Below are 56,897 nucleotides of genomic sequence, written 5' to 3'. Positions count from 1 at the left end.
CGATGCGGGCAAGGATGCAGGGTTTACCGATGTGCGCCCAGTGGTCGAGTTGCGCGGTCTGTGCGACGATTGCGCCGGCTGACATGCGGCGGCGTGCTGGTCGTCGCTAGCGACCAGCCGTTTGTCGACAGCCGCGTTATGTGGGTGTAGAGCGACATGTTATGACAAGTCGCCCGAAGACGCCGTTGCTCGATACGGTCAATACCCCAGACGATCTCCGCAAGCTCGGCAAGGACCAGTTGCGGCAACTCTCCGACGAATTGCGTGCCGAAATGATCGACGCGGTCGGCCAGACCGGTGGCCATCTGGGTTCGGGTCTGGGTGTGGTCGAACTGACCACGGCGATCCACTATGTTTTCAATACGCCGGAAGACAAGCTGGTGTGGGACGTCGGGCACCAGTGCTATCCGCACAAGATCCTGACCGGGCGCCGCGACCGTATCCGCACCCTGCGACAGGGCGGCGGGCTGAGCGGCTTCACCAAGCGCGCGGAAAGCGAATACGATCCATTCGGTGCTGCGCATAGTTCGACCTCGATCTCGGCTGCGCTGGGCTTTGCCATGGCCAACAAGATGCAGAACCGCCCGGGGCGCGGCATCGCCGTGATCGGTGACGGCGCGATGAGCGCCGGCATGGCCTATGAAGCGATGAACAATGCCGAACAGGCCGGCAACCGGCTGGTCGTGATCCTCAACGACAACGACATGTCGATCGCTCCGCCGGTTGGCGGGCTGTCCGCATACCTCGCGCGCATGGTATCCAGCAGCGAATATCTCGGTCTGCGCTCGATGGCGTCGCGCATCGCGCGCAAGATGGGCCGAAGGGTGTGGGGCGGTCTCGAGAAGGCGGAAGAATACGCCCGAGGCATGGTGACCGGCGGGACGATGTTCGAAGAGCTCGGGTTCTACTACGTCGGCCCGATCGACGGGCACAATCTCGATCATCTCATCCCGGTGCTGGAAAACGTGCGGGACAGCGAACAGGGCCCGGTCCTGATCCATGTCGTGACCACGAAGGGCAAGGGCTATGCCCCCGCCGAAAACAGCGCCGACAAGTACCACGGCGTCGCCAAATTCGATGTCGTCACCGGCAAACAGAAGAAATCGACGGGCGGCCCGCCCGCCTATCAGAACGTCTTCGGCGAAACGCTGGCCAAGCTGGCGAACGACGATCCGCGCATCTGTGCCATCACCGCCGCCATGCCCAGCGGAACGGGCGTCGACAAATTCGCCAAGGCGCATCCGGACAAGGCCTTCGATGTCGGCATCGCGGAACAGCATGGCGTGACCTTCGCGGCTGGTCTCGCAGCCGAGGGAATGCGGCCTTTCGCAGCTATCTATTCCACCTTCCTGCAGCGTGCCTACGATCAGGTCGTGCATGACGTGGCCATCCAGAACCTGCCCGTACGCTTCGCCATTGACCGCGCCGGGCTGGTCGGCGCCGATGGCTGCACCCACGCGGGAAGCTTCGACATTACCTATCTCGCCACGCTGCCCAATTTCGTGGTCATGGCTGCTGCCGACGAGGCGGAGCTGGCGCACATGACCTACACGGCGGCCGAGTATGACGATGGCCCGATCGCCTTCCGTTACCCGCGCGGTAGCGGTACGGGCGTGGCAATTCCGGATCAGCTGGAAACGCTCGAAATCGGCAAGGGCCGTGTGGTGCGTGAAGGCACCAAGGTCGCCATCCTCTCGCTCGGTGCCCGGCTGGAAGAAGCCAAGAAGGCCGCCGATCAACTCGAGGCCAAGGGCCTGTCGACCACGGTGGCCGACATGCGCTTTGCCAAACCGCTCGATACCGCGCTGATCGAGAAGCTGATGCGCAGCCACGAGGTTGTGGTGACGGTAGAGGAAGGCGCCATCGGCGGCCTCGGCGCGCATGTGCTGACCTTTGCCAGCGACGAAGGTCTGACCGACGCGGGGCTCAAGGTGCGCACCATGCGTCTGCCAGACATCTTCCAGGATCAGGACGATCCCGACAAGCAGTATGACGAGGCAGGCCTCAACGCGCCGCACATCGTCGATACGGTGCTCAGCGCGCTACGTCACAACAGCGCCGGCGTGGAAGAAGCCCGCGCGTAAGTCGCACCGACCCCTGTCTGCTCCTGGGTTGCGGTGCCGCCGTCGCCTTTGGTACCTCTTCCTGGGAAAGGGGGGGCGAGATGTCCGACGAGGGAAATCGGCAGCACACGATCCGGAAGGCGTGGCACAGGTGGTTCATGGTCATGATACCGCTGATGACGGTCGTTGCGATCGCAACAGTGTCGGGCGCGCTCATTACGGTCTTCGCCGGATTGATTGCGCTGCTCGCCTGCGGCCTCATGTATCAAAGGCTGGTCAATAAACGCTCATGGCGCTCGATCCTCCGGGGTGTGTACACCCGCGGGGACTGATCGGCTTGGACCGCGCTGTCCTCCGCTCATGGGTGACGAAGCGTGCCCACGCTGGCATGGAAGCCTATGAAAGGACCTTCCGCCCATGACCCTGCTCACCACCCACACCGCCGATCATGTCACCACGCTTACCCTCAACCGCCCCGAGACGATGAATCCTCTCGGCGCCAAGGGCGACGGGGATGCCTTCGCGGCGGCCTGCGATGCGATCAATGCGGACATGGATGTTCGCTGCGTGATCCTGACCGGAGCGGGGCGGGCCTTCAGCGCGGGCGGCGACATCAAGGCGATGAAGGAGCGGACCGGAACATTCGGCGGTACTGCGCCGGAGATTTCGGACGGTTATCGTAACAACATCCACAAGGTGCTGCGCGCGCTGTACAGTCTGCGCGTCCCGATGATCGCGGCGGTGAACGGACCCGCGATCGGGCTGGGCTGCGATCTCGCCTGTCTTGCGGACATGCGCATCGCTGCCGACAGGGCGAAGTTCGGCGTTACCTTTCTCAAGCTCGGCATCATTCCCGGCGATGGCGGGACGTGGATCCTGCCGCGCATCATCGGCGAGGCGCGCGCGGCGGAGCTATTCTACACCGGCGACGTGATCGATGCGCCTACAGCGCTCGACTGGGGCCTCGTCAGCCGCGTCGTCGCGGGCGAGACGCTCATGGACGAGGCTTACGCACTGGCTGCCAGTGTGGCTGCCATGCCGCCCCACGCACTGCGGCAGGCCAAGAACCTGATGCGGCAGGGCCGATCCATCAGCTACGATACGGCGCTCGAGATGGCGGCCAATACGCAGGCACTCATGCACCTGACCGACGATCACATGGAAGGCATCGACGCCCTGCTGGAAAAACGCGCACCCCGTTTCGAAGGGCGTTAATCAGCCCACCCACCGCCATATTCCGGCGGGCATGCCATTGGCGTGAATATGGCCATAGGTGGCCCCGAGCCAGATGAGCAGACCCCCGATCCAGGCGATCGCGCCCGCCTGCACCAGCTTGCCGAAGCGCGGCCAGTAGCTGGTCCGGCTTTGCCAGTCGTCCCAGGCATCGCCCATCAGCGCCCGCTTCTTGCGATCCTGCATGTGGGCGCCCGCGAGAGCCAGAAAGCCGATCGCGCCGGCCATGATCCACTGTCGCGGTGTCGGGCTGACCAGAACATGGGCAGCGGCCCAGAGGGCGAAGCTCCACATCATCGGATGCCGCGTAACGTGGAAAACACCGTGCACGGGCAATGCGGCATTCCGGGTTGCCCGCGGATCGGGAAGGGCCGGATTGCGCACGAAGCTGCCCGCCAGCAAAACCGACGCGACCAGCATGATTATCGTGACGACGATCCAGATCGCATCGCTCATTCCATCCCACAGCGGCGTTCCACCCGCGCCGACGCTGCGAAACGCCGTGGCTGCCCAGATGAATGTGGCAAGCGCGACCAGCGAATACAGAATGCGAAAGCCGTTCTCTCCCAGCGCGCCTACCAGCGGCGCGCGAAGCGGATGGGAGAGGGCGAAGTGACTGCCAACGAATGCCACCGACGCGGCCAGCAGGGAAACGAGTGCAGGATCCATCGTGACGCACCTTATGTTTACGGCGTCAACATAACTACCATGTCCTCTCGGCTTTGCAAGCGCCGCGTGCTTTTCGGGTCAGTCGGCCTTTTCGATGCCGAGCAATTGCACCTTGAACAGCAGGGTCGCACCCCCGGGTATCGGGCCCTTGCCGGATGCACCATAGGCAAGGTCTGCTGGTGCTGCGATCTCGATCGTGTCGCCCACGCCCATCTCGGGGATCGCCATCTGCCACGCCTTGACCAGCCGATTGAGGGGGAAGGTTGCCGGTTCCCCCCGGTCGAACGAACTGTCGAAGGTCGTGCCGTCGATGAAAGTGCCCGCATAGTGCACGGTCACCGTGTCCTCGACACTCGGCTTTTCGTCGCTTCCCGCATAGTCGACATAGCGCCAGCGTAGGCCGCCGGGCATCACGCGCCAGCCACCCGCTGCATCCAGCTTGGTGAGATAGGCTTGCTGCGCGTTCATCCAGCCGATGTCCTGCGACCGGTCGACCGGAGGCGCATCCTGCGCATACAGCGCGTGAAAGCTCACGGCCGCCGCAGCAGCGCCCAATGCGAGCAGGGTGGTCCGCATTTCCTTCATGGCGTTACCAGTCGTATCCCTTGGGCAGGTCACTCGTATCCAGGTCGCGATAACGATCGCGCAGGCGGCTCTGATGGTTTTCGAGCGGTTGCTCTACGCCATCGATGAATACCTTCACCGGTGTCGAACCGACCTCGAGCGGGTCGCCATCCCAGACCACCAGATCGCCGGCCGCACCCTGCGCCAGCGTACCGGCACGTCCATCGATGCCGAGGATACGCGCAGGCACCGAGGTGATTGCCGCCAGCGCCTGTCCCCAGGAAAGGCCCGCCGCACCCGGTACGCGGCCAAGCGCAACGAGATTGCCCGCATACTGCTTGAGGTTGCGCGGGTTTTCCATGGCGCTGGCGTTGATCGCCACCGTCACGCCGGCTTGCACCATGCGCCCGATATTGCTCTGGGTCGAAGCCAGTTCCTCGAAATTTTCGGGCAGATCGTCCAGCCCGTCGGCGATGACGGAAACGCCCGCCGCGGCGATGTCCTGCGCGACAAGCCATCCTTCGCTCGCACCCACGAGCGCCATGTCGAGCCGCGGGAACTCCTTCTTGAGCGCGAGCACGCTGCGGATGTCCGAAGCGCGCTCGACCGCAACCAGCAGCAGTTGTTCTCCGCGCACCACCGGCACCAGCGCCGACGCGTCGAACCGGGTCAGCAACACGTCTCCGGCACGCTCGGCATATTCGCCCGACAGACGCGGATCGACCGGCACATCGTCGCCGAAATCGGTTTCGGGACGCGCCGACGACCGGCCCGGAATGCGTGCGTCCTCTCCCAACTTCATCGCTTCGCGCAGCGCATTGCGGAACAGGACGTGCGCAGCGACACGGCTGCCACCTGCGATCCGGCCGCCCTGCTCACCCAACGCAACCATCTGGAAGGCGCGCGGGCGCATTACGGCGTTGGGATCGGCGCCGAGATCGATGATCGCGCCCTGGCCAGCGAAGATGGAGGCCGACGGCGATGTCGTGGTCGCGGCGCGGGTCACACCGGCGGCGCGGTGGACGAGGATGTGCTGCGAGTTGGGATTGACCGCCGGTGCCACATCGAGCGCGGCGCTGAAGGGCGAGTTGCGGGCAGAACTGTCGTTCGATTCTCCGACACCGCCGACATCGAGCAGACCGAGCGTGGTGATTGCCGCGACGATACCCGGGGTAACCCAGGCACCCTGTCCATCGATCGCGGTCGCGCCGCCCGAGGCAGGCATTCCGGACGCGGGCCCGGCATAGACCACGCGGCCGCCGCGAACGAGCACGGCACCATTTTCGACGGGCTCGCTTCCATCGCCGGTCGCAACCGTGACCCCGGTGATGGCGACATCCTGCGCGCTGGCCGAATGACCGACGAATGCGCCGACGAGGCCGAGAGCGATGCCCACGGCACCGAGGGGGGAGAGACGCTTGCTGGCCTTGCTCATTTCACGTCTCCTTCGCCCGGCTGGCCGAGTTCGAAATCGCTCACCGGTCGGCGCTTGCGATCCATGGCATCATACATCAGCGCCCCGTCGATCCAGACCTTCTCCGGCCTTGTGTAAACCGACAGCGGATCGCCGTTCCACAGCACCACATCGGCCATCTTCCCGGGCTCGAGACTGCCGGTCATGTCGCCGATGCCCATGGCCTTGGCTGCATTGTAGGTGAACCAGCCCACCACTTCGGCATCGGGAATATCGATGCCGATGCGACGCCCGGCGGCCTGCGCCTTGGCGGCTTCCTGATTGAGACGCTGAATGCCGTTCGCATCGTCCGAGTGGATGACGACGCAGGCACCTTCGCGCTGCAGGAAAGCGGCATTTTCCAAGATGCCGTCATAGGCTTCCATCTTGAAGCCATACCAGTCGGCCCAGACGGCGCTGCACACGTCGTTCTCGCGCAGGAGATCGCCGATCTTGTAGGCTTCGACCGCGTGGTGGAAGGCCGTGACCTTATAGCCCATTTCCTTGGCCATATCCATGACCAGTGCCATCTCGTCGGCACGGTAGCAGTGATTGTGGACCAGGATCTCGCCATCGAGAACGCCCTTAAGCGTTTCCTTGCCGAGATCGCGCTTCTCGCCGTCATAGGCCTGCGCATCGAGCCACATCTGCCGGTTGACCGCGAAATTGCCCATCCGCGTCGAAGGCATCCGTCCCTTGCTGCCGTAGACCCGCTTGGGGTTTTCGCCGCAAGCCATCTTCATGCCGTAGGGCGCGCCGGGGAATTTCATGCCCTGCACTGTGCGGGCGGAAACGTTCTTGAGGGTGACCGAACGCCCGCCGGTCAGATTGGCCGATCCGGGCAGGATCTGCAGCGCGGTCACGCCCCCGTTGGCGAGCGCGCGGGTAAAGCCGGGGTCCTGCGGCCAGACCGAATGTTCGGCCCAGACTTCGGGCGTCATCGGGGCGGTCGCTTCATTGCCGTCGGAATGGGCCTCGACGCTGGGCGTGGGATAGTCGCCCAGATGCGAATGGATATCGATCACGCCGGGGGTGACGAACTTGCCGCTGCCGTCGACGACATCGTATCCCGTCGTGGAAAGAGACGCATCGCCCACGGCGGCAACCTTGCCGTCGCGGAACAGGACCGTGCCATTGTCGATCCGGCCCCCGCGACCGTCGTAAATCGTGGCGCCGACCAGCGCGGTCGGGCGTCCGGGATAGGGTTTATACGTGGAAGGGAACGGCGCATTGCCATCCTTGCCGACGGGCGCGGTCCAGTCGCGCGACGAAGCCGATGCGGTGTCGCCGCCGCCGGTCGTTGAACATCCCGCCACAGCGAATGCTGCGGCACAGGCAAGCAAGGCAAATCTAGTCATGAAACCCCCAAATCAGTCGGGCCGGAGCATTGCTGCCCCGGCCCGTGCGGTCAATTACATTCGTCGGCGCCAGCCGGCGTTTTGCCGATTGACCCCGCGCCCGGTCAGACACGCGGGCGGGTTTCGGGATGGATCCCGGCACCCTGCGGTTCGCCCGGACCTTCGGCCTGGCCGAGCAGGTCGTCGCCTTCGACGTCGTCCTTAAGCGAATCGAGGTGCATCAGCTTTTTCACGAAGGGGCTGATGAGCATCACGACGATGCCGATGGCGATCGCGTACCAACCCACCGTCGAATAGACCCCGAGTACGACCTGCTTGCCGGACTCTTCGCCAACGCCCTCGGCGCCGGTCGCGGCAGCGATCAGGCCAGCCGCGAAGTTACCGGTGGCGGATGCAAAGAACCAGGTCCCCATGATCAGCGAGGCCATGTGTGCCGGGCTGAGGCGGTTCATCGCGGAAAGGCCAACCGGGCTGAGGCAGAGTTCGCCGGTCGTATGCAGCAGGTAGATCAGGAAGATCAGTATCACCGGGGTCGGAACGCCGACACCCACCGCCTGTGCGCCCCAGACGAGAACCAGGAAGCCCAGCCCGACCTGAACGACGCCCAGACCGAACTTCATCGGCGTGGACGGCTCCCAGCCACGTCGCCCGAGCCATAGCCACAATCCGGCAAACACAGGCGCGAGCAGAACGATGTAGATCGCATTCAGCGACTGGAACATCGCAGCGGTCGGCTCGAAGCCCACGATGGAACGGTCGACATAACGGTCGGTAAACAGGTTGAGGCTCGAGCCTGCCTGTTCGAACAGCGCCCAGAAGACGATCGATACGAATATCAGGAACATCGCGGCGAAAATGCGGTCGCGTTCTTCGGCAGGCAGCTTGGCCACTGCAATCCACAGCACATAGGTTACCAGGCCCAGGCCGAAGACGGCCAGAACCCAGCCGACCAGTTCCTGATACTGGATCGCCAGCCAGCAAAGGCCGACCATGGCGAGGCCGACGGCATAAATTCCGATCTCACGGCCACCTTTGAGCGCTGCGGGATCTTTCGGTTCCCCGCGGCCCAGCAGGAGCGGCTTGCCCCAGATGAATACAACCAGGCCAAGCAGCATGCCTACGCCGGCGGCGCCGAAGCCGTAGGACCACCCATAATCGGGGTGCATACCGAGATAGCCGCACAGCAGCGATCCCAGGGCCGCGCCCATGTTAATGCCCATGTAGAAAATCGTGTAGGCCGGATCGCGGCGGATGTCGGTGCGCGGGTAGAGCTGTCCGACCATCACCGAGATATTGGCTTTCAGGAAACCGGAACCCACGATGATCAGCGCCAGCGCCAGCCAGAACACGTTCATGATCGCGGAACCTTGTCCGCCATCGCCTTCGAACGCCATGAAGAAGTGGCCGAAAGTAAGGAGAACGGCGCCGAACAGCACCGCCTTGCGCTGACCGAGATAACGGTCGGCCAGGTATCCGCCGACCACCGGCGCGATATAGACCAGCGCGGTATAAGCGCCGTAGATGATCGATGCTTCGCTATCGCTGAACAGCCAGTGCTGAACGAGATAGAAGATCAGCAGAGCGCGCATGCCGTAATAGGAAAAACGCTCCCACATTTCGGCAAAGAACAGGACGAAAAGCCCTTTGGGGTGGCCGAAGAACGTCCCTGCCGAATCCCCATCTGGCAATGCTTGCGTGGCCATATTTGGCAAACCTCATCAATTGTATCGGAAGCCATGCGACCCACAGCCTCCTCCCCGAAGAAGCGCGCACACTAACGGTTCGCGCGCCCATGTGAAGCATTAGTTACACAAGTGACCGTCTTGCGGCTGTCTGAACGCTTCGCTGCCGGGAACCTTGCGCGACGCGGTGTATTATGGCACTGAAGCAGTCTGTCGCGGGGAAATGACGATGAAGAACCAGTCGAAGCCGGTCTACCTCAAGCTGCGCGACATGATCGCAGCGGCGATTATCGATGGCCGGTATGCGGAAGGCGATATGCTTCCTTCGGTGCGTGCGCTGGCGGCGGAACAGGGCGCCAATCCGCTCACGGTGGCCAAGGCCTACCAGCAATTCCAGAACGATGGCCTGGTGGAGGTGCAGCGCGGCGTCGGCATGTATGTCGTGCCCGGCGCGGCCGGCCGCCTGCGCAAGAGCGAGCGCGAGGCTTTCCTGCGCGAGGAATGGCCCGAAATCAGGGCGCGCATGGACCGCCTGGGCGTATCGGCCCGCGAACTGCTTGCCGAAGCATGAGAAACACACGAAATTCTGCCGGGCCGGCTTGCGGGTTGACCCGGCTTCTGCCACAGTCGTAAGGCTGGAATCGCGCAGTAAACTGCGGGTTTCCAAGGGTCGCGTTGGAACCAGAAATTTGCGGCCGGAGAGGCCGGGAGCACACCTATGATCCGATCCGAACTCCTCACCGCGCTGGCGCAGGACAATCCAGAATTGCGCGCAGAAGAGGTCGAGCAGGTGGTCGATATCTTCTTCGAAGAGATCGCCCAGCGTCTCGCCGAAGGCGGCCGGGTGGAACTGCGCGGCTTCGGCGCCTTTTCCACGCGCGAACGCGAAGCGCGCAAGGGCCGCAACCCCCGCACCGGCGAAACGGTCGACGTACCTGCCAAGAGCGTGCCTTACTTCAAACCGGGCAAGGACATGCGCAAACGCCTCAACCAGGAATGAACTGTTCGCCCATGTGCGAACCGTGATTGCCCGCCCGCCCGGCAGCGACTAGGGCGATGCGCTGCAAGCGGGTGTGGCGGAATGGTAGACGCCGGGGACTTAAAATCCCCTGAGCTTTGCTCGTGCGGGTTCGAGTCCCGCCACCCGTACCAGCCGCGTGCGGCATCCGTCCCGCCACTGTACCCGTTTTATCTCCGCATTAACCCCTAACCCCTTATTAGCGCGGTTCGAAGGGGTGTTCGTGCAGTGTTGCCGCAGCAGCCAGTACGCGGCTGTGTGCAATCGGGAAGCAAGGGACGATGGATTACACCAACGGACTCGACACGGGCGAACAGGCGCCTTCCGACACCGCCGATCAGCGCGGCGCGCCGCGTTTCGTGTCGCTCATCCGCGCCGCGAAGCTCGTTTGCGGTCAGGGCGAATTCGTCTGCGTCATCCGCGACGTGTCGTCGACCGGCGTGTCGATCCGGACCTTCCATGCCCTGCCGACGGACAAGGCGGTCGCGCTCGAACTCCAGAACGGCGAAACCTACGAACTCGAACTGGTCCGCAGCGACGGCTTCGATGCCAGCTATCGGTTCGCCGCGCCGGTTGCCGTCGATCGCCTGATTCGCGAAAACTGGAGTTATCCCAAACGCGCGCTGCGGCTTAACATCATGCTGCCGCTGACGGTCACCAGCCTTGCCGGACGGACGGAGGCGTTCACCGTCAACCTGTCGCAGCAGGGCTCGCGCATCGAATGCGACCACGTTTTCGCCATCGATCAGCGGCTGACGATCGGCTGCGAACATATGCCCGATGTGCGCTGCAAAGTGCGCTGGCGCAGGGATGCCAACTACGGCCTGGTGTTCGAAGACACCTTCTCCCTGCGCCAATTCGCCATGCTCGCCGTCAGGGTCCAGTGTCCGATCCTGGTGCAGGACACGATGTAATCCGGACCTCGGCCGAACGGCCTAGGCAGGTTTGAAGTCCATCGCTGCGCCATTGATGCAGTGGCGCTTGCCCGTCGGCTTGGGGCCGTCATCGAAAATATGCCCAAGATGGCCGCCGCAGTCGGCGCAGTGGACCTCGGTCCGCGGATAACCGATCTTGTAATCGGTGGTGGTGCCGACCGCGCCCTTGTCCAGCGCCTGCCAGAAACTGGGCCAGCCGGTTTTGGAATCATATTTGGTCTTGGAACTGTAGACCCCGTTGCCGCATCCCGCGCACACGAATGTGCCGGCCCGCTTCTCGTCATTGAGCGGCGAGGAATAGGGCCGTTCGGTCGCCGCCTCGCGCAGCACCGCAAACTCCTGTTTCGTCAGCTTCTTGCGCCATTGCGCTTCGGAAAGCTTGACCGGGAAATTCTTGGCTTCCGCTCGGCCGGAGCCGCAGGCGGCCAGTGTGGCAAAGCTGACGGACGCCCCGACCCATTCGAGCAGGCGGCGACGGTTGAGGGTATGCTGAGTCATGGTGTCTCGGTTCATGGCATGGGGAATAGCACCCCACGCCTGAACCTACGCTTGAAACGAATGAAAGGTTACACAGCCTCAGAAATCGGTGATTTCGACCTCGAGCTTGCGGAAGCCGTGGACGAAGTTCGCTTTGACCCGCTCGATGTCCCCGGCAAGATGCACCCGCATGCGCCGTTTGTGCAGTTCTTCGAGCAAGATGCGCAGCTGTAGTTCGGCCAGCCGGGCTCCCACGCAGCGGTGGATGCCATAACCGAATGCGATGTGGCGGCGGGCGTTTTCGCGGGTCAGGTCCAGTTTGTCGGGGTTTTCGAACACTTCCTCGTCGCGATTGGCCGATAGATACCACAGCACGACCTTGTCCCCGGCCTTGATCTGCTGACCGAATACCTCGGTGTCTTCCACGCAGGTGCGGCGCATATGGGCCAGCGGGGTCTGCATGCGCAGCATTTCCTGCACGGCATTCGGAATGATCGAAGGATCCTGCTCGAACAGCTTGCGCTGCTCGGGATTCTTGTCGAGCTGATAGACGAAACCGCTCATCGAATTGCGCGTGGTGTCGTTGCCGCCAACGATCAGCAGGATCAGATTGCCCATGAATTCCTGCGGGCTCATCTGGTTCATGGCTTCGGAATGGATCATCATGGAAATCAGATCGTCGCCCGGTTCCTTGTCGTGCGTGCGCTCGATCCATAGCGACTGGAAATAGGCCGCCATTTCCTGAAGTATGCCCCAGCGCACCTCGTCCAGCTCGCGTACGGTGGCCAGCTCCGTGTCGCCCGACCAGTCGGACCAGAACGTCAGCAGGCGGCGGTCCTCCCAGGGGAACCCGAACAGGATCGCCAGCATGCCGGTGGTCAGTTCGATGCTGACGGTGTCGACCCAGTCGAACACCTCGCCGCGCGGTAGGGAATCCAGCAGTTCGCCGGTGCGCTGGCGAATCTCGCCTTCCATCTCGGCCATGCCGCTGGGCGTGAACTTGGGCGCAACGGTGCGCCGCTGGCCGGTGTGCTGGGGCCGGTCCATGGCAATGAACATCGGCAGTTCGCGGCGTTCCTCCAGCCCGCGCTCGGCAAGCTGCTCATCGGTCAGTCGCTCGAGGATAGTGATCCCGCCATGCTCCCAGCTTGAAGAGAACGTATCGGGCAGGGCCTCGATATGCTGGATCGCCTTGTGACCGACCACGGCCCAGTACGGGCCGAAGGGGCTGTCATCGATATAGTGCAGGGGCCCGGCTTCGCGCATTTCGCGGAAGATCGGATGCCACGTATTCTCGGCATAGATATCGCTGCGGCTGACATCCCATTTGTGGGGATGATGCAGCTTGTCTTCGGGGTGTTCCGCGAAATGCTGTTTCAGCGCCTGATGGGCACTGGGCGATGTGCGGCACTGGGGGCGTTCGATTGCAGCGGTTGCCATGTCTCTCTCCTCTCGAGAGGGGGCGATTCTTTACGTTCGGCCTCCCTCTTTCCCGCCATCCTGCCCTAACTGACACGTGTGTCAATAGTGCGTTGCAAATCGCCACCGATCTTTCGGTCAGCTTCGCCGGTCATGGCCTCGCGATTGCCGGTATCACGCCGATCGCGCCCTGCCGAACCGCGGCTTTCGCGCGCGTCCGCCCTTGCCCGATTTCATCACGCGCCGCCGGAAGATCATCGCGCCGAACCTCACGAACAGGATCACGCACAGCGCCTGCCAGGCCAGGGCCAGCATATGCGGCCACAAGGCTTCCGACTGCGCGGCGCGGGCCAGCATCGCGAAAGGCGAGGATAGCGGGAAAATCGCTGCGCCGATCTCCAGGGGCGATCCAGGGCTGGTGATCGCGGAAGCGGCCAGGAAGAACACCAGCAATTGCGCCATGGTGACAGGCATCGACATGGTCTGCACTTCGCGCACGGTCGCCGCCATTCCGCCGATCGTCAGGAACAGCGACCCCAGCAGCAGATAGCCCATTGCGAAATAGACGATTCCGAAGGCGATGAAGAGCGGCCAGCCCAGCGCCGGTTCGGGCAATTGCGGCAGGGCATTACCGGCCAGCAAGGCTATCGCCCCGCCCGCTACGGCCCACACGGCGATTCCCACGAAGCTGACGCCCAGCATGGCGACCAGTTTGCCCAGAAACACGGCGTCCATCGGAATGGCCGCTGCGAGGACCTCGATGACCTTGTTCGCCTTTTCCTCGACCAGATTGGACAGCACCATTCCGGCCAGCAGCATCATCAGCAGGAATAGGAGCAATTGCCCAGCCTGCGCCGTTCGGATGCGGTCGGTGCGTTGCGCAGCGACACTGGTCGCGACCGGGTTCTCCCGGACTGCTGGGAACGATGCGACAGTTCCCGTCCGCGCCTCCGCAGCGATCAGGGCGATCGGGCCGCGCCAGAAATCGATGCTGTCCTGCGGGCCGGTCAGTTGCGGTTCCCCGGGTGTACCACTGACGACGGCGATGTAGTTCCTGCCTTTTTCACGCAGGATCGCCTCGGGCCTTTCGGCGCTGCTGGCAATGCCCAGTTCGGGCAGCGCCATACCGATTTGCGGCGCCAGCCGGGCTCTGGCCTCGACCATCGCCTGCGCATCGGGTTCGCTCATGGCAACGGCCACCAGCCTGGTGTTTGCATCGCGCTGCACCTGGCCGCCGATCCCGCCTGCCATCGCACCGATGACGATCGGGAACAGGGGGCCGAGCAGGAAAAAGAAGAATGCCCGGCTGAAGAGGATGGCATGGAAGTCGCGCCGGGCAACGACGCGGGCCGCTTCGAACAGCGACAGGCGCGTGGTATCGCTCATTGCCCGGTTCCTTCACCGCTGCCCTCGCGCAGCGCGCGGGCCGCTGCTTCGCCGGCTATCTCGACGAAGGCATCGTGCAGGCCGGCGCGCTCGATCGACAGTGACAGGATTCCGGCTTCTCCCTCGATCAGGGGTTTCAGCAAAGCTTCGATTCCGCTCTCTGGCACAGGGAAATACCAGAAATGGCTGCCGTTGGCCTTCACGTCGTGGCGGGTGTCTGCGGGCAGGGCGCTGCACCAGACGCCTTCGCCGGTGCGCGTCTCCAGCCGGACCTGCGCAGGAATGCGGTCGCGCGCCACATCCACCGATCCGGCATAGGGCACCTTGCCTCCGGCAATGATCGCCACTTCATCGCACAGTCGTTCGGCGTGGTGGATGACGTGAGTGGAAAAGATGACTGTCGTTCCGCCCAGGGCCAGTTCGCGAATCATCGTTTCCAGCTTGCCCTGATTGATCGCGTCGAGCCCGCTGAACGGTTCGTCCAGCACCACCAGCTTCGGGCGATGCACCAGCGTGCCGAGCAATTGTACAGTCTGCGCCATGCCCTTCGACAATTGGCGGATCTGCCGGTCGATCGCATGGCCCATGCCGTGCCCTTCCAGCAATTCACGCCCGCGCGCCTTGCCTTCGGCCAGCGGCAGGCCGCGCAGTGCGCCCATGAACGCGATCGCATCGTCGCATTTCATTGCGGGATACAGGCCGCGTTCCTCGGGCAGGTAGCCGATCAGCTTGGCAACTTCGTGCGGGCGGTCGTTGCCGAACACGCGGCGCACGCCTTCGTCGGGGTCGATGATGCCCAGCAACATCCGCAGTGTCGTCGTCTTGCCTGCGCCGTTGGGGCCCAGAATGCCGTAGATCGCGCCTTCGGGCACGGAAATATCCACCCCGTCGACAGCCAGCGTGTCGTCGAAGCGCTTGACCAGTCCGCGCGCCTCGATAGCGAGCGGACGATGGCCGTCGGCCGGGGGTCGCGTCATGGTGCCTGTCTCGGTAAGCATGGGCGCATCGATAGTGGCTGGCAGTGAACGGGAGCACACGCAAGCGTGGTTAACGCGGAATTGCAGGATGATTTGCGCAAGGAGGCGCGGCGGCTGGGCTTTGTCGCCTGCGGCTTCACCTCGGCTGCGCCCGATCCGCAGCGTGCCGCGCGCCTCGAAGAATATCTGGGCGAAGGCCGTCACGGGTCGATGGAATGGATGGAGGCGCGCAAGGCCCAGCGCGCCTCGCCGCAGGGGCTATGGCCCGAAGCGAGAAGCGTGATCGCGCTCGGTATGAGCTATGCGCCCGATATAGATCCGCTGGCGCTGGAATCGCAGCCTGAAAAGGCGCGTGTCTCGGTTTATGCGCAGGGGCGCGATTATCACGATGTCGTGAAAAAGACGCTCAAGGCCCTGGCGCGCTGGCTCATCGAACGTGCGCCCGAAAGCGAACTCAAGGTTTTCGTCGATACGGCGCCGGTGATGGAAAAGCCGCTCGGCGAAGCGGCCGGGATCGGGTGGCAGGGCAAGCATACGAACGTGGTCAGCCGCAACCATGGTTCGTGGCTGTTTCTCGGCGCGATCTACTCGACCCTGGACTTCGCGCCCGATACCCCCGGCCGCGACCTGTGCGGCTCCTGCCGCGCCTGTCAGGACGCCTGCCCGACCGATGCCTTCCCCAGCCCCTACAAGTTGGATGCCCGTCGCTGCATTTCCTACCTGACCATCGAGCATAAGGGCGAAGTTGAGGAAGATTTCCGCCCCCTCCTCGGCAACCGCATCTACGGCTGCGACGACTGCCTGGCCGTCTGCCCCTGGAACAAGTTCGCCGATGCCGCGCACCGCCATCTGAAGCTCGCCCCGCGCCAGGAACTGGCCGCGCCCGACCTCGCAACCTTCTTGCAGTTAGACGATGCCGGCTTCCGCCAGTTCTTCTCCGGTTCGCCCATCAAGCGCATCGGCCGCAACCGCTTCGTGCGCAACTGTCTCTACGCTGCCGGCAACAGCGGTTCCGCCAGTCTGGCGCCGCTCGTGCGCGGTCTGTGTTCGGATGAAGATCCCGTCGTCGCCGATGCCGCCCGCTGGGCGCTTGCGCGGATCAGCGCAGCTCCTTGAGCTGAACAGTCGCGTCCGCAAGCAGCTCCGGCTCGATCTCTGCGCGGTCCATCACCAGCTTGCGACCCTGGACGTAATCCTTGGTGTTGTTGACGCAATCGAGCGCCACAACCCGCCCCTCGCGCAGATAGACCACGCTGAATTTCTTGTCCGCCGGATCGCCGCGCAGAACCGCCCGATCAGGATCGATGGAGATCCCGACAGTCTGCAGCCGCAGGTCGTACTGGTTCGACCAGAACCATGGGACTGCATCGTAGTCCTGCTTGTCGCCCATGATCGCCTTCGCAGCGACCGTGGCCATGTCATTGGCATTCTGTACGGATTCGAGGCGGATGACCTTGTTATTGGCGTAGGGATTGGCATGCGCCGCGCAGTCGCCGATGGCGTAGATGTCGTCCAGCGTCGTACGGCAGAACGTATCGACATCGACGCCGCTCGATCCTGCCGCTCCTGCAGCGATCAGGGCACCGACGGAAGGGACGATGCCGATACCGGCGATGATGACGTCGCAGGCGATCTTCTCGCCGCTATCGGTCAGAACAGCGCTGACCCGGCCATCTGCCCCTTCGATTGCCTCGACCCCGGTGGACAGCCGCAAGTCGACACCCTGTTCGCGGTGGTAGGCGGCATAGAAATCCGAAAGTTCGGGGCCTGCGACCCGCGCGAGGACCCGGTCCTGCATTTCCACCACGGTAACTTCGCAGCCCAGCTTGCGCAGCACCGCCGCCGCCTCTAGCCCGATATAGCCGGCGCCGACGATGACAGCCCGTTTTGCACCTCCGGCCAGCTCTTCCTTCAGCGTATCGACATCGCGCCGCGTTCGGACATAATGGATACCGTTCAGATCGCTGCCCGGGCAGGATAACCGTCGGGCATCGCCACCGGCAGCCCAGATCAGCTTGCGATAGGTAATCCGGGTATCGTCCGACAGAACCAGTTCGCGCGCAATCGGATCGACTTCGTTGACGTTCCTGCCGAGACGAAGTTCGACATTCTTGTCTGCCCAGAATTTTTCGGGCCGGATCTGGATCCGCTCGAACGGCTTTTCGCCTGCGAGATATTCCTTCGACAGCGGCGGTCGTTCGTACGGTGGGTTGCGGTCGCGGCTGACCATGAGGATGGTATCCTCATGACCGTTCTGCCGCAGGGCGATGGCTGCCTGCGCACCGCCGTGCCCCGATCCCACGATGACGACATCGAAATGTTCCATTGCCGCGCTGGCTGGCGCGAAAACGCCAGCCGGTCAAGCTCAGTCCTATCGAGCCAGCAGGTTGCGAGCCATACTGGCCACCTGCGCTAGCGTGGCCGGAGCGACTTCACCCTGGGCTTGCGCGCGCCCGACCATGGTGCGGAACTGGCGGATTGCGGCGGCATGTTCTTCCGCCCAGATGGCGACGGTACCGACCGGATCCTTCTTCGCATCCTTGCGCCGCGAGAGCCGGCGCAGGAACTCGAGCCGCATCTGCTGGAAGTCGCGCGAAAGGCCGGCGACAAGCAGACGTTCCCATACATCGGACGGGTTCATCATGGCCGACGTGCTCTGCGCCCAGTCGAGGCCGATGCGTTCGCCCAGATCGGTGAACGCAGCGGTGAGTTCCCGCACGTCGATCTCGGCACTGCGCGAGAGAGAAGCCAGACCAACCGCGCCGTCCAGGTCATAAAGGTGGGTGACGCGAGCGGCGAGCTTGTCAGGAGCGCCCATGTCGACGAATTCTGCGCGCAGCTTGTTGGACTGCCTGATCGATGCGTCGGTCAGCAATTCTTCCGATCCCGTCATCAGGCGCTTCACGCGGTCCTGAAGGCTCGTGATCAGTTCGCCCGGGGGAATGGTGCTGGCGCCGACCCGGATGAGATCGGCCATCTGGCTGCGAAGCGCACCGGCCATATGGCGGAAAAGGTAGATGCGAACATCTTCCGGCATCGCAGCCGTTTCAAGCTCCGCCCACAGTTCACTCGCGCCGAAGAGCCTGTCCGCCACGATGAAAGCTGCGGTCACATCAGCCAGGCCGACACCTTCTTCTTCCGACAGTTCGAAAGGATGCACGAAGCCCATGCGATTGACGAAGCGGTTGGCCAGCGCAGTTGCGATGATTTCACGCCGCAGCTGGTGCCCTTCGATCTGCGCCTTGAACTTCTTGCGCATCGCGGATGGGAAGTAGTCGAGCAGCAGATCGGCAACGCTCGGATCGTCTGGGAGGCTGCTCTGTTCGATGGCCTCCTGCAGCACCAGTTTGGTCGAGGAGAGCAGTACAGCCAGTTCAGGCCGGGTCAGGCCCATGCCTTCCGACGTTCTGCGCCCCAGAGCCTCGCTCGATGCGAGACCTTCCGTCTGGCGGTCCAGCGCCCCGCGATCTTCCAGCGCCTCGATCAGGCGCAGCTGGGGCGGTACCGCGCCAGCGCCGCCCTGTTCGGCGATTGAAAGCGCCAGCGCTTGCAGGCGGTTATCCTCCAGCACGATCTCGGCGACCTCGTCGGTCATCGATTCGAGCAGCGCCACACGCTTGGGTTCGCTCAGCTTGCCCGACCGCTTGGCCGCGGCCAGTGCGATCTTGATATTGACCTCGTTATCGGAGCAATCGACCCCGGCCGAGTTATCAATGAAATCGGTGTTGCAGCGGCCGCCATGCAGCGAAAATTCGATGCGGGCTGCCTGGGTGATGCCCAGATTGGCGCCTTCTCCGATGACCTTGGCTTTCACATCGGCTGCATCCACGCGCAGGGCGTCGTTTGCAGGATCGCCCACCTGGACGTTATTTTCCTGGCTGGCCTTGATGTATGTGCCGATGCCGCCGAACCAGATGAGGTCCACTGGCGCCTTGAGAATGGCGGAAATCAGGGCTTCCGGTTCGATCGCCGACTGGTCGATACCCAGCTTAGCCTGCATCACCTTGGACAGCTTGATGCTCTTGGTATCGCGCGGGAAGACTCCGCCACCTTTGGAAATCAGGTTGCTGTCGTAATCTTCCCAACTCGAACGCGGGAGAGCGAACAGGCGCTGACGTTCCTTCCAGCTTGCTGCTGGGTCCGGGTCCGGATCGAGAAAAATGTGGCGATGGTCGAATGCTGCGACAAGCTTGATGGCCTTGGACAGCAGCATGCCATTGCCGAACACGTCGCCCGACATGTCGCCGCAACCGACAACCTCGATGCTTTCGTTTTGCACATCGATGCCCATCTCGCGGAAATGGCGCTGTACACTGACCCACGCGCCGCGGGCGGTGATGCCCATGGCCTTGTGGTCGTATCCTTTCGAGCCGCCGCTGGCGAAAGCATCGTCGAGCCAGAAATCCCTCGATTCGGCAATCGCATTTGCGATGTCCGAAAAGGTTGCCGTGCCCTTGTCGGCGGCGACAACGAAATATGGATCCTCGCCATCGGTAATGACCACGTGTTCGGGATGAACGACCTTGTCGTCGACGATGTTGTCGGTGACCGACAGCAATGTGCGAATAAAGGTTTCGTAGCTGCCGCGACCCTCGGCCGCCCAGGCTTCGCGATCAATGGCCGGGTTCGGGAGCTGCTTCGGATAGAAACCGCCCTTGGCGCCGGTTGGAACGATCACCGCGTTCTTCACGCGCTGGGCTTTCATCAGGCCGAGAATTTCCGTGCGGAAGTCGTCGCGCCGGTCAGACCAGCGCAACCCGCCGCGGGCAACCGGCCCGCTGCGCAGGTGGATGCCTTCCACCCGGCGGGAATAGACGAAGATTTCGCGATAGGGGACCGGTTTGGGCAGGTTCGGGACCTTTGCCGAATCGATCTTGAAGGCGAGCGCTTCATGGGCAGCCGGTGCGAACGCGTTGGTTCGCAGGATCGCATCGATGAGCGAGTTATACAGGCGCAGCAGACGGTCGTCATTGATCGCCTTCACCTTGGACAGCCCCCGCTTGATCGCCGCCCGCGCTTCCGCGATCGCTTCGTCGCGAGCATTGCCGAATTCGGGATCGTGACGGGCGGTGAACAGGGCCACCAGCGCACGCGTCACGTCGGGCGCTGCTGCAAGCGCATCGACCACGGTGTAGATCGTGAAGCTCATCCCGACCTGGCGCAGATAGCGATAAAAGGCGCGCAGCCAGTTCGCTTCGCGAGCCGACAGCCCAGCTTCGGGGACCAGGCGGTTGAACGGATCGTTCTCCGCCTCGGCATTCAGCACTGCAGCGATGGCTTCCTCGATAGCCGAGGAACGGTCGATCAGCGCCTTGGGGTCGGCGCCCGGTTTCAGATCGAGCAGGAAATCGTGGATCGTGCCAAGACGGCCCTCGTCCAGCACGGTGGGCATTTCGGACTGAACGTAAAATCCGAAATCCTCCAGCGCAGGAACGCCTTCCGACAGCGGCAGGCTGCCTTCGGATTGATACAGCTTCAGGCGCAATGTGCCCTTGTCTTCAGCCTCGCCGAAGCACAACCGGGCGCCGCGTACGATTTCCTCGCTTTCAACGCTGGCCCCAAGGTCATGCAGACGAGCGATATCGAGCGCGGCTTCGTGCGGACCGAAGCGGCCGCGGAAACCAGTGGGAAAATGTTCGGCGAAACGCAGGGCAAGGCCAGCCGCGCGCGTCGGATCCTCGAGCGCGCCGAGTTCGGCTTCCACAGCCTCGCCCCAACCGCGCAGGAGGGTCTGCATCTGCTCTTCAAGCTTCGCTTCGTCGGGCGCTTCTATGCCGTCACGGATGTCGAACACGAAGCGGATCGTGGCGAGATTTCCGCCTTCCACCTCGAGGCTCCAATCGAGCAGCCGCGCCGCGGCGGCCTCTTCCAGCAGTGCCTGGATTTCAAGGCGAACCTGTGTGGCCACCATGTCGCGTGGCAACCAGACGAAGGCGAAAAGGTGGCGGGCCAGCGGGGCCTCGACCAGAGCGAGACGCGGACGCGGCCGATCGACGAGGCTCATCATCGTCGTTGCGACACGTTCGACATCCTCTTCGGAGAACCCGATGAGGAGATCATGAGGAAGCGTTGTCAGGGCATGAACCAGCGCCTTGCCGGCATGCCCTGTCTCGTCGAAGCCATGCCGTTCGCGCAGCGCATCGAGCTGACGGCGCAGGCGTGGAACGCTGCGGGGCGGTGCGGCCAGTGCGGCGCTTGTCCAAACCCCGGCGTGAACCGAAAGGGCCACGACCTTGCCACCTTCTTCGACCGGCACGATAAACAGATCCAGCGGCACGCGGCGGTGCACATTGCTCAGGTGATTGGCCTTGATGATGAGCAGCTTGCGCCCATCCTTGCCCTTGTCGAACCAGTCGAACGCGCGCTCGAACGATGCCTGGGCCAGCAATTCTTTCGCGCTCTTGCGGCAAATACCGCGAGCATCCTGCTGGCTGCCATCGCGCATCTGGATGACATGGCCGAGCTGGGTCAGCATCCCCGAATTCAACCATTCGAGAAGCTCTGCACCTTCTTCATCGCTCTCGCGGATGCGTGCGGCGTCTGCGGACATGGCCTCCTGCACGTCGGCCCAGTCGGTAACGGCAGCCCGGACGTCGGCGAGCGTTTCCTTGAGGCTTTCCTGAAGTTGGCGGCGGGTCTTAGCATCGACGCGCGCGGCTTCGATGTAGATCATCGATTCCCAATAGGCATCTTCCGGATCGCCGTCGGGAATGCCGGTAAGCAATCCCTTTTTGTCCCGTTCGACGGGAATGACGGGATGGACGAGCCGGTCGATCGACAGGCCAAGCGCCGCGATGGAGGCGGCCACCGAATCCACGAGGAAGGGCATATCGTCATTGACGATGGCAATGCGCGTCAGGCGACGCTCGTCGCTCACGCTTTCGATCGCCATCGAAGATCGGCCCAGAGTCCGGTCCGCTGCCAGCGCACCCACGAATGCGGCGGCATCGGCGAGGCGCGCCTTTTCGAAAGGGGTATCGCCGCTCAACAGCGAAAGCCGCATCCTTTCGGTAATGGCGTTTTGAAGCTTTCCGGGAAGTGCTGCAGTCTTCGAACCCATGAGGGGCCTCTCTCCTTGCGGCGCATGATCATTTCGGCGCCGGGAAATATCCGAGTCGTGCGCGCCACGACCTGCGCGCCGCGCCTAGGCCGGTTGGAAACGGCTATCAAGGTGGCACAACGCAAATTTCGCAAACGTATGCGAGCATTACGCCGAACTGCCCCGCCGTTACGGCATGCCTAACTTCCGAGCGCGTCCATTGCGAGCTCGAGCGAACGGTTGCGCGCTTGCGGATCGTACATGCTACCACCGAATATAATCTCGTCGGCCCCTGTACGGTCGATAAAGGCGCGAACCGTATCGGCCGCCTGTTGCGGCGTTCCGGTCGCACTCGCCTGGCCGATATGGGCCAGCATCGCCTGGGCCTGCGACGGAAGGCTGCCACGATAATCGCGGACGGGGGGCGGAAGCTTGCCCGGTTTGCCCGTACGCAGCGATACGAACGCCTGCAATTGCGAACTGGCGAGGTATTCTGCCTCGTCCTGCGTACCGGCGACGAACAGGTTCATCGCAGCCATGACATGCGGCTTTTCCCATGCGTCGGACGGCTGGAAATCGCGCCGATAAAGCTCGAGCGCCCCATCGAGATGATCCGGGGCGAAATGGCTGGCAAAAGCGTAAGGCATGCCCAGCTTCGCGGCGAGTTGCGCGCCGAACAGGCTCGATCCCAGCATCCAAAATTCGGGTTTCGCGCCCAGTCCGGGGGTGGGGTGAATTGTCGTTTCGCCCGCCATGAACGCCATGAGCTCCACCACGTCCTGCGGAAACATTTCGGCAGCCCGGTGAAGATCCTTCCGCAACGCGCGCTGCAGCTCGGGCCCGGCGCCCGGGGCGCGGCCAAGACCTAAATCAATACGGCCCGGAAACAATGCATCGAGCGTTCCGAACTGTTCGGCGATCTGGAACGGCGTGTGATTGGGCAGCATGATGCCGCCCGATCCGATACGGATGGTCGACGTCGCATTGCCGATATGCGCGAGAACCACGGATGTCGCCCCGCCCGCGATGCCTTCCATGGCGTGGTGTTCGGCCACCCAGAAACGCTTGCAACCCACTTTTTCCGCCGTTCTGGCAAGCGTCGTGGCGGCGTCGAACGCCTCTCCCAATGTGCCGCCCTGGCGGACCGGGACGAGGTCGAGAATGGAAAAATCGGTCACGGTTTCAATTGCTCCAGATAGGTGCGGGCACGCGCGGCTTCATCGCTCTCGGGCGCAACCAGGAGGACGGAATCGAAACTGCGGCGGGCTTCTTCTTCCCTGCCCGATAGTGCGGCGATCACGCCTGCTTCCAGGCCAACCGCGGGGTCCTGCGGCGCAAGCGTGGCGGCTTGAGCAATCTGCTCCTGCGCCTCTCCCAAGCGTTCGAGGCGGCGCGAAAGGGTAGCCGAAAGCAGCCAGGCGCGGGCATTGGCCGGATCGCTGGTTCGCGCTTCTGCCAGGGCTTTCGCCGCTTCATCGTTGCGACCCAATGCTACCAGCGCCCGTGCACGGTCGACCGAAACGCTGGCAGAAAGTACGGTGTCGCCGGCATCTGCAGCATAGCTGACCGCCCGACCGAACGCGAGTTCGCCAATGGCCGGTTTGCCCTGAGCCATGGCCGCATTGCCAGACATGGCCGATAGCCGTGCCTGATAGGCCGGTGCGCCGTCAGGAACTTCCCCGGCAGCCAGATCGAAGGCCTGCTGCGCCCCTTCAAAGTCGTCCAGTCTTACAAGCGCCAGACCCAGGCAATGAGCCGACTGGGCGAGCTCAAGCTGGGTTTCGGCGGTTTCGCGCCATTTCTGCGCCATGTCGCTGGCCGCCTCGGCATCTTCGGCCGCCATCGTCACGCATTCAGCAAGCTTTCCGCTAGCCGCATGGGCGGTCGCGGACGCATTTTCCGCATTGGTCTGGCGCGCTCGTTCGCGCGTTTCGTCCGGAATGTCGGGAAATGTGGTGCTTGTGGGTGCAGGGCCGACCTGCATGAGCAGCAAGGCAAGGGCAGAGGCAATCATGAAGGGCCTTTCGAAAGCGCTTCGACCGTTTGCAATATCAGGGCGATGTCCTGATCGCGCGACAGCCGGTGGTCGCCGTCCTTTATCAAGGTGACCTGTATGTCGTCCGAACGGAGCGCTTCGGCAAGGTGCGTGCTGATATCCCACGGCACATCGTCATCTCTCTGCCCGTGGATCAGCCGAACGGGCGCTTCGATGGGTATTTCGCTGCCCAGCAGCAATTGCGATTGTCCATCGGCGAAGAAGCCCGGATGCGTCGGCGTCGGTTCAGGGCCATAGGGATTGTCGTCATAGACGGTCTCGCCTGCTGCGAGCTTGTCCTTGTCCGTATCGGAACGGCCCCATTCGGTGAAATCGGGTGCGGGAGCAATTCCGACCAAGCCTGCCAGCCTGTCGCTCAGTTCCATGCCGGCGAGCAGCATCAGCCAGCCGCCCATCGACGATCCGACGATCACGACCTGTCCTTCGATTTTCGCGTCAATCAGCGCCAGCACCTCCTCTCGCCACCTCGACAGGGTTCCGTCAGCAAAGCTGCCACCGCTCTGACCGCATCCGGAATAATCGAACAGCAGGCACGCCCGGCCCTGCTGACGGGCCCAGTCGAACATGGCGGTGGCCTTGGCGCCAGCCATGTCGGACATGTAGCCGGGCAGGAAGACCAGAGCGGGGCCGGTCCCACGGATATGGCGATAGGCGATGCGTCGCCCGTCGGGCATGGTGAACTGCTTGGTGTCGAACATGGCGGGCGATGTCGGCCCGCAACCTGTCGATTGCAAGTCTTTCAGAAGAACTCGAAGTCCTCGACGTCCGGGTCGTCGGCACACATGGTCTTCAGCGCTTCGAACTCATCATCGGTAATGGCAGGCGGGTAAGCCGTTCTTCCGCCCGCCGCGTCACGATAGGCTTTCGCGCGCTCGTTCGACGAGGGATGGCTGGCTATCCAACCGAGCAGGGCAGGAGAGTTATCCTCGTCGCCATGCTCTTTGGCCATACGCTCGAAGAAACTGGCTGCGCCCAAAGGGGATATGTCGCTCTGCGCCATGCGTGCTCGCGCATAATCGTCGGCTTCGCGTTCGGCATCGCGCGAATAGCCCATCGACGCCAGCCCGACCGCCCCATTGGTGAGCCCCGAATCCGCGCCTGCGAGTAGAACAGACAGACCGAACTGCCTGAGCAGCGCCGTCATGACATGCCGTTCGCGTACATGGCCGACTTCGTGGGCCAAGACGCCCGCAAGTTCCTCCGGAGATTCGGCCTGCTGGACCAGGCCATCGAAGAGCAGTACCTGCCCCCCTGGCAATGCTATCGCATTGACCATGTCCATGTTCGCGATCCCGGCTCGGACCTTCTCTCGTGCCGGATCGACTTTCCCCAACAGTTTGGCGAGGGCGGCATCACCTTCGGGGGTATGGCATATCCGGCCGCCGAATTCGCCGACCATCGCCTCGCCGATGTTGCGCTCCCAGCTGGCCGGAATGCGCGGGCCGAGCCAGTCTGGTGCAGTCATGAACAAAGCCACGGCGGCCACGCTCACGGCACTGAAAATCGCGGCGGCTTTGCCAAGACCCAGCTTGTCTACCCACGCCCCGTATTCGCTCTTCCGCGGAAGCTGCGAGGCGAGGCCCGGCGGTAGGTCGTTTGGCAGAAACAGGCGAAAATCGGGGACGCTCTCGCTGCGATAGAGGGTGCGGTCCGTGCGTATCTCGCCAAACCGCAGATCGGCTGCGTTCAGATCGACCCGGGAGCTACTTGCCTGAAGCGACAGGCCGCCCCGACCATCCCACCGCAGCACCCCCGAATGCCGCAGCGCATTCGTGCCGTCGTACCATTCAGCAGGAACTTCGAAGGCATCATCCATCGGCTCAGATCGCGCCCATGTCGAAAGCGTCGAGCAGGCCTTCGCCATGCTTGGCGGTCCTGGTTTGCGACTGGGTCAGCTCGTCGAGGAGAATTTCTCCGCCCGCCTCGAGATGCGTCATGAAGAACTTCCAGTGGCGATAGGATAGGAAAACGAAGCCCAGGCCCAGCGTGAAAACAACCAGCAGTGCATCGCCGATCAGCAGCTTGACCCAATCCATGGTCGATGCCTCGAAACTGAAATGAAGCGAGCGCCACCGTGTCGCCCCCACCACTTCGCGATAGAATTTCGCATAGAACGCAACCGCGATCAGGCCGAGGCCGAGATAGAAGAACAGGACGATGCCGATGACCCCGACTATGCCGCCGATGGCCCTCCCATTCTCGCCGCCCATTCCGTAACCGGCAAGCATGCCCATGCCGCCCATGATCAGCATTCCGACGAACATCACGAACGGTGCCAGATAAAACAGCAGGAAACGCGCGAAGACCCCGCCCGCTTCCGCGTCGGCCTCGAAGGCGAACGGACCGAAGCTCATCTTGCTCCAGCGCTCGTTCCAGAGGCTTGTCATCGACCAGGGGATGAGCAGGCCGAGCGGAAGCCAGCCGACCATCGTCTTCCACATGTAGGACAGGCCGAAAAGGAAACCGCCGCTGTCACTCCCGCCACGTATGCTGCGCCAGCGGGTCCGCGACAGGCGATAACGAAGCGCGCGGAAGCGGGCGACCCCGCCCAGATTGAAAATCGATACGAGGGCGATTGCCCCGAGTCCGGCGCCGATGGCTTCGTATCCGCGAGCGATCAGTGCCTGTGCCACGAAGCTCAACCCGAAATAGGGCAGGCCGAACAGCAGGATGACCATCACGAAGCCGAGAAACAGTTCCATGCCGGTGCCGGCCCATTCAAGGTGTTCATCGACGAAGCGCGTCCGCGACCACAGATAACGGCGTTCGCGCGCAGTCGCCCAGAACCGGTAAATGCCCAGCGTCACGATGGTAAGCAGAAGGTTGGGCAGCGCGATCCGCGCGAAATCCTTCCAGTTTCCTTCGAAAACGAAGGCGCTGTCACTGCCTTCCATGTCCTGCGACCCCTGCATAATCAATGACCTCCGATCCCCACCGCGTGGTCGGGGATCGGAGAGCCAGTGTCAATCGGCGCGCGGTTCTTCTTCCCGCAGGAAGATTTCCTCGATCGTCATGTCGAAGATGTCGGCAATACGAAAGGCCAGCGGCAGAGATGGGTCGTAGCGTCCGGTTTCGATGGCGTTGACGCTTTGGCGTGACACTTCCAGTCGCGCCGCGAGATCCTGCTGGCTCCAGTCACGCTCGGCGCGCAGGACCTTGAGGCGGTTCTTCATGCGTCGCGCACCTTTTGCCAAAGCTGCGCGAAGCCCAGGCCGATGGCCCAGACTGGCAAGACCCACCACGCCCAGACATGCGGCACCAGTTCGAACATTTCCAGGAAGCCCCAGAAGATGCCCAGCGCCAGCACAAAGCCAAGTGCAATCAGGGCAGCCATGATCGTGCGGTGCCGGAGATATTCATCCTGCTCTTCGGCAAGGTAGCGGGCCATCGCCCAGATCACGCCGAAAGTGGGCAGGGTGGGCAATAGCGAGATTGCGAACACGACCGGACGGGACAATTCGTAGTTGTCCCACAGGGTGACCGCGATGCCCAGTCCGAGCGCATAGCCGAAGCTGCTGACCAGCACACGACGATTATAGTCCACCATCGCCTTGCTCGCACAGCCGGCTGTGCGCTGCCGCGCGATCGGAATCAGCAGGCCGGTGGCCAGTGCAAGAAGGATGAAGCCTGTCGGCCCGTTAATTGCATCGGTGAGCTTGAGAGTGCCAACTATCCCTATGGCGACCAGATAGAGCACAACCCAGAGATAGGGAGAACGGCCCCGAGGCCGATCACCCGATGCCGCGCTCAAGACACGCTCTCGCACGAGCGGCCGCCGACCTTACGCATGTGGGTCAGGGCAATGACGGCAAGGCCGATGGTGACGGTCAATGCGATACCGTCAGACACTTCGAGATGCACCATCAACATGGCGGCTGCTATGATCAGCGAACCATAGGCAAGGGCTATCCGGCGAACTTTCATGGTTGTGGTCTCCAGAACTGTGGGATTTCGAACGAATTGGAATCGGGCGGACCCGGTCACTGTTTCAGCGCGCACACCCCGCAATCGGTATTGCCTTTACGACGGTTGAGTACCGCAAGCAGGGGGATCGTGAATATGGCGAGGAAGGTCGACCAGTCCGGCAGTATGTCGAAGATATTGAGCAAGGCGATACACAAGACCGCGGCAGCCCAAACTAGATTGCGCACTCTGGGGTTCATGACAACTCTCCTTTTCATCGTGTAAAGGCTATTTGTCATTATCACAACACCGTGTCAAGCAAAGTTGACAAAGTGACGCGTGACCTTTCCGCGCGTGGTTTTTGGCTTGTCATGATATGGCCATGAGGCGCAGGCAGACGCGAGACGAGGAGATTTCATGACTGCCACTGAGCCCCCCGCTTCGCCGAAGCTTCCCGCACTTGACCGCCGCAGCCTTTTAAAGGCCGGCTTGCTGGGTTCCGGGTTGCTTGCCGCCCCCCTTTCTGCAAGCCAGCCGGGACGCGGCTTTACCCATGGTGTGGCCAGCGGCGAGCCTGGACCTGATCGCGTATTGTTGTGGACCCGTTTCCAAGCCGATCAGGACACGCCGCTGGAGTTCGAGGTCAGCGATTCGGTGGATTTCACCCGCAAGATTGCCGGTGGCTCAATCGCCGCGAGGGCAGAGAACGACTGGTGCTGCAAGACCTTTGCCGAAGGCCTCGAGCCGGCACAGTCGTATTACTTCCGGTTCATTGCGCCGGACGGCAGCATTTCCGACATCGGCCGCACCCGCACATTGCCCGAGGGGCCAGCCGATCGTTTTCGCATGGCTGTGTTCTCCTGCGCGAACATCGGTTTTGGTTGGTTCAACGCCTATGCCCATGCCGCGGCAGACGGCAATTTCGACTGTGTGCTGCACCTCGGCGACTATTTTTACGAATACGCCCCGGGTACGTATCCCTCGACCGACGAAACCGTCTCCGGCCGCAGCGTGTGGCCCTCGCACGAACTCGTCGCGCTGGCCGATTACCGGGAACGGTACGCGGCGTATCGGCAGGATCCGGACCTGCGGCGATTGCACCAGCTTTTCCCCATGATCGCGGTCTGGGACGACCACGAAAGCGCCAACGATTCCTGGGAAGGCGGGGCAGAAAACCATCAACCCGACAGCGAGGGCGAATGGTCGGTTCGCAAGGCGGCAGCGATGAAGGCCTATCGCGAATGGATGCCGGTATCCGAAGAGCCATGGGCAGAATACGAGGTTGGCGACCTCGCAACGCTCTATCGCCTCGAAACGCGGCTCACGGCACGCGCCAAGCAATTCAGTCTTGGTGACGTGCTGCGAGGCGGCAATTCGCCGGAGGAAGCCAAGGCGGCGCTCATTGCTTTTCGTGATGGCGACTACAGGGATCCGGCGCGCGAACTGCTCGGTTCTGCTCAGCAGGTTTGGTTGGCGGAAAGCTTCAGCCGCTCGAAGGCTGCCGGCAAGACTTGGCAGGTCCTTGTGCAACAGGTCTTGATGGGCAACCTCGTCTCTTCTCCATCTCTGGCAGCTGCGCTTCCCAAGGATGCGCCCGACTACATTCGCCAACGGGTGCTCGCCGGCGCCATGGCCGGGGCAGAGGGCGTACCCTTCAGTATGGATGCATGGGACGGGTATCCCGCCGCGCGTCGGCGGGTGTTCGAGGCGGCACTATCAGCGGATGCGAACCTTATCAGCCTTGCCGGTGACACCCATAACGCCTGGGCCTTCGATCTCGATCTCGAGGGAACACCGGTCGGTGTGGAGTTCGGGGGCCAGTCCGTAACCTCTCCTGGCTTCGAAGGTTATCTTCCGCAAGTCCCGCCCGATGTTCTGGCCAGGGATGCAGTTGCAACCAATGCACAGCTGCAATGGATGGATTCGTCGCGCCGCGGATATATGGCCGTCGAACTTACACCCGGCAGCGCCACGAGCGAATACCGCTTCCTTGGCAGCGTCCGCGAAAAGGGCGCGGGCGTGGTAGCAACAAAGCGGATGACGACCCTCGCAGGCAGCCGCAAGCTGGATATGGGTTGAGATATCAGCTCGACGGAGTTATCTGAGGGGCATGACGCCCATGCGCATCACGACCACGACAACTACCACCCCGGGCAACCGGGGGTGGTCGGTCGCGGCTTGAGCGATCCACCGCCGCCCGGTTTCGGGTGGTTGGCGTTTCTTCCCGAAATCGGAATTCTTCGCAAACGCCGCTTCAAGGCTGCGCCTCCTTGTGCCATGGGCGCGGCAATTAACGGCGAAGAGCCCTAGGACGAGACGATGACGGAACTTCTCAAGATTAGCCTGCCCGATGGTTCGGTGCGTGAAATGGAGCCCGGTTCCACGCCTGCCGACGTAGCGGCCGCGATCGGGCCGGGACTTGCGAAGGCAGCCATTGCCGCCCGCGTCGATGGCGAATTGCGCGACATCAATCGTCCATTCGAGAGCGATTCCGAACTGGCTCTCGTCACGGCCCGCGACGAGGATGACGCGCTTGAACTTGCGCGCCATGATTTTGCCCATGTGCTGGCAGAAGCGGTGCAGGCCCTGTGGCCCGGTACGCAGATCACTTTCGGTCCATCGACGGATGACGGCTTTTACTACGATGTGAAGGCGCCCGCGGACCGCGACCCGTTCAGCATGGACGATCTTCCCGCGATCGAGGAAAAGATGCGCGAGATCATCAAGGCGGACAAACCCCTGCGCCGGGAAGTCTGGAGCCGCCAGCAATTGATCGACAAGTGGGAGGCCGAGGGCGAGGCCTTCAAGGCGGAATGGGCGCGGGAACTGCCGGAAAACGAAGAACTCACGGTTTACTGGTCGGGGGAAGACTGGCTCGACATGTGTCGCGGTCCTCACCTTGCCAGCACAGGCAAGCTCGACCCGCAGGCCTTCAAGCTCATGCGTGTCGCCGGAGCATACTGGCGCGGCGACCAGAAGAATGCGCAGCTCACACGTATCTACGGCACCGGCTGGCTCAACAAGAAGCAGCTCAACGCTCATCTGACGCGGCTGGAGGAAGCGGCCAAGCGCGATCACCGCAAACTGGGCCGCGAGATGGACCTTTTCCACTTGCAGGAAGAGGCGCACGGCAGCGTCTTCTGGCATCCCAACGGCTATCGCATCTGGCGCCAGCTCGAAGCCTATATGCGTCGCAAGATGGATAAGGCGGGTTATCGCGAGATCAAGACGCCTCAGGTGATGGACGCGCGCCAGTGGGAACAGTCCGGTCACTGGGGCAAGTATCGCGAGAACATGTTCGTTATTCCAGACGAAGTGCCCAATACCGAGGAAGACGGTCCGGTCATCTCCGGTGAAGCCGACTGGATGGCATTGAAGCCCATGAACTGCCCGGCCCATGTGCTCGTGTTCAAGCAAGGCATCACCTCTTACCGCGACCTGCCGATCCGGCTGGGCGAGATGGGCTGTTGCCACCGCAACGAGCCGCATGGCGCGCTCCACGGTCTGATGCGCGTGCGCCAGTTCACGCAGGATGATGCGCATATCTTCTGCACGGAAGGTCAGGTGGTAGAGGAGGTGCAGGCCTTCCTTGCGCTGGCGGATACGGTCTATCGCGATTTCGGGTTCAGCTACGACATCAAGCTTGCGCTGCGCCCGGATCAGCGGTTCGGCTCGGATGCGGATTGGGACAAGGCCGAACAGGAACTGCGCGACGCGCTGACAGCAAACGGCCTCGAATGGGAAGAATTGCCCGGTGAAGGGGCATTCTATGCTCCCAAGCTCGAATGGCACCTGACCGACGCGATCGGTCGCACTTGGCAGGTCGGCACGATCCAGTCCGACCGCGTCCTGCCCGACCGTCTCGACGCCAGCTATGTCGGAGAGGATGGGGAGAAGCATCGCCCCGTCATGCTGCACCGTGCGATCTTCGGTTCGTACGAGCGCTTCATCGGCATTCTGATCGAGCATTTCGCCGGTCGCCTGCCCGTTTGGCTCGCCCCGACGCAGGCGGTGGTCGCTACCATCGTGTCCGATGCGGACGATTACGCCAAGGAAGCCGTCGGAAAGCTGGAAGCTGCGGGGATCCGGGTCGACAGCGATCTGCGCAACGAAAAGATCAACTACAAGGTGCGCGAGCATAGCCTCGCGAAAGTTCCGCACCTGCTGGTAGTCGGCAAGCGCGAGGCGGAGGAAGGCACCGTCGCGGTCCGCACGCTGGGCGAGAAGGACCAGCGCGTGATGAGCCTCGAGGAAGCTATCGACATGCTGCGCACTGAGGCGACGCCGCCCGATCTGCGATGATCGTCACGAAGGGCGGGGTACATGGATGTAATCGCCGGCTACAGTATCGCAGCCGTACTCGCTGCGCTGGCTGCAGCTTTCGGATCGGCTTTCGTTCGCGGCCTTACCGGTTTCGGCATGGCGATACTGATCGTCCCGATCCTGGCGCTCGCCCTATCGCCGGTCCACGCGGTGCTGGTGACCAATTTCCTTTCGGTTTTCATCGGTGTTTCCGAAATTAGGCGGCTATTGCGCGAGGCGGAAAGATCGGCCTGGTTTATCATCGCAATGGTCGCGGTGACCACGCCCGTCGGTCTTTACGCGCTGAGCCTGACCACCCCCGCGATCGCACGGGTCGTGATTGCCTTCATCGCTCTTTCGGCGTTCGTGGCCATACTCCTTCCGCGGCGTAGGGCCGCGCATCACCACCCGGCGACAACGGGCGGCGTGGGGCTGCTTAGCGGGCTGATGACAGGATACGCCGGAATGCCCGGCCCGCCGGTCGTTCCCTATTACGTGGGGCGCGACATACCTCGCGAAACGGCCAAGGCGTCGATGCTGCTGATCTTTACCTGCGCATCCAGTGTCGGTCTGGCGAGCGGTGCCGCGATCGGCGTGCTGGAGTGGAAGCTGGCCCTGCTCGCGGCGCTTCTGTTTCCGGCGGTGCTGCTGGGTAACTGGCTGGGCAACAAGGCATCGGGCCGTATTGGCGACCGTAGCTGGCGCATATGCGTGGGCATGGTGCTCGGTGGCGCGGCCGCGGCTGCGCTATGGAAGGCGATCGTCTGACCGCTCAGAAGGGGAGGATAGGTCCGGCGAGTGCCAGAGCAAGGCCGCAACCGCTGACGATCACGGCACGCGCGATATTCGCCACCGGAAACGGGGCGAAATGTATGCGGGCGAGTGCGATTGCATGGGCCATTGCCGCATTCTGGGCCTGAACCCCTAACGAAGTGTTAAGGCCGCCACCCGGCCGATGGCATTTGCTGGCTCGCACAATGGAAACCGCCTCCGCCGGCAAGCACGGCATCACCGGCAAGTCCGATTGTCGCACGGTCGGGAAACAGCTCGGAAATGGCCGCAACGGCCTCCGCATCATGCGCGCTCCCGAACGTCGGCACCACCACCAGATGGCTTGTTATGGCGAAATTCGCATAGCTCGCTGGCTCGACGTGGTCGCCGCTGGTTACGAGGCCGGGTGAAGGGATGTCCTTTACCGTGACGCCGGCATCTTCGGCCCGCCGCCTGGCATCGGCATAGATTGCGGCGTTGGGATCGTTTCTGCCCGTCGCGCGGGGTAGGCAGAGCGTATTGGCAGCTGCGAAGCGGGCAAGATTGTCGACATGCCCGTCGGTGTGATCGTTGATCAGTCCCTCACCTAGCCAGAGAACACGGTCGAAGCCGAGGTCGCGTCGCAATCGATCTTCGATTTCGTCCTTTGTAAGCTGCGGATTTCGGTTGGGATTGAGCAGGCATTGTTCGGTCGTTACGACCAGCCCCGTACCGTCTCCGTCGATCGCACCGCCTTCCAGGATCCAGTCCGCGACCTCGAGCGGCAAGCCGGCATCCGTAGCCAGTTCTGCGCCGACCGTCTGATCGCCTTCCATCAGATATTTGCCGCCCCAGCCGTTGAAGCCGAAGCGCTGCGCACAACGTTCGCCATTCTCATGGCACAGCACGAGAGGACCGGTATCGCGCAGCCAGATGTCGCCATAGGAACGCTTTTCCAGAACGACGCTACCGGTTACCAGCTGGCGCGCGCGCGCTTCATTGGCGCCGTCCTTTACCAGCAGGCGGACCTCCTGACCGCTTTCGGCAACGGCATTCGCAAAAGCAGCGATCTGCTCTTGAGCGCGTGGAAGCGTGTCGGGCCATTCCTTCGCATCATGAGGAAAGCCGATCCACAGCCAGTCCTGCGGCGCCCATTCGGGCGGCATCCGAAAGGTCATGGATCGGCTCCTGCTTATGGGGCTTCAGGCGTACCGCAGAGCGCGCCATCGACGGCGCAATCTTCGTCGCGCGTTGCTTTGAACTCGTCACCCTCGACCCAGTTCGGCCAGCTTGTCGAATCGCCAAGCATCCGGCCGATGCGATAGAACAGCCGCAGGTCGGCCATTACGCCCGACCAGTCCCAGTTCGGATCGTATTCGTCCTTGGGCCCGTGATACCGGTTGTCGCGATAATCGGCCTGGACGGCTGCGCCCGCTTCCTTACCCCCGTCGACGAGATCTTCGCCGCCGTCGAGGTAGAGCATCGGCACGCCTCGCTTCGCGAACGCGAAGTGGTCCGAGCGGTAGTAATAGCCCGCTTCGGGGTTCGGATTGGGCGTCGTTACCCGGTCATCGCTCATCAGCGCCTTGTCCAGGAACAGGTCGAGCTGCGATTTGCCCGGCCCAACGACGGTCACATCCTTCGCCGGACCGGCCACCAGGAACGCATCCATGTTGATACCGCCGACCGTCTTGTTGAGCGGGAAGACCGGGTTTGCAGCGTAATAATCGGCACCGAGCAAACCGGATTCCTCGGCAGTGACCGCCAGGAACACGAGACTGCGTTTGGTCGGCCCCGCTTTCGCGTGCGCTTCGGCCAAGGCTACGAGAGCAGCAGTGCCGGTGGCATTGTCGACTGCGCCATTGCAGATGTCGTCGCCATCGGGTGCCGGCGTGCATCGGCCCAGGTGATCCCAGTGTGCCGTGTGCATGACATATTCGTCGGGACGTTCGCTTCCGGGAAGAATGCCGATCACATTCTTGGATGCGAATGTACGAATGTCGTTGCGGAAGCTCGTCGATGCCTTGAGCCCGAGCGAGACCGCCTTGAAATCGTCCTTGCGCGCAGCTGCCATCAGATCGTCGAGATCCTGACCCGCAGCGGCGAGAATTTCACGGGCCTTCTCCTTCTGCACCCAGCCGTTCAGCTTCGTCATCGGAGGAGGATTGTCGCCGCGGTCGGCGTATGCCTGAGGGCCCGACCAGCTGCTTTCGACTACGTTCCAGCCATAGGCGGCAGGTTCGGTGTCGTGGATGATGATAGCGGCTGCCGCACCCTGCCGTCCGGCTTCTTCGTATTTGTACGTCCAGCGACCGTAATAGGTCATCGCCTTCCCGTTGAAGGGGCCGTCCAGGGTTTCGGCGCCGAAGTCCGGATCATTGACGAGAATGACCGCAGTCTTACCCTTCATGTCCAGGCCTTCGTAATCGTTCCAGCCCTTTTCCGGCGCGTTGATGCCGTAGCCCACGAATACCAGCTCGCTGTCATCGAGTTTGGTTTCCACGTCTTCGCGATATGTCGCACCGACCCAGTCGGTGGCGTAATTGAGCTTGATATCGCCATTGTCGCCGCCAGAAATTGTAAGCGGCGCGAAATCCTTGCCGGTAATCTCGACCAAGGGCACATCCTGCACCCAGCTGCCATTGTTGCCAGGCTCGAGGCCGGCTTTTCCGAATTCCTCGATGAGATAGGCGATCGTCTTTTCTTCGCCAGCCGTGCCGGGGGCACGCCCTTCGAATTCGTCGGAGGAAAGCCGCTCGGTCACGCGCTTCATGGTTTCTTCGGACAGGGTCCCGTCGGCCACATCGGGCAGATCGAGCGCGGCATCGGGGCTTTCCACGTCCTGGCCCATCGAACAGGCCGACAGAATGAGCGCGGCGGCCGCACCGATCGTAAAGCGTTTCATGGGCGAATTTCCTCTCTTCGCATCTCGCATTCGGCGCGCTTCTTGTCAGCATGGCGGCGTAAGGGCAAGCTTGCGCCGTGCGTCGCGGGGAGGCAGGGGGCAGGCGATGGCTGTCGACTGGACCTCAGCGCTGGACCGCGCCCGTGCCCATGCACCATTCCTCGCGCGCGCGCTCGAGCGGCGGCCCGAACTGGCCGAGTTGCTGGCCCAGGGGGATGGCGAGGCGGCCCTGCGCGCTGCCAAGCGAGTGAAGGATGGCAGTGCGGCAAGCGCGCTGCGCGACGAACGGCTTGGCCTGGCCCTGGTGCTTGCGATCGGCGATCTGGCCGGGGCGTTCGACCTCGACAAGGTCATGCGGGAATTGTCGACCTTTGCGGATCGAGCGCTTGATCGGGCGCTGAACACTGCCATGAACAGTCGTGTTCCGGACGCCGAACCGTCGGGAATGATAGGGTTGGCGCTCGGCAAGCACGGGGCGGGCGAGCTTAACTATTCCTCCGACATCGACCCTATCCTGCTTTACGATCCCGAGAAGCTGCCACGGCGCGAACGCGACGAGCCGGGAGAGGCGGCCCAGCGGTACGCCCGCGAAGTCGTGCGATTGCTGTCAGATGTGACGAGCGAGGGGTACGTTTTCCGGGTCGATCTGCGCCTGCGCCCCGCATCGGAAGTGAGCCCGCTTGCCATTCCGCTGAGCGCCGCCATCACCCATTACGAAAGCTCGGCACTGGCGTGGGAACGGGCGGCTTTCATTCGCGCGCGGGCCTGTGCCGGCGACATTGCAGCCGGCGAAGAGTTTCTCGACCATATCAGGCCCTTCGTGTGGCGCAGAAGCCTTGATTTCGGTGCGATCGATGAAGTCCGCCGGCTGACCCACCGCATTCGCGATCAGCACAGCGGTCCCAGCGTTCCGGAGCCCGGCTACAATTTGAAGCTGGGTCGCGGCGGCATCCGCGAGATCGAGTTCTTCGCCCAGACCCATCAGCTGATCCACGGCGGACGCGACCCCTCCCTCAGATCGCGAGGCACGCGGGCGGCACTGGATGCGCTGGCTGCCACCGGCCGGATCGGCGGGGAAGACGCGAGGGCGCTCGGCGAAAGTTACGACGGCCTGCGAACGATCGAGCACCGCCTGCAGATGGTCGGCGACAAGCAGACGCATTCGCTTCCCGCAGGTGATGCGCTGGACAATGTCGCGCAGCTGCATGGTCTGGCTGACGGCGCAGCGCTGGTGAAGCATGTGCAGGAGCTTGCGCGACCGGTCGCCGAGCGTTTCGACGCACTTCTCGATGAGGACAGGATTTCCGTGCCGGCCAGCGCGCCGCACGTTCTGGCAGGCGATACGGCCGAAGGCGATGTGCCCGCAGAATTGGTCGATCGGATCGCGGGTTGGACCGACGGGAAATATCAGGCGCTGCGCAGCACCGCGGCTCTCGGCGCCTTCGAAGCCATCCGTCCGGATCTGATCGCGTCGATTTCCGGATCGCCAGATCCCGACGCAGCCGTCGTGCGCTGGGAGGGTCTCATCTCCCGATTGCCGAGCGCCATAAACCTGTTCCGCCTGCTCGAGGCGCGTCCAGGACTGTTCGCCCTGCTTGCCGACTGCCTCACGCTGGCGCCGCCTCTGGCGGACGAACTTGCCCGGCGACCGAACCTGCTCGATGCCCTAATCGACCGAACAGCTCTCGATCTGCCGGGCAGCGTGGATGACATCGTCGCCCGGATGGGAAGGCGCGAGCGTGGAGACGATTACGAAACGCGGCTCGACCGGCTGCGCGTCGTCACCAGCGAGACGCGGTTTGCGCTGGGGGTCCAGCTGATCGAAACGGCGCACGACCCGCTGGATATCGCGGCGGGCCTGTCGCGCACGGCGGAAGCAGCCCTTCAGGTTGCAGTCGATGCGGCCGAAAGCGAGTTTGCGTTGAAGCACGGACGCATCGGTGGCAGCGAACTGGTGGTGGTGGGCCTCGGGCGGCTGGGGGGTGGTGCGCTGACGCACGCTTCGGATCTCGACATCATCTATCTTTTCACAGGTACCCACGAGGGCGAATCCGGTGGCGAGCGGCCGCTCGGCGCGACGCTCTATTTCAACCGGCTTGCCCAGCGAGTCACGGCAGCGCTCAGTGTCCCGACTGCGCAGGGCGCGCTTTACGAGGTGGACACCCGGCTGCGCCCCCAGGGCAATCAGGGGCCATTGGCGGTAAGCGTGGAGAGTTTTGCGCGGTATCAGCGCGAGGATGCCTGGACGTGGGAACACATGGCGCTGACGCGTGCCCGGGTGCTCGTCGGTAGCGACGCTGCCCGCCAGCAGGTCGGTGACGTCGTGACGTCCATTCTTCGCGGCGAACGGGACGGTGATGCCCTGCGTGACGACGCCCTGAAAATGCGCACGGAAATGGCGGCCCACAAACAGGCGCGCGGGTCGCTTGACGCCAAGCTGCTGCGGGGCGGCCTGGTCGATATCGAGTTTCTCGTCCACCTCCTCCAGCTGCGGCATCGCGAAGCACTGACGCCGCATCTGGACGAGGCGATAAGCCAGTTGATCGAGACGGGCCGCTTGCCTGGGACGATCGCCGAAGCGCACAGTCTGATGACACGCCTGCTGGTGGGGACGCGTCTGCTCGCGCCCGATCTCGAAAAGCCCAAGTCTGCGGCGGCCGCCTTGCTCGCCCGGCAGAGCGGGTGCGAGGATTATGACGAGTTGATACAGCGTCTGCACGAGGCACGCCGTGATGTCGCGGCGACGTGGCGGGACATATATGGTGAAACCCTGGAGATAGACGAATGACGACGACCTACGGCGAAGGCGATGACTTTCCCGAATTCGAGATGGAAACGCCGGACGGCGGTACCGTCACCAAGGCTGACCTGTCCGGCAAAAAGGCAGTGATCTTCTTCTATCCGAAGGACAACACGCCGGGCTGCACCACCGAAGCCAGGGATTTTTCCGCTCTCAAGGCGGCATTCGACAAGGCGGACGTATCGCTCCTCGGGGTGAGCAAGGATTCGGCCAAGAAGCATCAGAACTTCATCGCCAAACATGATCTGACCGTCGATCTGGCGACCGATGCGGCACACGGCGGGCTGTCGGACGAGTTGGGTGTCTGGACCGAGAAACAGATGTACGGGAAGACCTATATGGGCATGGTCCGGTCGACCTTTCTTATCGGTGGAGACGGCCAGATCCTGCGCGTCTGGCCAAAGGTGAAGGTCAAAGGGCACGTTGAAGAGGTGCTGGAGGCTGCAACCAAGGCATGACGGGACCGCGCCGATCCGTCGCCAGTGCCATTCGCGATGCGCTGCTCATGGGCGAGGCGAAGGCCAAGGTCTTCGCCGCCCGCCAGGTGGCGCGCGACTGGCGGCTCGGACGGCTGGATTTCGTGTTCGAGGTTACAATGCCGGATCGTCCGGAATGGCCTGATCGTCTGGAACTTCTGGCACCGGGCGCCATGCCCCGTCGTGGGAAGATGGGGTCGGAACGCAATCGTGCCGCCTTGTGGCACGCGCTCGCCCATATCGAATTCGTCGCTATCGATCTCGCGCTGGATATGGCCGGCCGCTTCGGTGAAGCGATGGGTCCCGACTTCGTTTCGGACTTCCTCGAAGTTGCTGCCGACGAGGCGATGCATTTCGCGCTGCTGTCCCGAAAACTTGATTCGCTGGGGTGGTCCTACGGGGCGTTGCCTGCGCACGACGGGCTGTGGAGCGCGGCTCAGGACACCGCTCACGATGTTGCGGCGAGGCTGGCGATCGTTCCCATGGTGCTCGAGGCGCGCGGTCTGGACGTCACACCGGCCACATTGGCAAGGGTTCGCGCGCAAGGTGATGAAAAAGGGGCGAAAATTCTCGAACGAATCCTTGACGATGAAATTCGTCACGTTGCCGCAGGTTCAAAGCACTTTCATGCGATCTGCGAAATGCGTGCGCAGAACCCGCAGAAAACATGGCAAAATCTGGTCGGAATGCATTTCGCAGGTGGTTTGAAGCCGCCGTTTAACGACTCAGCGCGTTTCGCAGGCGGCCTGCCGCGCGACTATTACGCGGGTATTGCCTGATTAACCTTTTCACCGATAACTCGAACTCACGAGACGCCGGGGGGTTCCGGCAGTGACTTAAAAGGTGGGTTCGACACGGGACGTCGGGTTCACTCAGGATCGAAAGGCGCGCAAAGCGCCAGATGGACGGGTTAGCATGATCACCAAGCGCAATACGCTTGCTCTCGCAGTAGTGGCCAGTTTCGGCATCGCAGCAGCTCCGGCTCAGGCGCAGGAAACCAACACCGCTGCTGCAGTCGGTGCGATCGACATGAGCAAGGTGGCTGCTCCTACCCAGACCGGCGAAGATGCCCAGTTCAAGCAGCTGTTCGCACAATGGGACAATCTGGATCGCGCTACTCCGGCAGCGACCAGCGTTTCGGTTCCCTCGCGCATGCCGCTCGATAACACCAAGCTGACCAGCGATTACGGAATGCGCACCCACCCGGTTCTGGGCGGACGTCGCAATCACAAGGGCGTCGATCTGGCCGCACCCGTCGGCACACCGATCTATGCTACCGCCGATGGCTATGTCAGCAAGGCCGAATGGTTCTCCAGCTACGGCAAATATGTCTCGATCGAACACGGTGCGAACCTGCAGACCCGCTTCGCACATATGTCGGATATCGCTGTAAAGGCCGGCACCCGCATCAAGAAGGGTGACATCATCGGCTATGTCGGCTCGACCGGTCGTTCGACCGGCCCTCACCTTCACTATGAAGTCCGCGTCGATGGCCAGGCCGTGAACCCGGTTCCCTATATGGTCGAATCGGAAGCTCAGCGCGCATTCGCTCTTGCGACGGGCACGGGCGGTCAGGGCGACGGCGACGACAACTGATTTTCGGGCCTTCGGGCTTCGCAAAAGGGCGGCAGGAGCGATCCTGCCGCCTTTTTTCTTGCCCGTGCGGATGGGTTAGGTAGGTTTCTTCTCGAAACTGGAAGAGTCCCCTCGTCGAGAAGGGGGCCGCCGGAGAGGAGAAAGCAAGCCAATGCACCCCATCGCCCATGCGCAGACGCGACCGGACCATCCCGCCATCATCATGGCCCCCAGCGGCGAGACCGTAACATTCGGCCAGATGGACGATTACGCCAATCGCTTTGCGCAACTGCTGCGGTCGCGGGGCTTGAAGCGCGGCGATCATTTTGCCGTGCTGATGGAGAATAACTCCCACTATCTGCAGGTCGTCTGGGGATCGCAGCGTGCGGGCACGATGATGGTGCCGATTTCCACCCGGCTGACCGCGCCCGAGATCTGCTATATTCTGAAGGATGCGAACGCCAAATTCCTGCTGACGACCCGCAAGTTCGCCGATGTTATCGAGGGCATCCGCGGCGATTGCGCCGATCTGCCGCTGCTGATTGTCGGCGGCGAAGGCGATGAGGATTACGATGCGGCCCTTGCGGCGCAGCCCGCGGAGCCGATCGCGGATCAGGCGCCGGGCCAGTACATGCTCTATTCCTCCGGCACGACCGGAAGGCCCAAGGGGGTGAAGCCTGCGCCGCCTGCGGATGAGGACATCCAGGCCGTCAATCCGCTGGTCGGACTGGCAGTCATGGGGGCGGGCATGCCGGCAGACGGCAGCATAGTCTATCTCTCCCCCGCGCCGCTCTATCATGCCGCGCCGCTTGGCTGGTGCACGACCGCACAGCGCCTGGGCGGCACCGTGGTGGTGATGGAGAAATTCGATCCCGAACTCGCGCTCGCCACGATCGAGCAATACCGCGTGACCGACAGCCAGTGGGTGCCCACGCATTTCGTGCGGATGCTCAAGCTCGATCCCGAACTTCGCACCCGCTACGACCTGTCCAGCCACAAACGCGCACTCCATGCGGCCGCGCCGTGCCCCGTTCCGATCAAGCGCGAGATGATCGAATGGTGGGGCCCGATCATCAACGAATATTACGCCGGGTCGGAAGGCATCGGCATGACGCTGATCAAGGCCGAGGACTGGCTGGACCATCCCGGCAGCGTGGGCAAGGCGATCCATGGCAGGCTGCATGTCTGCAATCCCGATGGCGAGGAAGTACCGGCCGGGCAGGACGGGCTGCTGTTCTTCGAGAACGAGAATATCCCGACCTATCACAACGATCCCGACAAAACGCGCGAGGCGATGCATCCCAAGGGGTGGATGACGCTGGGAGATATCGGGCATCTCGATCCTGACGGCTATCTCTACCTGACCGACCGCAAGAGCCACATGATCATTTCGGGCGGGGTCAACATCTATCCGCAGGAGATCGAGAACCTGCTCGTCACCCATGACAAGGTGATGGATGCCGCAGTGATCGGCGCGCCCTGTCCCGATTTCGGCGAGAAGGTGGTGGCGGTGATCCAGCCGATGGACATGGAGGCCGCGGGCGACGCGCTGGAGGCGGAGCTGCGCGATTTCCTGGCGCCGAGCCTGTCCAAGATCAAGATGCCCAAGCAGTTCGACTTCCGCCCGCAACTGCCGCGCGAGGCGAACGGCAAGCTCTACAAGCGCGAGTTGCGCGATGAATATCTCGCCAAGGCGGAGATCGAGACGGAGCAGGCCTGATGGCCACGCAGGAAAGGCCCCGGCTGGACCCGGCAACTGCCCGGCAGGTTATCGACCCGTCCAGCTATGCCGAGCGGGACGGACTGCTCGATACCTTCGACCGCCTGCGCGCCGAAACGCCGGTCGCCTGGGTCGAGCCAGAAGACAGCGGCGTCCACCCGCCGTTCTGGCTGGTCACCAGCTACGACGACGTCATGCGCATGTCGAAGGACAACGCCACCTTCCTTAACAACCCGCATACCGTGGTCTTCAGCCTGACCGAGGGCATCGAATTCGCCAAGGCGTTCAGCGGCGGGAGCGAGCATATGGTTGCCAGCCTGGTGACCTTCGATGCGCCGATCCACATGAAATACCGCAAGCTGACGCAGGAATGGTTCATGCCCAAGAACCTGCGCACGGTCGAAGACGAGATTCGCGCCATCGCGCACGCAGCGGTCGACCGCCTGCTGGCAGGCGGCGGGGAAGCCGACTTCGTCAAGACGGTGGCCGCGCCCTATCCGCTGCATGTGGTGATGCAGATCCTGGGCGTGCCGGAGGAAGACGAGCCGCGAATGCTGATGCTGACCCAGCAGATGTTCGGCGGGTCCGACGAGGATCTCAACCAGTCCGGCATGAAGGACCTGCCGCCCGAGGCGATCACGCAACTGGTGGCAGGCGCGGTCAAGGACTTCGAAGCCTATTTCGCCAAGCTCACGGCCGAACGCCGGGCCAGCCCGACCGCGGATGTTGCCAGCACCATCGCCAATGCGGTCATCGACGGCGAGCCGCTGAACGACCGCGACATGATGGGCTATTACATCATCCTGGCCGCCGCGGGGCACGATACGACCAGCGCCAGTACGGCAGGCGCCATGCTCGCCCTGGCGCGCGATCCGGAGCAATGGGCCCGGGTGCGCGCCGATCGCAGCCTGCTGCCGGGTATCGTCGAAGAGGCGATCCGCTGGACCACGCCGGTCCAGCATTTCATGCGCACTGCCGCCGAGGATACCGAGGTGGGCGGCCAGCCCATCGCCAAGGGCGACTGGCTGATGATGAACTATGTCGCCGCCAATCACGACCCGGCGCATTTCGAGAACCCGCGCCGCTTCGATGCCGCGCGCAGCCCCAACCGGCACCTCGCCTTCGGGGCGGGCGCACACCAGTGGCTCGGCCTGCACCTCGCCCGGCTGGAAATGCGCATCCTGTTCGAGACGCTGCTCGACCGGATCGAGACGGTCGAACTGGCAGGCGAACCGGCGCGCAGCAGATCGACCTTCGTCGGCGGGCTGAAGACCCTGCCGCTGCGCTTCACCCCGGCCTGATTCGCCCGGCAGCCGTTCCGCTTCGCGCCGCGGCGGGCCGAGACATGGACCGGGTGTTACACTGTCCAGGGGCAAAAACCTGTCGGTTTGCGCAGGATCGCGTCAGCTTGCGCGAAACGGCGTCGGCTTGCGCAGAAATGCGGTCAGCCTGTGCGAACCGGATGTCGGTTTGCGCAGGCGATATGTCGGCATACTCGCCGCAGATGTCAGCTTGCACCATGCAGCGAAACGGCGCGGTTGCGGGTGATGAACGGGGTAGAAAGAGCCGCCAGCACCCTATCACGCCGCGCTGCCTGTAGGAAAATCCTCTACTTGCGGCGCGACTCCTCTGCGCTAGAACGTGGCGCAACGAGGGGAATGCAAAGCTTATGGATATTGCCGGTTATCTCGATCAGGTCATAACCAAGTTCGAGACAGGGCAGGCGACCGAACACAGCTACCGCGCACCGCTGGAACGCCTGTTCGAAAGCATCTCCGACGATCTGACAATCATCAACGAACCCAAACGCAGCGATGCCGGGATGCCCGATTTCATCTTTCAGCGGAAGGATGTCCCGGTTGGCTGGGTAGAGGCGAAAGACATCGACAAAGATGTCATCGCGCTGAAAGGCTATTCGAAGGAGCAGCGCAAACGCTATGAAGCGGCGTTCCCAAACCTGATCTACACCAACGGGGTCGATTTCGAATTCATACGCGAAGGGGTGCAGGTCCACTTCGTTTCCATCGCTGATTTCGTGATGGGGCTGCAGCCGAAGCCGGAGAATTTCGACACGCTGGAACGGCAGTTGCGTCTATTCGCCGAAGCCAAGCCGATAAGTATCCGCAGTGCAGCCAAGCTGGCGGACATGATGGCGGCGAAGGCGGCGATCATTAAAGACGAGATCGACCTTGCGCTGATAGGCGATCCCGATTTCCGCAGCGGGCTGGGCGGTCAGTTTAAGAGCTTCCAGCAGAACCTGCTGCCTAACCTCACTCCCGGCGAATTCGCCGACATCTATGCCGAAACGATTACCTACGGCATGTTCGCCGCGCGCTTCCATGACGATACGCTGGATACCTTCAGCCGTCAGGAAGCTCTTGAAAAGCTGCCTGCTTCCAACCCGTTTCTGAAGGGCCTGTTCGAATATATCGCCGGGCCGCAACTGCCGAGCCGCATCAAGTATATCGTGGACGATCTCGCCGCCGTGATGCGCGCCGCCGATCCGCATGCCCTGTTCGAGAAATATGGCGAGTTCACGGCGCGCAATGATCCTTTCATCCACTTCTACGAAGATTTTCTCGCGGCCTATAACCCGAGGAAGCGCAAGAGCCGCGGGGTCTGGTACACGCCCGAACCCGTGGTGGATTTCATCGTGCGCGCGGTGGACGATGTGCTGAAGACCGAATTCGGACTGCCTGACGGGCTGGCGGATACCAGCAAGGTGACGGTCGATTGGGACACGGGGACCAACGACCCGAAGACCGGCAAAGCGCGCACGATCAAGAAAGAGGTCCACAAGGTCCAGATTCTCGACCCGGCAACCGGTACGGGCACCTTCCTCGCCAAGACGGTGCAGCTCATTTCCGACCGGGTGAAGAAGCGCGCGCCCGGCATGTGGTCGAACTATGTGGAAAAGGACCTGTTGCCGCGCCTGCACGGCTTCGAGCTGCTGATGGCCAGTTATGCTATGTGCCACATGAAACTGGATATGCAGCTGACGAAAGACGGCTACACGCCCAGCGCCAACCCGCCTCGCCTGTCGGTCTGGCTGACCAATGCTCTGGAACCGGCGGAGCGCGAAATACGCGATCTGTTCTTTCAACCGCTGGCCGAGGAAGCGCGTGGCGCGAGTGAAGTGAAGCGGCAGGCGCCGATTATGTGCGTTATCGGAAATCCGCCCTATTCTGGCGAGAGCGCCAACAAGGGTAAGCACATCATGGATTTGATGGACGCTTACAAGATGGAGCCGGGTGGCAAAGAGCGGCTGAAGGAACGCAATCCCAAGTGGATCAACGACGATTACGTCAAGTTCATCCGCATGAGCGAAGATTTGATCGCGAAGAATCCCTCAGGCGGAGTGCTCGGCTTTATCACCAATCACGGCTATCTCGACAACCCGACCTTTCGCGGGATGCGGTGGCATCTGCTCAAGACCTTCGACAAAATTTGGGTGTTGGACCTTCACGGAAATGCAAAGAAGAAAGAGGCGAGTCCGGACGGTTCAACCGACAAAAACGTGTTCGATATTCAGCAAGGCGTGGCTCTGATTGTCGCGGTGCGGAAGAACGAGGTGAGTGATGAACTGGCCGAAGTTTGGCATGGCGATTTATGGGGTAGTCGGAAGTCGAAAAGCGAGGCGTTGGCGAACGCGCTCCCGTTAGATCTTTCGCGAGAAAAGATATCCCATCACCCTCGCTATCACATGTTTTACGAGATCGATCACGCGCTTTTGGATGCATACGACGAAGGATTCTCGACTTCGGATTTATTGCCCCATTCAACGATGGGAATGATTACTAAACGAGATGCCTTCACAATCCGATTTGAGAAGCAAGTTTTGTGGAAAGACATATCTGACTTTGCAAGAACGCCCCTCTCGGAGATCCACGAAAAATTCGACCTACCACAGGATAGCGATTGGACAGCGGCTAATGCGCAAACCGATGTTGTTCAATCTGGGCCAAAAGCGGAGCTGCTGAAACCTGTTTTGGTTGCCCCTTTTGATGCGAGATGGACCTATTATACTGGGACGACCCGAGGCTTCCATGCGCGCCCAGTGATTCAGACAATGCAGCATTTCCGAGACGGAAACTTCGCGTTGTCAGTCATCAGAAAAATGGATGTCGTCCAACCTTGGCAGCATTCACTCTGTGTCGATGAGAAAATGATCCATCACGCGGTGTCGATGAAGGAGGGAAACTATGTTCAGCCCCTTTACCTCTACCCTGATGAAGCAAGCGATCAAGCCGACGCGCTTGCCCCCACCGAGCGTACCATCAACCTCGACCCCAAGCTCTACACGAAAATCTGCAAAGCCGCCGGGATCGACTCAGCCGATACCGCTGGGCCGGACGGCGACTTTCGCGCACCAACCGGCGAAGCGCGGCCGAGCGAGGTCAAAGTGTTCGACTATATTTACGGCGTGCTGCACAGCCCCGAATATCGCGAGACCTTTGCCGAATTCCTAAAGATCGATTTCCCGCGAGTGCCCTATCCAGCCAGCCCCGAAGTGTTTCGCCACGTGAGCGAGAAAGGCGAGGCCCTGCGCCGCCTCCACCTGATGGAAGATGCCGCCATCGGCGAAACAGACTTCCCCTTCATGGGCGAAGGCAGCGGCGAGATCGCCAGCAGCTATCCCAAATTCGAAACCACGGGGAAGGTGCACATCAACCCCGACCAGTATTTCGAAGGCGTGCCGCAAGTCGCATGGGAATTCCACGTCGGGGGATACCAGCCTGCGCAGAAATGGCTCAAAGACCGCAGGTGCCGCACATTATCGTGGGAAGATGTCGGTCATTATCAGAAGATCGTCAAAATCCTGATCGAGACCGACCGGATCATGCGGGAGATTAATTTGCCGCTCGATGTCGAAGCTCAATGAAACGAAGTGGAGGTAGAAGCAGCCGACCGCTGGGACATCTTCAGATCGACGATCTCGAGAATATGGTACGAGAAAACGAGAGCGATGTGGAGGAACTCAAGGTTATCTGGGCGGAACTGCACCACCGAAAGTCGCCACGCTCTTCCGCATTGAAAGACCTAGTGACCCGCATGCTTCACGAGAGACAAAAGACCTTCCGCCTTTTCGATAGCTAACCCGCCAGCAACCGCTCCGCCATCGCGCGCACTTCTGCGCCCATGTCTTCGCGTTCCATGGCGAGGGCCAGGGTTGCTTCGACGAAGCCGGTTTTGCTGCCGCAGTCGAAGCGGCGGCCGGCGAAGGTCACGGCGTGGAAGGGCTGGTTGCCGATCATCCGGGCCATGGCGTCGGTCAGCTGGATTTCACCGCCCGCGCCCTTTTCCTGGTCTTCCAGCAGGCGCATGACTTCGGGCTGGAGGATGTAACGGCCCGAAACGATCTTGTTGCTCGGCGCTTCGGCCACCGGGGGCTTTTCGACGAGGCCGGTGACTTCGGTCAGCGTCTCGCTCTTCACCTCGCCGGGCGCGATGACGCCGTAGCTGGAGACGGCTTCCTGCGGCACTTCCAGCACCGAGATGAGGTTGCCGCCGACGTCGTTATAGGCATCGACCATCTGTTTCATGCAGCCGGTCCCGCCGCCCTTCTGCGCCACCATAAGCTCGTCCGGCAGCAGGATGGCGAAGGGTTCGTCGCCCACGATGGCGCGGGCGCACCAGATGGCATGGCCGAGGCCGAGCGGCACCTGCTGGCGCACGGTGATGATGTCGCCCGGCGTCGCCCGGGTCGGCTCCAGCACCGAGAGGTCCTTGCCGCGTTCGCGCATCGTGTGTTCGAGTTCATAGGCGATGTCGAAATGTTCGACGATCGCGGTCTTGCCGCGGCCGGTGACGAAGATGATCTGTTCGATCCCCGCCTCGCGCGCTTCGTCCACCGCATACTGGATCAGCGGGCGATCGACGATGGGCAGCAGCTCCTTGGGGATCGCCTTGGTCGCGGGGAGGAAACGCGTGCCCAGCCCGGCGACGGGAAAGACGGCTTTCTTGATCGGCTTGTGCTGGTTCATGGCTGCAGGGGGTAAGTCGCCAGCGGTATCGGGTCAATCGACATAGGTTATGCGCCATGCGCGCTCCTGCCCCGCTGCCGTGATGCGACAGCGGCGTGACGCTTGCCAGCGGCGCTGCCTTCTCTAAGGAAGCGGCATGGACAAACTGATCATTCGCGGCGGCAATCGCCTTTCCGGTACCATCCCGATTTCGGGCGCGAAGAATGCCGCGCTCACCCTGATTCCCTGCGCGCTGCTGACCGAAGAGCCGGTGACGCTGCGCAATCTCCCGCGGCTGGCCGATATCGACGGGTTCCAGCACCTGATGGGCCAGTTCGGCGTGGCGCACACGATCCAGGGCCAGCGACCGGAAGATTTCGGCCGCGTGGTCACGCTGGAAGCGACGCGGCTGACCGGCACCGTCGCGCCATACGAACTGGTGCGCAAGATGCGCGCCTCCATCCTCGTGCTGGGCCCTATGCTGGCGCGCATGGGCGAGGCGACCGTGTCGCTGCCCGGCGGCTGCGCGATCGGCAACCGCCCGATCGATCTGCATCTGAAGGCGCTGGAGGCCTTCGGCGCGCATATCGAACTGGCGCAGGGTTACGTGAAGGCGAGCGCGCCCGACGGCGGCCTGCCCGGCGGCGATTTCGATTTCCCCATCGTGTCGGTCGGCGCGACGGAAAATGCGCTGATGGCGGCGGTGCTGTGCAACGGCACCAGCAGGCTGATCAATGCCGCGCGCGAACCGGAAATCGTCGACCTGTGCCGGCTGCTTACCGCCATGGGTGCGGAGATCGAAGGTATCGGCACGTCCGAACTGACGATTCACGGCGCCAAGCGGCTGCACGGTGCGACCTATCGCGTGATGCCGGACCGGATCGAGGCAGGCTCCTATGCCTGCGCCGCGGCGATCACCGGCGGCGAGGTACGGCTGGAAGGCGCGGAAGCGGAAGACATGGGTTCCACCCTCCACGCGCTGCGCAATATTGGCGTCGAGATCGAGAGCGACAAGAAGGGTATCGATGTGCGCGCCAGTGGGCCGCTGAAGGCGCACAACCTCACCACCGCGCCATTCCCCGGCCTTGCCACCGACATGCAGGCGCAGCTGATGAGCCTGCTGACCCGGGCCGAAGGCACCAGCGTGCTGAAGGAAACGATTTTCGAGAACCGCTTCATGCATGTGCCCGAACTGGCGCGCATGGGGGCGGACATCGAAACCGAAGGCCGCACGGCAATCGTGCGCGGGCCGGTGAACCTCACCGGCGCCGAAGTCATGGCGACCGATCTGCGCGCCTCGATGAGCCTGGTGATTGCGGGGCTTGCCGCAGAAGGCGAGACCACGGTGCGCCGGCTCTACCACCTCGACCGCGGTTACGAGCGGCTGGAAGAGAAGCTCCAGCTTGTCGGCGCGGATATCGAACGGGTTGGCGACGATTGAGGCAGCGGGTGCGGACCTTTCCGCGATGACGGGCGTTGGGTCAGCAACAAAGGAGTTTTGTCATGCTACTCAAGCTTTTGACCCTCGGCGGGCTCGGATATGCCGGTTATCGCTATTACGAAAAGAACAAGTCGCAGCCGGCCTTTTCCGGCAATCAGGGCAACGCCTCGGTGCGCGACGCTGGTCCGGAATCCATGCGCGACAGTTCGGGCCGCAAATGGACGCAGGCTGACGAGGAAAGCGACCAGAGCTTCCCCGCCAGCGATCCGCCGGCCAATTACTGACCCGTTTGCTCCAGTTGGAGAGGACGAGAGTCCTAAGGGGCGGTTGGAGCGATCCAGCCGCCCCTTTCATGGGTAACGAGCCAGATGCGGATTGCCCCGGCAAGGCCCGGCGGCGTCGCGGCGCGGATACGCTCGGCATCGATCTGGGCGACCAGCGCGTTGATCGACTGGCTGCGCGCGGCAGCCGCTGCGGTCAGCATCTCCCAGAACATAGGCTCGAGACTGATCGACGTGCGATGGCCGTCGATCCGGACGGAGTATTTTTTCGGCGGATGGTACGGGGGCATTTCCATAAGCGGCGGCCCCTTACATCGCCGGGGCCGGGCCCGATACGATTTTTTTGGGGTGTGCGGTGAACCGTGCCGCGCCTAGGTTTCAGGCATGGCTGACGGCTATGACGAACTCACCGACAAGGAAAAGCAGACCCTGCGCCTGATGGTCCGCGGGCACGATGCGAAATCCGCGGCGAGCGAACTGGCGCTGTCGGTTCATACGATCAACGAACGCCTGCGCGCCGCGCGCCGCAAGCTGGAAGTCACCAGCAGCCGCGAGGCGGCCCGGCTGGTACTGGAACGCGAAGGGCTGGCCCCCGAAAAACCTGTATCCAGAGATTTGGGGGATGTCGGCAGCTGGCAAAGCGATGACGATCGCGGGGCAACGGCAGGCATGTCCGCCCGCCGTCCGATCCTTGCAGGAGTTGTCATCATGCTTACCCTTGCCGCAGCCGCACTGTTTCTTGTCCCCGCGATCGTCCAGAACGACAATGCGGGCGGGGCAACCCAATCGTTACCCAGCGATACCGAGGTCGAAAGCGCCGCGCGGGCCTGGCTTGCGTTGCTCGATGCGGGGGACTGGGAGGCGAGCTATGCCGCCACAGCATCCTCGTTTCGCAAGGCCAACACGCTGAAGCTCTGGAGCGATACGGCGGAAAAGGTCCAGTCCGGCCTCGGGAAGGCGCTGTCGCGCGACTATATCGGGCAGGACGATGTGCCGTCGCCGCAGGGCATCACCATCGTGAAGTTCCGGACGGATTTTGCCAATCGCACAGGCGTGGTCGAAACGATCTCGCTGGTGCGCGAGGATGGCGCGTGGAAAGTCGCAGGCATTTACGTGTCGTGATGGGAGAGGGCGGATGCCTTTCGCGGTCCGCCCTCCCGCCGCTCAATACATGTGCTGGCCACCGTTGATGCTCATGGTCGAACCGGTGACGAATTCGGCATGGTCGGAACACAGGAAGCTGACGCCGCGGGCGATTTCGCTCGCCTTGCCCAGCCGGCCGACCGGGATCTTGGCGACGATCTTTTCCAGCACCGGTTCGGGCACGGCGGCGACCATGTCGGTGTCGATATAGCCCGGGGCGATGGCGTTGACGGTGATGCCGAAACGCGCGCCTTCCTGCGCCAGTGCTTTGGTGAAGCCATGGATGCCGCTCTTCGCGGCGGCATAATTGACCTGGCCATACTGGCCCGCCTGCCCGTTGATCGAACCGATGTTGACGATCCGGCCCCAACCGCGTTCCTTCATGCCGGAAAAGGTCGCCTTGGCGAGGTTGAAACAGCCGCCCAGATTGGTCCGCATCACGGCGTCCCAGTCTTCGTAGCTCATCTTCAACAGCGTGCCGTCACGGGTGATGCCGGCATTGTTGACGACGACGTCGATCGGGCCATGTTCTTCTGCCACCTTGCCGCAGGCATCCTGCACCGCGTGGAAATCGCCGACGTCGAACTTGATCGTTGCAATGCCGGTTTCATCGGTGAACTTGCGCGCCGCATCGTCATTGCCCGCATAATTCGCGATGACGGTGAATTCGCGCTCGTCGCGCAGGCGTTCGCAGATGGCGCGGCCGATTCCGCGCGTGCCCCCGGTAACGATGGCCACACGTGTCATGATCTTTCTCCCAAGCTTTCCGTAGCGTTGCCACGACTTAAGCGAGGGATGCACGACGCGCCAAGTCCTTTCGCCCAGACGGGCGAGGATGCAGACGTATTTTCCGGTAGTGCCTAGAAGTTGACGCGGGTGCCGACGTAAACGGCCTGATCGTCTTCGACCCCATCGGTCAGCGGGGCAAGGCGGTTGTTATCCTTCGACAGGCGAACGCCGGCCGTCACGTTGACGTTGCCGATCACGCGATAGGATGTGCTGAGATCCACGCTCTGGCCGGGCAGGCCGTCGGGCGTGCGCAGCGAACGGGTGCCGCTGTCTTCCCGGTTGATCGCGACGCGCGAATTGAAGCGACTCGGCTTGTCGGCCTTCTCGCTCTTGTCCGGTGCAAAGGCGGCCAGATCGGGCATGCCCATGTCGCGCAGGCCGACCGAAACGGTCTTGGGCTGCGTGGGCTGCGAGAAGCTCTGGTAACCGCGGGCGACGCCGAGGTTGTAACTGGTCGGGTTGACCGCAAGAACGCGTTCGCGGTTACCGGCGGTACCGACCGAATCGATGCCGCTGCGGATCGAAATCGCGCGGGCCGTTGCATCGTCCACCCGGACGGCCACGGTGACGGTGCGGTCCTTGCTCAGTCCCGGCTTGCTGGCCGGGGTGAAGCGAAGGCCCTTTTCCCCCATCACGGCAGCGACGCGCGCAGCAAGCTGCGGATCGATCTTGGCCGGGGTGAAGGGCAGGTAGGCGATGTCTTCGGGAAGTTCCGCGGCAGCACTGGTCTGAACGACGGCAAGGCCGGCAGCGGGAATGGAAAGGGCCAGACCGGCAGCAACCAGCGCCGCGGGTACGAACCGCGCCTTGCTCTGGTTTTTGACCGAATGTGCCACCGAATTTCTTTTCCTATGTTGCTGCACCAGTAAGCCAGAAATCCGCTGAACGGTCCCTGACTCCTGCATTAAAGGCGCAGGCGATTCCCTCTACTCCGGCAAACATCCTACCACTCGCCCATGCCTTGGCCAGCTTTTCCACAAAGCCTGGTGGTAATTGACAGAAAGTGTTGCCCAGTTTCCACAAGCACGCGAACCCTAACTTGTTCCCGGGCAATGAATTAAGGCCATATTCACGCGCTGGAGACTGTGTGGGCCGCTGGCCCGTTTGCCTTGCTCCGAGGCGTGCAGGCATTATAGAGCCAAGAAACCTGCAGGATACCAAGGACCGACATGAGCGCTTTCGCAAACATCCGCCGCCCCGCAACCTTCGCCGTTGCGATCGCAGCCACGTTTGGCCTCGCGGCATGCGGTGGCGGGCGCGAACGGCCGCGGGCCGACGTCGCAGCCTCACAGGTCACCACCATCGGCGTGAACTCCTATCTCTGGCGCGCCGCGCTCGATGCGGTCAGCTTCGCACCGCTGCTGCAGGCCGACAGCAATGGCGGCGTGATCGTGACCGACTGGTATGCGAACCCCAGCAATCCGGGCGAACGGGTGAAGATGACCGTCACCATCCTCGATTCGGATCTGCGCGCCGATGCCCTGCGCGTTGCAGCAAGCCGCCAGGTCAATCAGGGCGGGACATGGGTCGATGCGCCGGTACAGGCGGCAACCGTGCAGAAGCTGGAAGACGTCATCCTGACGAAGGCCCGCGAACTGCGCCGCGAAGCGATGGGCTGACCTGCGCAGGCATTGGCGGGCGCTGGCCTGAAAAGCGCCTTCCAATAGCCGGCAAAATCCGTAAACGCGGCTGCCTATGAGCAGCGATACCCGTTTCGATCCGGCCAGCGCCGATGTGCGCTGGCAAAATGCGTGGGACCAGGCGCAGACCTTCCGCGCCGATAGCAATTCGGCAAAGCCCAAGAGCTACGTGCTCGAGATGTTCCCCTATCCTTCGGGGCGCATCCACATCGGCCACGTGCGCAATTACACGATGGGCGACGTGCTGGCGCGCTACAAGAAGGCGATCGGGCACGAAGTGCTGCACCCGATGGGCTGGGACGCCTTCGGCATGCCGGCCGAAAACGCGGCGATGGAAAAGGGCGTCCACCCGGGCGGCTGGACCCGCGCCAATATCGAACACATGAAAGCGCAGCTGAAGCGGCTGGGCTTCGCGCTCGACTGGAGCCGCGAGCTGGCAACCTGCGAGCCGGAATATTACGGCCACGAGCAGGCGCTGTTCATCGACCTCTACGAAGCGGGTCTCGTCTATCGCAAGGAAAGCGAGGTCAACTGGGACCCGGTCGACATGACCGTGCTGGCCAACGAACAGGTGATCGACGGCAAGGGCTGGCGCAGCGGCGCCGAGGTCGAGAAGCGCAAGCTGGCGCAGTGGTTCCTCAAGATCACCGACTTTGCCGAAGAACTGCTCGAAGGGTTGGACGGCCTCGAAAACTGGCCCGACAAGGTCCGGCTGATGCAGGAAAACTGGATCGGCAAGAGCAAGGGGCTGGAATTCAGCTTCGACCTGTCGAACGGCGAGAAACTGCCGGTCTATACGACGCGGCCCGACACGATCTTCGGCGCCAGCTTCGTCGCCGTGGCAGCCGATCATCCGGTTGCGCAGTCGCTGGACAGCGACGAGGCACGCGAATTCATCGCCCTGTGCAAGAAGGGCGGCACGACCGCCGCCGAACTGGAAACCGCCGAAAAGCTGGGTTTCGACACGGGCATTACTGCGAAGCATCCGTTCACCGGCGCAGACCTGCCGGTCTATATCGCGAACTTCGTGCTGATGGATTACGGCACTGGCGCGATCATGGCGGTGCCGGGCCACGACCAGCGCGACTTCGAATTCGCGACCAAGTATGGCCTGCCGATCCCGCGCGTGGTTGCTGCCAGCTCCGAAGATGCCGGCAGGCCCTTCGAGGGCGAGGCCGAGGCGGGCGAGGGCGTGCTCGTCAATTCCGACTTTCTCGACGGGATGGCGGTCGAAGATGGCAAACGCGAAATCATCGCGCGGATCGAACAGCAAGGCTGCGGCCAGGGCAAGACCGTGTGGCGCCTGCGCGACTGGGGCGTATCGCGCCAGCGGTACTGGGGCACGCCGATCCCCTTCATCCATTGCGACACATGCGGCGTGGTGCCCGCGCCCAAGGACAGCCTGCCGATCACCCTGCCCGAGGATGTCGATTTCCAGACACCGGGCAACCCGCTGCTGCGCCATCCGACATGGAAGCATGTCGACTGCCCCAAATGCGGCGGTAAGGCGGAGCGGGAGACAGACACGCTCGACACTTTCGTCGATTCGTCCTGGTATTTCCTGCGCTTCGCCAGCCAGCCCGCGGACAAGCCCTTCGACAAGGACGAGATCGCCAAGTGGCTGCCGGTCGAACAATATATCGGCGGCATCGAGCATGCGATCCTGCACCTGCTCTACGCCCGCTTCTGGACCCGCGCGCTGGCCCACATGGGACAGATCGACGTGAAGGAACCCTTCGCTTCGCTGTTCACGCAGGGCATGGTCACGCATGAGACCTACAGCCGCAAGACGGGCGGCAAGACCGTCTATTACGCGCCCGACGAAATCAGCCGCGAAGCCGAACGCGCGCTGCTGAAGGACGATGGCGGCGAGGTCGAGATCGGCCGTGTCATCAAGATGTCGAAGTCGAAGAAGAACGTGGTCGACCCCGACACCATCGTCGACACCTATGGCGCAGATGCCGTGCGCTGGTTCATGCTGTCCGACAGCCCCCCCGAACGCGACCTGCCATGGTCCGAAGCCGGGATCGAAGGCTGCAGCCGTTTCGTCCATCGCCTATGGCGCCTGTTCGGTGCGTTCGATGCAGGTGTTCAGGGCACCGATCAAACGCTTGATCGACATGTGCACAAGACCGTTCAGGCGGTCGCTGGCGATATCGAATCGCTCGGCTTCAACAAGGCGGTGGCGCGGATTTACGAACTGACCGGCGCGGTGGAAAAGGCACAGCCTTCCGCCAGCCGCTCGGCCGCGATCCGCACGCTGGTCCAGCTTGTGGCACCCATGATGCCCCATCTGGCCGAAGAAGCCTGGGCCACGCTGGGCGAAACGGGTCTGGTCGCCGATGCGGATTGGCCGACGGTCGATCCAACGCTTCTGGTCGACGATGAAGTCACCATCGCCGTCCAGCACAAGGGCAAGCTGCGCGATACGCTGACCGCACCCAAGGGTGCTTCGAAGGAAGATCTCGAAGCCATGGCGCTCGCCAGCGAGAAGGTCCAGCGCTCGCTCGACGGGGCAGAAGTGCGCAAGGTCATTGTGGTCCCCGACAGATTGGTGAATATCGTCACCTGATGCGTATCCTCCTCGCCAGCCTCGCCCTCGCCACACTGTCGGCCTGCGGCCTTTCGCCCATGTATGCGGGCGGCGGCAGCGGTGCGGTGGCGCAATCGCTCGCCGCGATCGAAGTGGCGCCGATTGAAGGGCGCGCGGGCTGGCTGGTGCGCAGTGCGCTGGAAGAACGCTTTGCCGCAGCGGGTAATCCCGCGCCGCGCTACCGCATCGATATCCGCCTGGACGACCGGCTCGAAGGGTTGGCGATCCTGCGCGACGATACGATCAGCCGTGAACGCCGCACTTTGCGCGCACGCTATCAGCTGACC

Annotated in this window: 51 protein-coding genes and 1 tRNA gene (2 of these 52 cut by a window edge); 25 read left to right on the top strand and 27 right to left on the bottom strand. The window is 62.7% G+C overall.

Annotated elements, in window-relative coordinates; translation table 11 throughout:
* The 4 genes from AC13F2_RS07290 to AC13F2_RS07275 form a co-directional block, all read left to right on the top strand.
* Nucleotides 1-82: the 3' portion of a Fur family transcriptional regulator gene (locus AC13F2_RS07290; protein ID WP_103023910.1), read on the top strand. Its footprint begins 386 nt before the window's first position; 82 of the gene's 468 nt are visible here — the last part of the coding sequence; the start codon falls outside the window, past its left edge; it ends in the stop codon at nt 80-82.
* Nucleotides 83-161: 79 nt separating this feature from the next.
* A complete protein-coding gene (gene dxs / locus AC13F2_RS07285) occupies nt 162-2,084 on the top strand; it encodes a 1-deoxy-D-xylulose-5-phosphate synthase (protein ID WP_482964774.1) in 1,923 nt (640 codons plus the stop codon).
* 80 nt (nt 2,085-2,164) lie between these two features.
* Nucleotides 2,165-2,395: a hypothetical protein gene (locus tag AC13F2_RS07280; RefSeq protein WP_482964773.1), complete on the top strand. Its 231-nt coding sequence runs from the start codon at nt 2,165-2,167 to the stop codon at nt 2,393-2,395.
* An 85-nt stretch (nt 2,396-2,480) separates the two neighbouring features.
* Nucleotides 2,481-3,278, top strand: a complete 798-nt coding sequence (locus AC13F2_RS07275) for a crotonase/enoyl-CoA hydratase family protein (protein WP_482964772.1) — start codon at nt 2,481-2,483, stop codon at nt 3,276-3,278.
* Here the strand turns inward: AC13F2_RS07275 and AC13F2_RS07270 are convergent, their stop codons facing one another.
* From AC13F2_RS07270 to AC13F2_RS07250, 5 genes are all read right to left on the bottom strand, one after another.
* The gene (locus AC13F2_RS07270; protein WP_103023914.1) at nt 3,279-3,965 is read right to left on the bottom strand and encodes an NnrU family protein; all 687 of its coding nucleotides are present in this window, start codon (nt 3,963-3,965) and stop codon (nt 3,279-3,281) included.
* A gap of 78 nt (nt 3,966-4,043) precedes the next feature.
* Entirely contained in the window at nt 4,044-4,550 is a 507-nt protein-coding gene (locus AC13F2_RS07265; RefSeq protein WP_482964771.1) for an FKBP-type peptidyl-prolyl cis-trans isomerase, read from the bottom strand.
* Nucleotides 4,551-4,554: 4 nt separating this feature from the next.
* Nucleotides 4,555-5,964 (bottom strand): amidohydrolase family protein, encoded by a 1,410-nt coding sequence (locus AC13F2_RS07260; RefSeq protein WP_482964770.1) that lies wholly within the window; start codon nt 5,962-5,964, stop codon nt 4,555-4,557.
* Nucleotides 5,961-7,340, bottom strand: coding sequence for an amidohydrolase (locus AC13F2_RS07255; RefSeq protein WP_482964769.1), 1,380 nt, complete (start codon nt 7,338-7,340; stop codon nt 5,961-5,963). The genes AC13F2_RS07260 and AC13F2_RS07255 overlap by 4 nt, the downstream gene beginning before the upstream one ends.
* A 104-nt stretch (nt 7,341-7,444) precedes the next feature.
* Nucleotides 7,445-9,043, bottom strand: a complete 1,599-nt coding sequence (locus tag AC13F2_RS07250) for a peptide MFS transporter (RefSeq protein ID WP_482964768.1) — start codon at nt 9,041-9,043, stop codon at nt 7,445-7,447.
* Between the two features lie 208 nt (nt 9,044-9,251).
* On the opposite strand from AC13F2_RS07250, the gene AC13F2_RS07245 reads away from it, so the two are divergent.
* From AC13F2_RS07245 to AC13F2_RS07230, 4 genes are all read left to right on the top strand, one after another.
* On the top strand, nt 9,252-9,593 hold the full coding sequence (locus tag AC13F2_RS07245) for a GntR family transcriptional regulator (RefSeq protein WP_196847175.1): 342 nt from the start codon (nt 9,252-9,254) through the stop codon (nt 9,591-9,593).
* 147 nt (nt 9,594-9,740) lie between these two features.
* Nucleotides 9,741-10,022, top strand: coding sequence for an integration host factor subunit beta (locus AC13F2_RS07240; protein ID WP_103023920.1), 282 nt, complete (start codon nt 9,741-9,743; stop codon nt 10,020-10,022).
* 67 nt (nt 10,023-10,089) lie between these two features.
* Nucleotides 10,090-10,174 (top strand) — tRNA-Leu (locus AC13F2_RS07235).
* Nucleotides 10,175-10,321: 147 nt separating this feature from the next.
* A complete protein-coding gene (locus AC13F2_RS07230) occupies nt 10,322-10,954 on the top strand; it encodes a PilZ domain-containing protein (protein ID WP_482964767.1) in 633 nt (210 codons plus the stop codon).
* 21 nt (nt 10,955-10,975) lie between these two features.
* On the opposite strand, the gene msrB is transcribed toward AC13F2_RS07230, so the two are convergent.
* The 4 genes from msrB to AC13F2_RS07210 all read right to left on the bottom strand — a co-directional run bounded on the left by msrB (nt 10,976) and on the right by AC13F2_RS07210 (nt 15,234).
* Nucleotides 10,976-11,473, bottom strand: coding sequence for a peptide-methionine (R)-S-oxide reductase MsrB (gene msrB / locus AC13F2_RS07225; RefSeq protein ID WP_103024104.1), 498 nt, complete (start codon nt 11,471-11,473; stop codon nt 10,976-10,978).
* 78 nt (nt 11,474-11,551) lie between these two features.
* Nucleotides 11,552-12,892 (bottom strand): cytochrome P450, encoded by a 1,341-nt coding sequence (locus AC13F2_RS07220; RefSeq protein WP_482964766.1) that lies wholly within the window; start codon nt 12,890-12,892, stop codon nt 11,552-11,554.
* Between the two features lie 153 nt (nt 12,893-13,045).
* The gene (locus tag AC13F2_RS07215) at nt 13,046-14,257 is read right to left on the bottom strand and encodes an ABC transporter permease (protein WP_482964765.1); all 1,212 of its coding nucleotides are present in this window, start codon (nt 14,255-14,257) and stop codon (nt 13,046-13,048) included.
* Entirely contained in the window at nt 14,254-15,234 is a 981-nt protein-coding gene (locus AC13F2_RS07210; RefSeq protein ID WP_482964764.1) for an ABC transporter ATP-binding protein, read from the bottom strand. The genes AC13F2_RS07215 and AC13F2_RS07210 overlap by 4 nt, the downstream gene beginning before the upstream one ends.
* A 66-nt stretch (nt 15,235-15,300) precedes the next feature.
* Here AC13F2_RS07210 and queG point away from each other — a divergent pair, with 66 nt between their 5' ends.
* On the top strand, nt 15,301-16,350 hold the full coding sequence (gene queG / locus AC13F2_RS07205; RefSeq protein WP_482964763.1) for a tRNA epoxyqueuosine(34) reductase QueG: 1,050 nt from the start codon (nt 15,301-15,303) through the stop codon (nt 16,348-16,350).
* On the opposite strand, the gene AC13F2_RS07200 is transcribed toward queG, so the two are convergent.
* The 11 genes from AC13F2_RS07200 to AC13F2_RS07150 all read right to left on the bottom strand — a co-directional run bounded on the left by AC13F2_RS07200 (nt 16,334) and on the right by AC13F2_RS07150 (nt 28,492).
* Nucleotides 16,334-17,560: an NAD(P)/FAD-dependent oxidoreductase gene (locus AC13F2_RS07200; protein WP_482964762.1), complete on the bottom strand. Its 1,227-nt coding sequence runs from the start codon at nt 17,558-17,560 to the stop codon at nt 16,334-16,336. The two genes, queG and AC13F2_RS07200, sit on opposite strands and share 17 nt — an antisense overlap.
* Before the next feature lie 45 nt (nt 17,561-17,605).
* Nucleotides 17,606-22,294: an NAD-glutamate dehydrogenase gene (locus tag AC13F2_RS07195; RefSeq protein WP_482964761.1), complete on the bottom strand. Its 4,689-nt coding sequence runs from the start codon at nt 22,292-22,294 to the stop codon at nt 17,606-17,608.
* 179 nt (nt 22,295-22,473) lie between these two features.
* On the bottom strand, nt 22,474-23,451 hold the full coding sequence (locus AC13F2_RS07190) for an LLM class flavin-dependent oxidoreductase (RefSeq protein ID WP_475210096.1): 978 nt from the start codon (nt 23,449-23,451) through the stop codon (nt 22,474-22,476).
* Nucleotides 23,448-24,287: a tetratricopeptide repeat protein gene (locus tag AC13F2_RS07185; protein WP_482964760.1), complete on the bottom strand. Its 840-nt coding sequence runs from the start codon at nt 24,285-24,287 to the stop codon at nt 23,448-23,450. The genes AC13F2_RS07190 and AC13F2_RS07185 overlap by 4 nt, the downstream gene beginning before the upstream one ends.
* Nucleotides 24,284-25,027: an alpha/beta fold hydrolase gene (locus AC13F2_RS07180; protein WP_482964759.1), complete on the bottom strand. Its 744-nt coding sequence runs from the start codon at nt 25,025-25,027 to the stop codon at nt 24,284-24,286. The genes AC13F2_RS07185 and AC13F2_RS07180 overlap by 4 nt, the downstream gene beginning before the upstream one ends.
* A gap of 41 nt (nt 25,028-25,068) precedes the next feature.
* Nucleotides 25,069-26,193, bottom strand: coding sequence for a M48 family metallopeptidase (locus AC13F2_RS07175; RefSeq protein WP_482964758.1), 1,125 nt, complete (start codon nt 26,191-26,193; stop codon nt 25,069-25,071).
* Entirely contained in the window at nt 26,150-27,223 is a 1,074-nt protein-coding gene (locus tag AC13F2_RS07170) for a YjgN family protein (RefSeq protein ID WP_482964757.1), read from the bottom strand. Before AC13F2_RS07170 ends, AC13F2_RS07175 begins: the two co-directional genes overlap by 44 nt.
* Before the next feature lie 69 nt (nt 27,224-27,292).
* Nucleotides 27,293-27,502: a helix-turn-helix transcriptional regulator gene (locus tag AC13F2_RS07165; protein WP_196847165.1), complete on the bottom strand. Its 210-nt coding sequence runs from the start codon at nt 27,500-27,502 to the stop codon at nt 27,293-27,295.
* A complete protein-coding gene (locus AC13F2_RS07160; protein ID WP_196847164.1) occupies nt 27,499-28,080 on the bottom strand; it encodes a hypothetical protein in 582 nt (193 codons plus the stop codon). The genes AC13F2_RS07165 and AC13F2_RS07160 overlap by 4 nt, the downstream gene beginning before the upstream one ends.
* Nucleotides 28,077-28,253, bottom strand: a complete 177-nt coding sequence (locus AC13F2_RS07155; protein ID WP_158246634.1) for a hypothetical protein — start codon at nt 28,251-28,253, stop codon at nt 28,077-28,079. Before AC13F2_RS07155 ends, AC13F2_RS07160 begins: the two co-directional genes overlap by 4 nt.
* A 56-nt stretch (nt 28,254-28,309) precedes the next feature.
* Nucleotides 28,310-28,492, bottom strand: a complete 183-nt coding sequence (locus tag AC13F2_RS07150; protein ID WP_482964756.1) for a hypothetical protein — start codon at nt 28,490-28,492, stop codon at nt 28,310-28,312.
* Between the two features lie 157 nt (nt 28,493-28,649).
* Between AC13F2_RS07150 and AC13F2_RS07145 the strand changes: the two genes are divergently transcribed.
* The 3 genes from AC13F2_RS07145 to AC13F2_RS07135 all read left to right on the top strand — a co-directional run bounded on the left by AC13F2_RS07145 (nt 28,650) and on the right by AC13F2_RS07135 (nt 33,302).
* Nucleotides 28,650-30,311 carry an alkaline phosphatase D family protein gene (locus tag AC13F2_RS07145; RefSeq protein ID WP_482964755.1) on the top strand — a complete coding sequence of 554 codons (1,662 nt, stop codon included), beginning with the start codon at nt 28,650-28,652 and terminating at the stop codon, nt 30,309-30,311.
* A gap of 240 nt (nt 30,312-30,551) precedes the next feature.
* Nucleotides 30,552-32,534 carry a threonine--tRNA ligase gene (gene thrS, locus AC13F2_RS07140; RefSeq protein ID WP_482964754.1) on the top strand — a complete coding sequence of 661 codons (1,983 nt, stop codon included), beginning with the start codon at nt 30,552-30,554 and terminating at the stop codon, nt 32,532-32,534.
* Between the two features lie 21 nt (nt 32,535-32,555).
* Nucleotides 32,556-33,302: a sulfite exporter TauE/SafE family protein gene (locus AC13F2_RS07135; RefSeq protein ID WP_482599063.1), complete on the top strand. Its 747-nt coding sequence runs from the start codon at nt 32,556-32,558 to the stop codon at nt 33,300-33,302.
* 4 nt (nt 33,303-33,306) lie between these two features.
* On the opposite strand, the gene AC13F2_RS07130 is transcribed toward AC13F2_RS07135, so the two are convergent.
* Genes AC13F2_RS07130 through AC13F2_RS07120 form a run of 3 tightly spaced genes read right to left on the bottom strand, consistent with a single transcriptional unit; the run spans nt 33,307 to nt 36,189 of the window.
* Complete coding sequence (locus AC13F2_RS07130) at nt 33,307-33,435, bottom strand: hypothetical protein (protein ID WP_482964753.1); 129 nt, start codon at nt 33,433-33,435, stop codon at nt 33,307-33,309.
* 34 nt (nt 33,436-33,469) lie between these two features.
* Entirely contained in the window at nt 33,470-34,462 is a 993-nt protein-coding gene (locus AC13F2_RS07125) for an agmatine deiminase family protein (protein ID WP_482964752.1), read from the bottom strand.
* A gap of 14 nt (nt 34,463-34,476) precedes the next feature.
* Nucleotides 34,477-36,189, bottom strand: a complete 1,713-nt coding sequence (locus AC13F2_RS07120; RefSeq protein ID WP_482964751.1) for a M28 family metallopeptidase — start codon at nt 36,187-36,189, stop codon at nt 34,477-34,479.
* 106 nt (nt 36,190-36,295) lie between these two features.
* Here AC13F2_RS07120 and glnE point away from each other — a divergent pair, with 106 nt between their 5' ends.
* The 7 genes from glnE (at nt 36,296) to AC13F2_RS07085 (ending at nt 47,642) form a co-directional block, all read left to right on the top strand.
* Nucleotides 36,296-38,977: a bifunctional [glutamate--ammonia ligase]-adenylyl-L-tyrosine phosphorylase/[glutamate--ammonia-ligase] adenylyltransferase gene (gene glnE, locus AC13F2_RS07115; RefSeq protein ID WP_482964750.1), complete on the top strand. Its 2,682-nt coding sequence runs from the start codon at nt 36,296-36,298 to the stop codon at nt 38,975-38,977.
* On the top strand, nt 38,974-39,447 hold the full coding sequence (locus AC13F2_RS07110; protein WP_482964749.1) for a peroxiredoxin: 474 nt from the start codon (nt 38,974-38,976) through the stop codon (nt 39,445-39,447). The genes glnE and AC13F2_RS07110 overlap by 4 nt, the downstream gene beginning before the upstream one ends.
* Nucleotides 39,444-40,244: a ferritin-like domain-containing protein gene (locus tag AC13F2_RS07105; RefSeq protein WP_482964748.1), complete on the top strand. Its 801-nt coding sequence runs from the start codon at nt 39,444-39,446 to the stop codon at nt 40,242-40,244. The genes AC13F2_RS07110 and AC13F2_RS07105 overlap by 4 nt, the downstream gene beginning before the upstream one ends.
* A 136-nt stretch (nt 40,245-40,380) precedes the next feature.
* Entirely contained in the window at nt 40,381-41,061 is a 681-nt protein-coding gene (locus AC13F2_RS07100) for a M23 family metallopeptidase (RefSeq protein WP_103023943.1), read from the top strand.
* 151 nt (nt 41,062-41,212) lie between these two features.
* Complete coding sequence (locus tag AC13F2_RS07095; protein ID WP_482964747.1) at nt 41,213-42,760, top strand: acyl-CoA synthetase; 1,548 nt, start codon at nt 41,213-41,215, stop codon at nt 42,758-42,760.
* On the top strand, nt 42,760-44,061 hold the full coding sequence (locus AC13F2_RS07090) for a cytochrome P450 (RefSeq protein WP_482964746.1): 1,302 nt from the start codon (nt 42,760-42,762) through the stop codon (nt 44,059-44,061). The genes AC13F2_RS07095 and AC13F2_RS07090 overlap by 1 nt, the downstream gene beginning before the upstream one ends.
* A gap of 368 nt (nt 44,062-44,429) precedes the next feature.
* Nucleotides 44,430-47,642, top strand: coding sequence for a type ISP restriction/modification enzyme (locus tag AC13F2_RS07085; RefSeq protein ID WP_482964745.1), 3,213 nt, complete (start codon nt 44,430-44,432; stop codon nt 47,640-47,642).
* Between the two features lie 211 nt (nt 47,643-47,853).
* Here the strand turns inward: AC13F2_RS07085 and galU are convergent, their stop codons facing one another.
* On the bottom strand, nt 47,854-48,744 hold the full coding sequence (gene galU, locus AC13F2_RS07080) for a UTP--glucose-1-phosphate uridylyltransferase GalU (RefSeq protein ID WP_482964744.1): 891 nt from the start codon (nt 48,742-48,744) through the stop codon (nt 47,854-47,856).
* A 136-nt stretch (nt 48,745-48,880) separates the two neighbouring features.
* Between galU and murA the strand changes: the two genes are divergently transcribed.
* Nucleotides 48,881-50,164 carry a UDP-N-acetylglucosamine 1-carboxyvinyltransferase gene (gene murA, locus AC13F2_RS07075; RefSeq protein WP_196847150.1) on the top strand — a complete coding sequence of 428 codons (1,284 nt, stop codon included), beginning with the start codon at nt 48,881-48,883 and terminating at the stop codon, nt 50,162-50,164.
* 62 nt (nt 50,165-50,226) lie between these two features.
* Complete coding sequence (locus AC13F2_RS07070; protein WP_103023950.1) at nt 50,227-50,448, top strand: hypothetical protein; 222 nt, start codon at nt 50,227-50,229, stop codon at nt 50,446-50,448.
* A gap of 32 nt (nt 50,449-50,480) precedes the next feature.
* Here the strand turns inward: AC13F2_RS07070 and AC13F2_RS07065 are convergent, their stop codons facing one another.
* On the bottom strand, nt 50,481-50,741 hold the full coding sequence (locus AC13F2_RS07065) for a ribbon-helix-helix domain-containing protein (protein WP_369828438.1): 261 nt from the start codon (nt 50,739-50,741) through the stop codon (nt 50,481-50,483).
* An 88-nt stretch (nt 50,742-50,829) separates the two neighbouring features.
* Here AC13F2_RS07065 and AC13F2_RS07060 point away from each other — a divergent pair, with 88 nt between their 5' ends.
* Entirely contained in the window at nt 50,830-51,567 is a 738-nt protein-coding gene (locus AC13F2_RS07060; RefSeq protein WP_482964743.1) for a DUF4019 domain-containing protein, read from the top strand.
* A 42-nt stretch (nt 51,568-51,609) separates the two neighbouring features.
* On the opposite strand, the gene phbB is transcribed toward AC13F2_RS07060, so the two are convergent.
* Both phbB and AC13F2_RS07050 read right to left on the bottom strand, forming a co-directional pair.
* Nucleotides 51,610-52,335, bottom strand: coding sequence for an acetoacetyl-CoA reductase (gene phbB, locus AC13F2_RS07055; RefSeq protein ID WP_482964742.1), 726 nt, complete (start codon nt 52,333-52,335; stop codon nt 51,610-51,612).
* 113 nt (nt 52,336-52,448) lie between these two features.
* On the bottom strand, nt 52,449-53,213 hold the full coding sequence (locus AC13F2_RS07050; RefSeq protein WP_301643216.1) for a hypothetical protein: 765 nt from the start codon (nt 53,211-53,213) through the stop codon (nt 52,449-52,451).
* A 333-nt stretch (nt 53,214-53,546) separates the two neighbouring features.
* Here AC13F2_RS07050 and AC13F2_RS07045 point away from each other — a divergent pair, with 333 nt between their 5' ends.
* From AC13F2_RS07045 to lptE, 3 genes are all read left to right on the top strand, one after another.
* On the top strand, nt 53,547-53,996 hold the full coding sequence (locus AC13F2_RS07045; protein ID WP_301643217.1) for a DUF3576 domain-containing protein: 450 nt from the start codon (nt 53,547-53,549) through the stop codon (nt 53,994-53,996).
* 76 nt (nt 53,997-54,072) lie between these two features.
* The gene (gene leuS / locus AC13F2_RS07040) at nt 54,073-56,589 is read left to right on the top strand and encodes a leucine--tRNA ligase (protein ID WP_482964741.1); all 2,517 of its coding nucleotides are present in this window, start codon (nt 54,073-54,075) and stop codon (nt 56,587-56,589) included.
* Nucleotides 56,589-56,897, top strand: the 5' portion of a protein-coding gene (lptE, locus tag AC13F2_RS07035) for an LPS assembly lipoprotein LptE (protein WP_103023955.1). It continues 180 nt past the right edge of the window; only the first 309 of its 489 coding nucleotides appear in the window; it begins with the start codon at nt 56,589-56,591; its stop codon lies off the right edge, out of view. The genes leuS and lptE overlap by 1 nt, the downstream gene beginning before the upstream one ends.

Source organism: Qipengyuania sp. L-5Y (genome assembly GCF_056859455.1).
This window is presented reverse-complemented; position numbering and strand designations above follow the sequence as displayed.

Excerpts from the sequence above, each read along its gene's own strand:
- AC13F2_RS07090 (WP_482964746.1), top strand. The coding sequence starts at position 42,760 with ATGGCCACGCAGGAAAGGCCCCGGCTGGACCCGGCAACTGCCCGGCAG.
- AC13F2_RS07280 (WP_482964773.1), top strand. The coding sequence starts at position 2,165 with ATGTCCGACGAGGGAAATCGGCAGCACACGATCCGGAAGGCGTGGCAC.
- AC13F2_RS07230 (WP_482964767.1), top strand. The coding sequence starts at position 10,322 with ATGGATTACACCAACGGACTCGACACGGGCGAACAGGCGCCTTCCGAC.
- dxs (WP_482964774.1), top strand. The coding sequence starts at position 162 with ATGACAAGTCGCCCGAAGACGCCGTTGCTCGATACGGTCAATACCCCA.
- AC13F2_RS07265 (WP_482964771.1), bottom strand. The coding sequence starts at position 4,550 with ATGAAGGAAATGCGGACCACCCTGCTCGCATTGGGCGCTGCTGCGGCG.
- AC13F2_RS07135 (WP_482599063.1), top strand. The coding sequence starts at position 32,556 with ATGGATGTAATCGCCGGCTACAGTATCGCAGCCGTACTCGCTGCGCTG.
- AC13F2_RS07130 (WP_482964753.1), bottom strand. The coding sequence starts at position 33,435 with ATGGCCCATGCAATCGCACTCGCCCGCATACATTTCGCCCCGTTTCCG.
- murA (WP_196847150.1), top strand. The coding sequence starts at position 48,881 with ATGGACAAACTGATCATTCGCGGCGGCAATCGCCTTTCCGGTACCATC.
- AC13F2_RS07145 (WP_482964755.1), top strand. The coding sequence starts at position 28,650 with ATGACTGCCACTGAGCCCCCCGCTTCGCCGAAGCTTCCCGCACTTGAC.
- AC13F2_RS07215 (WP_482964765.1), bottom strand. The coding sequence starts at position 14,257 with ATGAGCGATACCACGCGCCTGTCGCTGTTCGAAGCGGCCCGCGTCGTT.
- AC13F2_RS07250 (WP_482964768.1), bottom strand. The coding sequence starts at position 9,043 with ATGGCCACGCAAGCATTGCCAGATGGGGATTCGGCAGGGACGTTCTTC.
- AC13F2_RS07175 (WP_482964758.1), bottom strand. The coding sequence starts at position 26,193 with ATGGCGAAGGCCTGCTCGACGCTTTCGACATGGGCGCGATCTGAGCCG.
- AC13F2_RS07270 (WP_103023914.1), bottom strand. The coding sequence starts at position 3,965 with ATGGATCCTGCACTCGTTTCCCTGCTGGCCGCGTCGGTGGCATTCGTT.
- galU (WP_482964744.1), bottom strand. The coding sequence starts at position 48,744 with ATGAACCAGCACAAGCCGATCAAGAAAGCCGTCTTTCCCGTCGCCGGG.
- AC13F2_RS07255 (WP_482964769.1), bottom strand. The coding sequence starts at position 7,340 with ATGACTAGATTTGCCTTGCTTGCCTGTGCCGCAGCATTCGCTGTGGCG.
- thrS (WP_482964754.1), top strand. The coding sequence starts at position 30,552 with ATGACGGAACTTCTCAAGATTAGCCTGCCCGATGGTTCGGTGCGTGAA.
- AC13F2_RS07065 (WP_369828438.1), bottom strand. The coding sequence starts at position 50,741 with ATGGAAATGCCCCCGTACCATCCGCCGAAAAAATACTCCGTCCGGATC.
- AC13F2_RS07195 (WP_482964761.1), bottom strand. The coding sequence starts at position 22,294 with ATGGGTTCGAAGACTGCAGCACTTCCCGGAAAGCTTCAAAACGCCATT.
- AC13F2_RS07200 (WP_482964762.1), bottom strand. The coding sequence starts at position 17,560 with ATGGAACATTTCGATGTCGTCATCGTGGGATCGGGGCACGGCGGTGCG.
- AC13F2_RS07170 (WP_482964757.1), bottom strand. The coding sequence starts at position 27,223 with ATGGAAGGCAGTGACAGCGCCTTCGTTTTCGAAGGAAACTGGAAGGAT.
- AC13F2_RS07155 (WP_158246634.1), bottom strand. The coding sequence starts at position 28,253 with ATGAAAGTTCGCCGGATAGCCCTTGCCTATGGTTCGCTGATCATAGCA.
- AC13F2_RS07120 (WP_482964751.1), bottom strand. The coding sequence starts at position 36,189 with ATGAAACGCTTTACGATCGGTGCGGCCGCCGCGCTCATTCTGTCGGCC.
- AC13F2_RS07150 (WP_482964756.1), bottom strand. The coding sequence starts at position 28,492 with ATGAACCCCAGAGTGCGCAATCTAGTTTGGGCTGCCGCGGTCTTGTGT.
- AC13F2_RS07210 (WP_482964764.1), bottom strand. The coding sequence starts at position 15,234 with ATGACGCGACCCCCGGCCGACGGCCATCGTCCGCTCGCTATCGAGGCG.
- AC13F2_RS07100 (WP_103023943.1), top strand. The coding sequence starts at position 40,381 with ATGATCACCAAGCGCAATACGCTTGCTCTCGCAGTAGTGGCCAGTTTC.
- AC13F2_RS07125 (WP_482964752.1), bottom strand. The coding sequence starts at position 34,462 with ATGACCTTTCGGATGCCGCCCGAATGGGCGCCGCAGGACTGGCTGTGG.
- msrB (WP_103024104.1), bottom strand. The coding sequence starts at position 11,473 with ATGACTCAGCATACCCTCAACCGTCGCCGCCTGCTCGAATGGGTCGGG.
- AC13F2_RS07060 (WP_482964743.1), top strand. The coding sequence starts at position 50,830 with ATGGCTGACGGCTATGACGAACTCACCGACAAGGAAAAGCAGACCCTG.
- AC13F2_RS07105 (WP_482964748.1), top strand. The coding sequence starts at position 39,444 with ATGACGGGACCGCGCCGATCCGTCGCCAGTGCCATTCGCGATGCGCTG.
- AC13F2_RS07220 (WP_482964766.1), bottom strand. The coding sequence starts at position 12,892 with ATGGCAACCGCTGCAATCGAACGCCCCCAGTGCCGCACATCGCCCAGT.
- AC13F2_RS07245 (WP_196847175.1), top strand. The coding sequence starts at position 9,252 with ATGAAGAACCAGTCGAAGCCGGTCTACCTCAAGCTGCGCGACATGATC.
- AC13F2_RS07095 (WP_482964747.1), top strand. The coding sequence starts at position 41,213 with ATGCACCCCATCGCCCATGCGCAGACGCGACCGGACCATCCCGCCATC.
- AC13F2_RS07185 (WP_482964760.1), bottom strand. The coding sequence starts at position 24,287 with ATGATTGCCTCTGCCCTTGCCTTGCTGCTCATGCAGGTCGGCCCTGCA.
- AC13F2_RS07180 (WP_482964759.1), bottom strand. The coding sequence starts at position 25,027 with ATGTTCGACACCAAGCAGTTCACCATGCCCGACGGGCGACGCATCGCC.
- AC13F2_RS07110 (WP_482964749.1), top strand. The coding sequence starts at position 38,974 with ATGACGACGACCTACGGCGAAGGCGATGACTTTCCCGAATTCGAGATG.
- leuS (WP_482964741.1), top strand. The coding sequence starts at position 54,073 with ATGAGCAGCGATACCCGTTTCGATCCGGCCAGCGCCGATGTGCGCTGG.
- AC13F2_RS07260 (WP_482964770.1), bottom strand. The coding sequence starts at position 5,964 with ATGAGCAAGGCCAGCAAGCGTCTCTCCCCCCTCGGTGCCGTGGGCATC.
- AC13F2_RS07070 (WP_103023950.1), top strand. The coding sequence starts at position 50,227 with ATGCTACTCAAGCTTTTGACCCTCGGCGGGCTCGGATATGCCGGTTAT.
- AC13F2_RS07275 (WP_482964772.1), top strand. The coding sequence starts at position 2,481 with ATGACCCTGCTCACCACCCACACCGCCGATCATGTCACCACGCTTACC.
- phbB (WP_482964742.1), bottom strand. The coding sequence starts at position 52,335 with ATGACACGTGTGGCCATCGTTACCGGGGGCACGCGCGGAATCGGCCGC.
- AC13F2_RS07240 (WP_103023920.1), top strand. The coding sequence starts at position 9,741 with ATGATCCGATCCGAACTCCTCACCGCGCTGGCGCAGGACAATCCAGAA.
- AC13F2_RS07045 (WP_301643217.1), top strand. The coding sequence starts at position 53,547 with ATGAGCGCTTTCGCAAACATCCGCCGCCCCGCAACCTTCGCCGTTGCG.
- AC13F2_RS07165 (WP_196847165.1), bottom strand. The coding sequence starts at position 27,502 with ATGAAGAACCGCCTCAAGGTCCTGCGCGCCGAGCGTGACTGGAGCCAG.
- AC13F2_RS07085 (WP_482964745.1), top strand. The coding sequence starts at position 44,430 with ATGGATATTGCCGGTTATCTCGATCAGGTCATAACCAAGTTCGAGACA.
- glnE (WP_482964750.1), top strand. The coding sequence starts at position 36,296 with ATGGCTGTCGACTGGACCTCAGCGCTGGACCGCGCCCGTGCCCATGCA.